This window comes from Catellatospora bangladeshensis, assembly GCF_016862575.1.
Lineage (GTDB): Bacteria > Actinomycetota > Actinomycetes > Mycobacteriales > Micromonosporaceae > Catellatospora > Catellatospora bangladeshensis.
This window is the reverse complement of the sequence record NZ_BONF01000053.1, coordinates 1-57,671: the sequence shown is the minus strand read 5'-3', so window position 1 is coordinate 57,671 and position 57,671 is coordinate 1. Positions and strand designations below refer to the sequence as shown.

At 73.7% G+C, this 57,671-nt stretch carries 39 protein-coding genes (1 of these 39 running past the window's edge); 22 read left to right on the top strand and 17 right to left on the bottom strand.

Annotated features, from left to right (window positions below; translation table 11 throughout):
- Positions 1 to 1,814, top strand: the 3' portion of a protein-coding gene (locus Cba03nite_RS35760) for an ATP-binding protein (RefSeq protein ID WP_203756314.1). 1,333 nt of this gene lie to the left of the window's left edge; the window shows 1,814 of its 3,147 coding nt (coding positions 1,334-3,147); its start codon lies off the left edge, out of view; its stop codon occupies positions 1,812 to 1,814.
- Positions 1,815 to 1,816: 2 nt separating this feature from the next.
- Here Cba03nite_RS35760 and Cba03nite_RS35755 read toward each other — a convergent pair whose 3' ends face one another.
- Positions 1,817 to 2,668, bottom strand: a complete 852-nt coding sequence (locus Cba03nite_RS35755; protein WP_203756312.1) for an ABC transporter permease — start codon at positions 2,666 to 2,668, stop codon at positions 1,817 to 1,819.
- Positions 2,665 to 3,663: an ATP-binding cassette domain-containing protein gene (locus tag Cba03nite_RS35750; protein WP_203756310.1), complete on the bottom strand. Its 999-nt coding sequence runs from the start codon at positions 3,661 to 3,663 to the stop codon at positions 2,665 to 2,667. Before Cba03nite_RS35750 ends, Cba03nite_RS35755 begins: the two co-directional genes overlap by 4 nt.
- 200 nt (positions 3,664 to 3,863) lie before the next feature.
- On the opposite strand from Cba03nite_RS35750, the gene Cba03nite_RS35745 reads away from it, so the two are divergent.
- Complete coding sequence (locus tag Cba03nite_RS35745) at positions 3,864 to 5,510, top strand: FAD-binding protein (protein ID WP_239126267.1); 1,647 nt, start codon at positions 3,864 to 3,866, stop codon at positions 5,508 to 5,510.
- Positions 5,507 to 6,304, top strand: coding sequence for an SDR family NAD(P)-dependent oxidoreductase (locus Cba03nite_RS35740; protein WP_203756302.1), 798 nt, complete (start codon positions 5,507 to 5,509; stop codon positions 6,302 to 6,304). The genes Cba03nite_RS35745 and Cba03nite_RS35740 overlap by 4 nt, the downstream gene beginning before the upstream one ends.
- A 12-nt stretch (positions 6,305 to 6,316) precedes the next feature.
- Here the strand turns inward: Cba03nite_RS35740 and Cba03nite_RS35735 are convergent, their stop codons facing one another.
- A complete protein-coding gene (locus tag Cba03nite_RS35735; protein WP_203756299.1) occupies positions 6,317 to 6,871 on the bottom strand; it encodes a TetR/AcrR family transcriptional regulator in 555 nt (184 codons plus the stop codon).
- A gap of 24 nt (positions 6,872 to 6,895) precedes the next feature.
- On the opposite strand from Cba03nite_RS35735, the gene Cba03nite_RS35730 reads away from it, so the two are divergent.
- Entirely contained in the window at positions 6,896 to 7,048 is a 153-nt protein-coding gene (locus Cba03nite_RS35730) for a hypothetical protein (RefSeq protein WP_203756296.1), read from the top strand.
- Positions 7,049 to 7,286: 238 nt separating this feature from the next.
- Complete coding sequence (locus Cba03nite_RS35725; protein ID WP_203756293.1) at positions 7,287 to 10,073, top strand: immune inhibitor A domain-containing protein; 2,787 nt, start codon at positions 7,287 to 7,289, stop codon at positions 10,071 to 10,073.
- A gap of 59 nt (positions 10,074 to 10,132) precedes the next feature.
- On the opposite strand, the gene Cba03nite_RS35720 is transcribed toward Cba03nite_RS35725, so the two are convergent.
- Positions 10,133 to 10,489 carry a hypothetical protein gene (locus Cba03nite_RS35720; protein ID WP_203756289.1) on the bottom strand — a complete coding sequence of 119 codons (357 nt, stop codon included), beginning with the start codon at positions 10,487 to 10,489 and terminating at the stop codon, positions 10,133 to 10,135.
- 83 nt (positions 10,490 to 10,572) lie between these two features.
- Here Cba03nite_RS35720 and Cba03nite_RS35715 point away from each other — a divergent pair, with 83 nt between their 5' ends.
- The 6 genes from Cba03nite_RS35715 (at position 10,573) to Cba03nite_RS35690 (ending at position 18,304) form a co-directional block, all read left to right on the top strand.
- Positions 10,573 to 13,983, top strand: a complete 3,411-nt coding sequence (locus Cba03nite_RS35715; protein WP_203756286.1) for a CHAT domain-containing protein — start codon at positions 10,573 to 10,575, stop codon at positions 13,981 to 13,983.
- A gap of 90 nt (positions 13,984 to 14,073) precedes the next feature.
- Positions 14,074 to 14,982: a hypothetical protein gene (locus Cba03nite_RS35710; RefSeq protein ID WP_203756284.1), complete on the top strand. Its 909-nt coding sequence runs from the start codon at positions 14,074 to 14,076 to the stop codon at positions 14,980 to 14,982.
- Between the two features lie 12 nt (positions 14,983 to 14,994).
- Positions 14,995 to 16,071: a PP2C family protein-serine/threonine phosphatase gene (locus Cba03nite_RS35705; protein WP_203756281.1), complete on the top strand. Its 1,077-nt coding sequence runs from the start codon at positions 14,995 to 14,997 to the stop codon at positions 16,069 to 16,071.
- Positions 16,068 to 17,048 carry a serine/threonine protein kinase gene (locus Cba03nite_RS35700; RefSeq protein ID WP_203756278.1) on the top strand — a complete coding sequence of 327 codons (981 nt, stop codon included), beginning with the start codon at positions 16,068 to 16,070 and terminating at the stop codon, positions 17,046 to 17,048. The genes Cba03nite_RS35705 and Cba03nite_RS35700 overlap by 4 nt, the downstream gene beginning before the upstream one ends.
- 40 nt (positions 17,049 to 17,088) lie before the next feature.
- The gene (locus Cba03nite_RS35695; protein ID WP_203756275.1) at positions 17,089 to 17,787 is read left to right on the top strand and encodes a vWA domain-containing protein; all 699 of its coding nucleotides are present in this window, start codon (positions 17,089 to 17,091) and stop codon (positions 17,785 to 17,787) included.
- The gene (locus Cba03nite_RS35690) at positions 17,780 to 18,304 is read left to right on the top strand and encodes a hypothetical protein (protein WP_203756272.1); all 525 of its coding nucleotides are present in this window, start codon (positions 17,780 to 17,782) and stop codon (positions 18,302 to 18,304) included. The genes Cba03nite_RS35695 and Cba03nite_RS35690 overlap by 8 nt, the downstream gene beginning before the upstream one ends.
- A 52-nt stretch (positions 18,305 to 18,356) precedes the next feature.
- On the opposite strand, the gene Cba03nite_RS35685 is transcribed toward Cba03nite_RS35690, so the two are convergent.
- The 3 genes from Cba03nite_RS35685 to Cba03nite_RS35675 all read right to left on the bottom strand — a co-directional run bounded on the left by Cba03nite_RS35685 (position 18,357) and on the right by Cba03nite_RS35675 (position 21,042).
- Complete coding sequence (locus Cba03nite_RS35685) at positions 18,357 to 19,133, bottom strand: class I SAM-dependent methyltransferase (RefSeq protein ID WP_203756270.1); 777 nt, start codon at positions 19,131 to 19,133, stop codon at positions 18,357 to 18,359.
- 3 nt (positions 19,134 to 19,136) lie between these two features.
- Entirely contained in the window at positions 19,137 to 20,363 is a 1,227-nt protein-coding gene (locus tag Cba03nite_RS35680; RefSeq protein WP_239126266.1) for a serine hydrolase domain-containing protein, read from the bottom strand.
- A gap of 205 nt (positions 20,364 to 20,568) precedes the next feature.
- Entirely contained in the window at positions 20,569 to 21,042 is a 474-nt protein-coding gene (locus Cba03nite_RS35675) for a hypothetical protein (RefSeq protein ID WP_203756267.1), read from the bottom strand.
- Positions 21,043 to 21,274: 232 nt separating this feature from the next.
- Here Cba03nite_RS35675 and Cba03nite_RS35670 point away from each other — a divergent pair, with 232 nt between their 5' ends.
- The gene (locus tag Cba03nite_RS35670; protein WP_203756266.1) at positions 21,275 to 22,837 is read left to right on the top strand and encodes a hypothetical protein; all 1,563 of its coding nucleotides are present in this window, start codon (positions 21,275 to 21,277) and stop codon (positions 22,835 to 22,837) included.
- On the opposite strand, the gene Cba03nite_RS35665 is transcribed toward Cba03nite_RS35670, so the two are convergent.
- Entirely contained in the window at positions 22,832 to 23,542 is a 711-nt protein-coding gene (locus tag Cba03nite_RS35665) for a helix-turn-helix domain-containing protein (RefSeq protein ID WP_203756264.1), read from the bottom strand. The two genes, Cba03nite_RS35670 and Cba03nite_RS35665, sit on opposite strands and share 6 nt — an antisense overlap.
- Positions 23,539 to 24,756: a sensor histidine kinase gene (locus Cba03nite_RS35660; RefSeq protein ID WP_239126265.1), complete on the bottom strand. Its 1,218-nt coding sequence runs from the start codon at positions 24,754 to 24,756 to the stop codon at positions 23,539 to 23,541. Before Cba03nite_RS35660 ends, Cba03nite_RS35665 begins: the two co-directional genes overlap by 4 nt.
- Positions 24,757 to 25,091: 335 nt before the next feature.
- On the opposite strand from Cba03nite_RS35660, the gene Cba03nite_RS35655 reads away from it, so the two are divergent.
- Positions 25,092 to 26,219, top strand: coding sequence for a peptidoglycan DD-metalloendopeptidase family protein (locus Cba03nite_RS35655; protein WP_203756262.1), 1,128 nt, complete (start codon positions 25,092 to 25,094; stop codon positions 26,217 to 26,219).
- A 112-nt stretch (positions 26,220 to 26,331) separates the two neighbouring features.
- Here Cba03nite_RS35655 and Cba03nite_RS35650 read toward each other — a convergent pair whose 3' ends face one another.
- On the bottom strand, positions 26,332 to 29,112 hold the full coding sequence (locus tag Cba03nite_RS35650) for an AfsR/SARP family transcriptional regulator (RefSeq protein WP_203756260.1): 2,781 nt from the start codon (positions 29,110 to 29,112) through the stop codon (positions 26,332 to 26,334).
- Between the two features lie 157 nt (positions 29,113 to 29,269).
- Between Cba03nite_RS35650 and Cba03nite_RS40155 the strand changes: the two genes are divergently transcribed.
- A complete protein-coding gene (locus Cba03nite_RS40155; protein ID WP_239126264.1) occupies positions 29,270 to 30,091 on the top strand; it encodes a CPBP family intramembrane glutamic endopeptidase in 822 nt (273 codons plus the stop codon).
- Positions 30,088 to 30,819: a thioesterase II family protein gene (locus Cba03nite_RS35640; RefSeq protein ID WP_203756257.1), complete on the top strand. Its 732-nt coding sequence runs from the start codon at positions 30,088 to 30,090 to the stop codon at positions 30,817 to 30,819. Before Cba03nite_RS40155 ends, Cba03nite_RS35640 begins: the two co-directional genes overlap by 4 nt.
- Positions 30,820 to 30,864: 45 nt before the next feature.
- Here Cba03nite_RS35640 and Cba03nite_RS35635 read toward each other — a convergent pair whose 3' ends face one another.
- The 7 genes from Cba03nite_RS35635 to Cba03nite_RS35605 form a co-directional block, all read right to left on the bottom strand.
- Positions 30,865 to 31,446, bottom strand: coding sequence for a dihydrofolate reductase family protein (locus Cba03nite_RS35635; protein WP_203756254.1), 582 nt, complete (start codon positions 31,444 to 31,446; stop codon positions 30,865 to 30,867).
- Between the two features lie 66 nt (positions 31,447 to 31,512).
- Complete coding sequence (locus tag Cba03nite_RS35630) at positions 31,513 to 32,352, bottom strand: helix-turn-helix domain-containing protein (RefSeq protein WP_239126263.1); 840 nt, start codon at positions 32,350 to 32,352, stop codon at positions 31,513 to 31,515.
- 84 nt (positions 32,353 to 32,436) lie between these two features.
- A complete protein-coding gene (locus Cba03nite_RS35625) occupies positions 32,437 to 33,639 on the bottom strand; it encodes a cytochrome P450 (protein ID WP_203756249.1) in 1,203 nt (400 codons plus the stop codon).
- On the bottom strand, positions 33,636 to 34,646 hold the full coding sequence (gene sbnB, locus Cba03nite_RS35620; RefSeq protein ID WP_203756246.1) for a 2,3-diaminopropionate biosynthesis protein SbnB: 1,011 nt from the start codon (positions 34,644 to 34,646) through the stop codon (positions 33,636 to 33,638). Before sbnB ends, Cba03nite_RS35625 begins: the two co-directional genes overlap by 4 nt.
- 13 nt (positions 34,647 to 34,659) lie before the next feature.
- A complete protein-coding gene (sbnA, locus tag Cba03nite_RS35615) occupies positions 34,660 to 35,658 on the bottom strand; it encodes a 2,3-diaminopropionate biosynthesis protein SbnA (RefSeq protein WP_203756362.1) in 999 nt (332 codons plus the stop codon).
- Positions 35,655 to 36,797, bottom strand: a complete 1,143-nt coding sequence (locus Cba03nite_RS35610) for a PLP-dependent aminotransferase family protein (protein WP_203756244.1) — start codon at positions 36,795 to 36,797, stop codon at positions 35,655 to 35,657. Before Cba03nite_RS35610 ends, sbnA begins: the two co-directional genes overlap by 4 nt.
- A 148-nt stretch (positions 36,798 to 36,945) precedes the next feature.
- Positions 36,946 to 38,949, bottom strand: coding sequence for an AfsR/SARP family transcriptional regulator (locus Cba03nite_RS35605; RefSeq protein WP_203756241.1), 2,004 nt, complete (start codon positions 38,947 to 38,949; stop codon positions 36,946 to 36,948).
- Positions 38,950 to 39,638: 689 nt separating this feature from the next.
- On the opposite strand from Cba03nite_RS35605, the gene Cba03nite_RS35600 reads away from it, so the two are divergent.
- The 7 genes from Cba03nite_RS35600 to Cba03nite_RS35570 all read left to right on the top strand — a co-directional run.
- Positions 39,639 to 43,508 carry a type I polyketide synthase gene (locus Cba03nite_RS35600; protein ID WP_203756239.1) on the top strand — a complete coding sequence of 1,290 codons (3,870 nt, stop codon included), beginning with the start codon at positions 39,639 to 39,641 and terminating at the stop codon, positions 43,506 to 43,508.
- Positions 43,509 to 43,567: 59 nt separating this feature from the next.
- Positions 43,568 to 45,718: an SDR family NAD(P)-dependent oxidoreductase gene (locus tag Cba03nite_RS35595; RefSeq protein WP_203756237.1), complete on the top strand. Its 2,151-nt coding sequence runs from the start codon at positions 43,568 to 43,570 to the stop codon at positions 45,716 to 45,718.
- 8 nt (positions 45,719 to 45,726) lie between these two features.
- Entirely contained in the window at positions 45,727 to 48,372 is a 2,646-nt protein-coding gene (locus Cba03nite_RS35590) for a hotdog family protein (protein ID WP_203756235.1), read from the top strand.
- A complete protein-coding gene (locus Cba03nite_RS35585; RefSeq protein ID WP_203756233.1) occupies positions 48,369 to 49,928 on the top strand; it encodes a PfaD family polyunsaturated fatty acid/polyketide biosynthesis protein in 1,560 nt (519 codons plus the stop codon). The genes Cba03nite_RS35590 and Cba03nite_RS35585 overlap by 4 nt, the downstream gene beginning before the upstream one ends.
- Before the next feature lie 32 nt (positions 49,929 to 49,960).
- On the top strand, positions 49,961 to 50,179 hold the full coding sequence (locus tag Cba03nite_RS35580; protein ID WP_203756231.1) for an MbtH family protein: 219 nt from the start codon (positions 49,961 to 49,963) through the stop codon (positions 50,177 to 50,179).
- Positions 50,179 to 54,627 (top strand): non-ribosomal peptide synthetase, encoded by a 4,449-nt coding sequence (locus Cba03nite_RS35575; protein WP_203756229.1) that lies wholly within the window; start codon positions 50,179 to 50,181, stop codon positions 54,625 to 54,627. Before Cba03nite_RS35580 ends, Cba03nite_RS35575 begins: the two co-directional genes overlap by 1 nt.
- 2 nt (positions 54,628 to 54,629) lie before the next feature.
- The coding region (locus Cba03nite_RS35570; protein ID WP_203756227.1) for a non-ribosomal peptide synthetase at positions 54,630 to 57,671 on the top strand (3,042 nt) is incomplete at its 3' end.

The following is a 57,671-nucleotide window of genomic DNA, read 5'->3' as shown; positions in this document are numbered from 1 at the left end:
AGCTGGCGGCGGCGAAGGTGCGCGTGATGGCGGTCGCCGACATCGCCCGCCGACTGGAGAACCGGTTCGCGCTGCTGCGCGGCGGGGACCGCAGCGCACCCGACCGGCACCAGACGCTGCTGGCCGTCATCGACTGGTCCTGGAACCTGCTCGCCGAACGCGAGCGCCGGGCGCTGCGCTGGCTGTCGGTGTTCCACGACGGGTTCACCCTCGCCGCCGCCGAGGCGATGCTCGGCGACGACGCCCTCGCCGCCGTCGAGGACCTCGCCGACCAGTCGCTGCTGACCGTCGTGGAGACCGGTTCGGGCGGGGTGCGCTACCGGATGCTGGAGACCGTACGCGAGTTCGGCCGCATGCAGCTCATCGATGCCGGGGAGGACGGCGCGGCCGAGCAGGCCCAGCGCGCCTGGGCGGTCGCCTTCTCCGCCCGGCACGCCCGCGCCCTGTTCACCCCGGCGCAGTTCGACGTCGTCGACGCCATCCGCCCGGAGGAGGCCAATCTCTCCGACGTGCTGCGCCGGACCTTCGCCACGGCGGACCCGGCGTCGATGGTGCAGATCCTCGCCGCGCTGGCCGGGTACTGGATCATCCTCGGGGAGCACACCCGGCTGATGGTCCTGATCGAGGCGGCCGCGAACGCGATCGACGGCTGGACGGCCCCGCCGGAGCTGGCCGGCGCCACCCGGATGGCGATCGGGATGACGCTCAACGGCTCCCTGGTCGCCAACAGCCCGTATTCGGGCGTGCTGCGGGCGGCGCTGCGGGCGGTCGGGCCGGGCGAGCACGATGCGTGGACCGCCGCGATGGTCACCACGCTGACCGAGATCGACCCGAACTCGGCCGAGGGCTACCTTCACGGGCTGCGTGAGCTGGCCGCCTCCGCGGACCGGCAGGTCGCGGTGCTGGCACTGCCGTGGCTCAGCCAGGCCCTGGAGAACCTGGGCGACCCGGACGCGGCCATCGACGCCGCCGAGCGCGGGCTGCTGCTGGCCGACGACTCGGTGGGACCCTGGTCGCAGGCGATCATGCACACGATGGCCGCGCAGCTGGCGATGCAGCTCGGCCGGGGGGCCGAAGCGGCGGTCCACGCGCGTGCCGCGCTGCCGGTGCTGGACCGGCTCGGCGCCCGCGACGACGCCGTCCAGCTGCGCTCGCTGCTCGCCATGGTGATGATCTCCACCGGTGACTTCGACGGCGCCGCCCGCCAGCTCGCCGAGCTCGGCGACCCGCAGGAGTCCGAGGGGGTGGTGAGCGGCCGGCTCGTGTTCGACCTCGGCAGCGCCGAGCTGGCCCTGGCCCGCGGTGACGTCGAGGCCGGGCTGGCCGCGTACCGCAGGGCGTTCCGGCGGGTGAGCGAGCTGCGGATGCCGGGCCTGCCCGCGACGGGCTACGAGCCGTGGGTGCTGGTGGCCGAGGCGATGAGCCTGACCGCGCACGCGTATCTCGCGCCGCCCGGCGACCCGACCGGCGGGGTCCTGTTCACGCAGGCCCGGGAACGGGCCGGCCAGGTGCTCGACCCCGAGCACCCCTACCTCGACTATCCCGTCTGCGGGCTGGTGCTGTTCGCGCTGGGCGCCTGGGGACTGCTGCGCGACGCCCTGCCGGTCCAGGACGCGGTGCGGCTGATCGCGCTGGCGGACCGGTTCGCGTATCACCGGAGCACGCCCACGCTGGCCTGGGCGCGGATCGCCGCCCACGCCGAGCAGCGGGCGCCCGGGATGCTGGCCACGCTGGCCGCCGAGTACGGCGACCGGCGCGGCCCCGACCTGCTCGGCGAGGCACGCAGCCTGGTCGAGCGGATCGGGGCCGGCTGATCTCAGAGGTGCCGCTTGTAACCGCGTACCGACAGCGGCGCGAAGATCGCGATCACGGCCGCGCAGGCCACGATGGCCCAGCCGACGTGCCCGGTGACCTGGCCGTCGTTGGCCAGGTCGCGGGTGGCGGTGACCACGTACGACACCGGGTTGACCTTCACGAACGCGGCGAGCCAGCCGGGCAGGGTCTCGACCGGGACCAGCGCGTTGGACATGAACGTCAGCGGGAACATGATCATCATGGAGATGCCCTGCACGCTCTGCGCGCTGCGGGCCAGCGTGCCGACCCAGGTGAACACCCAGGCCAGCGACCAGCCGGCGATCATCGTGAGCAGGATCGCCAGCACCACCCCGGCCACGCCGCCGCCGGGGCGGTAGCCCATCGCGATGCCGGTGAGGAAGGTCAGCGTCGAGGCGATGGCGTACCGCAGCAGGTCGGCGACCATCGGCCCGGCCAGCGGCGCGATCCGGGCCATCGGCAGCGACTTGAACCGGTCGAACACCCCCTTCTCCATGTCCTCGCGCAGTTGCACGCCGGTGGCCATGCAGGCGGTCAGCGCGGTCTGCGCCAGAATGCCCGGGATCACCAGCGGCAGGTACGCCTGGACGCTGCCGGACAGGCCGCCGCCGAGCAGGTACGCGAACATCGCCGTGAACAGCAGCGGCTGGATGGTGACGTCGAAGAACTGCTCCGGGTTGCGGCGCATCTTCTTCGTCGCCCGCCACGCCATCGACATCGTCTGGCTCAGCGTCTGCCCGACGCTGTTGTGCGAGGTCGTGCGGGCGGCGACGTCGGCCGCGGTCAGCCGCTTCGGCTCCGCCAGCGGCATCGGCCTGGTCAACTGCATGGTCATCGGGCCACCTCGAGTTCACGATCGTCCGCGGTCGCGGAGGGGTCGGCGCCCTCGCCGGTGCCGTGCCCGGTGAGCGCCAGGAACACCTCGTCGAGGGTGGGCGCGTCGACGCTCACCGAGGTGACGCCGACACCCGCCTCGCGCAGGCTGATGAGCACGTCGGCGGCCCGGTCCGCGGCGTCCAGCGCCACGTTCAGCCGCCCCGACTCGGGGCTGAGGACGGGATCCTCGCCCAGCAGGCGGCGTACGACCTGCGCCGCGACGGGCTGGTCGGCGGGCTCGGTCAGCCGCAGCCGCAGCGTCGAGTTGCCCACCGACGCCTTCAGCTCGTCCGGGGTGCCCTCGGCGACCTTGCGGCCCCGGTCGATGACCGCGATCCGGCCGGCCAGCTGGTCGGCCTCGTCCAGGTACTGCGTGGTCAGCAGGACCGTGCAGCCGCCCGCGACCAGCTCGCGGATGGTGTCCCACATCTGGCCGCGGGTGCGCGGGTCCAGGCCCGTGGTCGGCTCGTCCAGGAAGATCAGCGGCGGGCGGGTGATCAGGCTGGCGGCCAGGTCGAGCCGCCGCCGCATACCACCGCTGAACTGCGAGATCGGCTTGTTCGCGGCCTCCTGGAGGCCGAACTGCTCCAGCAGCCGCGCCGCGGTGGCGCGGGACGTCCTGCTCGACACGCCCTGCAGGCGGCCGAACAGCCACAGGTTCTCGTTGGCGGTCAGGTTCTCGTCGACGGACGCGTACTGCCCGGTCACCCCGAGCAGCTGCCGGGTGCGGTGCGGGTCCCGGCGCACGTCCACGCCGAAGATCTCGGCCCGGCCGCCGTCGATGGGCAGCAGGGTGGCCAGCATCTTGAGCATCGTGGTCTTGCCCGCCCCGTTGGGGCCGAGCACGCCGTAGATCTCGCCCTGCTCTACGTGCAGGTCGACCCCGTCGACGGCACGGAAGTCACCGAACGACTTCACCAGGCCCTCCGCGTGGACCGCGGGAATGTGCTTCATCTTCGCTCCCTCGCGACCGGCGTCGGCCGGTCAGGAAACACCGTCCACCGGCCCGGTTCCACGGCGCCTACACCGCGGTTTCACCGCCGGATCACCCAGCTCGCGGGGTCCTCGCCGGGGATTGCTTGCTTTTCGCGCAGGGGCCGGTCATTCTTGTCCTCCAACCGGACACTAGTGTCCGGTTGTGGGAGGAGCGGATCATGGTGGACTTCGACAGGGAAGTCGACGTCTTGGTCGTCGGCACCGGCGCGGCCGGGTTCGCCACGGCCCTCGGCGCGGTCGACGACGGCCTATCGGTCCTGATGGTGGAGAGCACCGCCAAGTGGGGCGGCAACAGCGCGAAGTCCGGCGGCGGCATGTGGCTGCCGAACAACCCGCTCATGCGCGCCGATCGCGTCGCCGACTCCCGCGAGGAGGCGCTCGCCTACCTGGAGGCGACCGTCGGGACCGAGGGACGGGCCAGCAGCCGCGAGCGCAAGGAGGCCTTCGTCGACGGCGTGGCCGACTTCGTCGACACCGCCCGCAAGCACGGCATGACCTTCGTCCGCGCACCCGAGTACGCCGACTACTATCCCGAGCGGCCCGGCGGCAAGATCGGCCGGGGGATCGAGCACACCCCGTACGACGTCCGCAAGATCGGCGCCTGGTGGAAGACCTCCCAGGCCCCGGCCGCGATGCCCGTCCTCACCGACGACGTCTGGCTGCTCGGCCGCGCCTGGTCCACGCCCAGCGGCTTCCGGCGCGGCGCGAAGCTCGTCCTGCGCGCGCTCGGCGGCATCCTGACCGGCCGCAAGCTGGCCGGCATCGGCGCGGGCCTGACCGCCTCGTTCCTACGCGCCGTCGTCATCGACAACAAGGCCGAGCTGTGGCTGAACTCCCCGCTGGAAGACCTCATCGTGCGCGACGGGCACGTCGTCGGCGCCCGGATCGGGCATGAGGGCCGCACGCTGGCAATCCGGGCCCGCCGGGGCGTGATGCTCGCCGGCGGCGGATTCGACGCCAACAAGCAGTGGCGGCGCCGGTACCACGGCATCGACGGCAACCCCTCCGGCGCGCCCGGCAACCTCGGCCGGCCGATCGAGATCGCGATGGCGGCCGGCGCGGCCGTCGAACTCATGGACGACGCCTGGTGGGGCGCCTCGGTCGCGCCGACCTCGGTCACCGAGCCGTCGTTCATCGTGGGGGAGCGGTCGTTCCCGTACACGGTCATCGTCGACGCCAAGGGAGACCGCTTCGCCAACGAGTCCGAGTCCTACGTCGACCTCGGCCACCACATGCTCGAACACGACCGGCACGGCACCTACTGGATGATCGCCGAACGCCGCCACGCCCGCCGCTACCTGCGCACCTACGCCATGGACCCGAAGGGCTCCCGCGCGATGAAACGCGAAGGCGTCATGTTCCAGGCCGCCACCCTGGCCGAACTCGCCACCAGGATCGGCGTCGAGCCCGCGCGCCTGACCGCCACGGTCGAACGGTTCAACGGATTCGCCCGGGCCGGGGTCGACGGCGACTTCGGCCGCGGCAACTCCGCCTACGACCGCTACTACAGCGACCCGCTCGTACACCCGAACCCGAACCTGGGCCCGCTGGAGAAGGGACCCTTCACCGCGGTCAAGGTAGTCGTCGGCGACCTCGGCACCAAGGGCGGGGTGGTCACCGACGCCGACGGGCGGGCCCTGCGCGAGGACGGCTCGGTGATCGAAGGGCTCTACGCGGCCGGCAACAACTCCGCCGCCGTCATGGGCCGCACCTACCCCGGCCCCGGCTCCACCATCGGCCCCGCCGTGGTCTTCGGCCTGCGGGCCGCCCGCCACATGGCCCACCACACCAAGGACGCCGCATGAACCCCGCAGGCAAGGTCTTCGTCGTCACCGGCGGCGGCAACGGCATCGGCGGCCAGGTGGTCCTCGGGCTGCTCGCCGCCGGCGCCCGGGTCGCGGCTGTCGACCTCAGCGCGGCCGCCCTCGCCGACGTCGCGGCGCGGGCCGACGCCGGTGACCGGCTCACCACCCACACCGTCGACATCACCGACCGGTCCGCGGTCCTGGCCCTGCCGGACGCGGTGACGGCCGCGCACGGGCAGGTCGACGGCCTGGTCAACGTCGCCGGCATCATCCACCGCTTCCAGCCCGTCAGCCGGCTCGCGTTCGACGACATCGAGCGCGTCATGGCGGTCAACTTCTGGGGCACCGTCAACACGACCAAGGCGTTCCTGCCGCTGCTGGAGGCCCGGCCCGAGTCGGCGCTGGTGAACGTGGCCAGCATGGGGTCGCTGGTGCCGGTGCCCGGCCAGAGCGCCTACGGCGCCAGCAAGGCCGCCGTGAAGCTGTTCACCGAGGGTCTGATCGCCGAGCACCAGGGCGTCCAGCCGCGGGTCAGCGTGGTGTTCCCCGGCGGCATCGCCACCAACATCCTGGGCAACTCCGGCATCACCATGCCGGGTGCGGACGCCAAGGCGGCCGCCGCCAAGCTGACCTCGCCCGAGGAGGCCGCCCGGCAGATCATCGACGCCGTGGTGAGCGGGCGGCCACGGGTCGTCATCGGCCAGGACGCGCGGATGCTCGACCGGCTCGGGCGCCTGGCGCCCACCCGGGCCATCCCGTTCATCGCCGGCAAGATGCGCGACCTGATCAAATAGCGACCGCGCCGGTCAGGGCCGTAGCGCACGGTCGAGCAGCGCCCAGGCGGCCTCGGCGGTCGGGCGGCGCTCGGCCTCGGGCACCTTGGCCACCAGCGAGGCGATCATGCCCACCGCCAGCATCAACTCGTCGGCGGTCACCGCCGGGCGGAGCACTCCCGCCCGGCGGGCCTGGTCGACCACGCCCACCAGTGCCACGCGTACCCGTTCGCGGATCGCCTCCAGCCGGGGGTCGCGGTCGGCGCCGGTGACGATCTCGACGAAGGCCACCGAGTCGATCATCTGCCTGGTCAGGGCGCGGAGCAGGTCGTCGAGGCCGCAGGCCGGATCGGCCGACAGCGTCTCGATCTCGGCCACGTTCGTGTCGAACGCCGCCAGCGCCAGGCTGACCCGGTCGGGGAAGTGCCGGTACAGGACGCCCTGGCCGACCCCGGCCCGCTTGGCGACGGCGTTGAGCGGCGCGTCGATACCCTGTTCCGCGAAGACCTCGGTCGCCGCCGCGACCAGCGCGAGCCGGTTCTCCCGGGCGGCGCCCGGACCGCGGTTGGCGGGGCGGGGCGCGCTCACCTGTGGTCGCGGCGGTCGGCGGTCATGGCACCACAGTACGTGCCGCCGCCGGGCACGGTCGCCGGTCCGGACGTCCGCAAGCTCACCCGCCGGCTCCCCGGCGCGGGCGGGCCGGCTCCGTCCGCCGTGACATCGGCGTACTCGGCTGATCGGAGGATGTCCGAGCCGCTGCCGTGACATCGACGCAATCGGTTGATCGGCCGAATAGCTGGGTCCGTCAGGCTGTGCAGTAACGACTCTCCATTTGGGATTGTGAAGTGGTTTCTTCACGTGTGTCGGCAACCTCCATCGGCCGCGTGAGGACCACGACGGAACGGGGCACGCGGCTCACCTGCGGGTGACGCGTGCCCCGCGGCTTCCGAAACGCCCCGCGGTGCTCCGCGCCGCGGGGCCGACCCCCGAGGAACGGAGTGTCATGAAGCACGCCGACCACGCGCGACGGCGACGCCGGCTACTCGCCGGTGTGCCCGCGCTGGCACTGGCCGCGGCCGGGCTCTACGCCCCGGCTGCGGCGAGCGCCGTCGCCGCCCCCAGCGCGGTGATCAGCCCGAGCGAGTTCTACATCAACTACGCCGAGCCCGCGGTCCAGCACGACACCGAGGGCAAGGAGGTCAAGGGCAAGGGCGGCGTCTACGGATCTGTCGTCGACAAGGCCAAGGCGTTCGACCGCAAGCACGGCAAGGGCAACCCGCTCACCGCGCGCGAGCTGGCGAAGCTGGAGGCGAAGTCGATCCGGCAGGGCGGCAGCCCGCGCCGGTACAAGAAGGCGCCCACCACCCAGACCGCGAAGCTGCTGACCATCCTGGTGGAGTACAGCACCTCCGCCAACGATGACTTCACCGGCTCGATGGTGCCTGTCAGCATCGACGACCGCACCTGCGTGCCCGGCACCGTCCAGAACGGGCCCAGGCACAACGGCATCCCGAACCCGGCGACGCTGGCCCGCAAGGACAACAACTCCATGTGGGTGCCGGACTTCTCGCCGGACTACTACAACAAGATGCTGTACACCTCCAAGGGCATCACCGAGCGGGTCCGCAAGGACCTGACCGGCCCGGACGGCCGCCGCGGCATCGACATCTCCGGCCTGACCATGCGCAACATGTACCTGGAGATGTCCAAGGGCGCCTACACCGTCGCCGGTGAGGCCACGCCGTGGATCACCGTCCCGCACTCCGAGGCGTGGTACGGCGCGTCGCGCTGCTTCATGAACGCCGACGGCGAGTGGGAGGCCGGCGCGATCCAGTCGATGAACGGCCACCCGGACAACCCGCTCGGCCCGCAGCAGATGGCGATGGACGCGGTGAACGTGCTGGCCGCGTCGAACCCGAGCTTCCCCTGGGCCGACTACGACATCGAGGACCAGGGCGACCGCGACGGCGACGGCAACTTCTTCGAGCCGGACGGCGTCATCGACCACCTGGTGCTGGTGCACGCCGGTGAGGACAAGTCCGGCGGCGGCGGCGCGCAGGGCACGGGCGCGATCTGGGCGCACTCCTCGGCCGTGGCGGGCGGCTACAGCATCCCCGGCACCAGCCTGAAGGTGTCGAACTACATCGTGCAGCCGGAGGACTCCGGCGTGGGCGTGTTCGCCCACGAGTACGGCCACGACCTCGGTCTGCCGGACCTGTACGACACCTCGGGCGGCGGCGACTCCGACGTCGACTTCTGGGACCTCATGGCGTCGGGCTCGCACTCCGGCCCGATCTTCCAGGCGATGCCGACCCACATGGGCCTGTGGGACAAGTGGGTGCTCGGCTGGGCCGAGCCGGAGACCTTCGCGCCGGGCGCGGCCGACAAGACCGTGAAGATGGGTCAGACGTCGCGCACGCCCAAGCACACCGCCGACGGCATCAAGATCGACCTTCCGGCCAAGACGATCGTCCTGGCCGAGCCGCACAGCGGCGCCAACATGTGGTACACCGGCGCCGACCAGGACTGGGCCGACATCAAGGTGGCCCGCACGGTGAGCGTGCCGGCCGCCGGTGACGCGAAGTTCTGGACGTGGAACAACTACGTCATCGAGCAGGACTGGGACTTCGGGTTCATCGAGGTGTCCACCGACGGCGGCACCACCTGGACCGACCTCAAGGTGTACGACGAGGCCGGCAACCTGGTCTCCACCGACGACGGCTACGCCGACCCGAACGGCAACATGGCCACGTTCGGCCGCCGCTACGGCCTCACCGGCGACAGCCACGGCTGGCGTCACGACTACGTCGACCTGAGCGCCTACCAGGGCCAGACGGTCCAGGTGCGGCTGCGCCTGGCCACCGACGCCGCCTTCCAGGAGCAGGGCTGGTTCGCCGACGACTTCTCGGTCACCGGCGGCGGCGCCACCACCTGGAGCGACGACGTCGAGTCCGGCGCCAACGGCTGGACCGCGACCGGCGGCACCTGGGTCGACACCACCGGCCCCGGCTGGCGCATCGACACCGGCTCCTCGGTCAAGGCGCACTACTACCTCGCCGAGTGGCGCAACTTCGACGGGTTCGACAACGGCCTGAAGTACGCCTACGACACGAGCTACCAGCGTGACGGGGCGTGGAAGGTCGAGAAGATCAAGTACAACGCGCCGGGCATGCTGGTGTGGTACCGCGACACCACCTTCGGCAACGTCAACCACGCCGCCAACAACGCCACGGCGCTGCCCAGCGGCGGGGCCAAGGGCGGTCTGCTCATCGTGGACTCGCACTTCGACCCGCTGCGGCGGGCCGGCGAGGCCGCGGTGAAGGACCCGTCCACGCTGGACAACCTGCCCAGCCGGCCGCAGTCCTCCAACGCCGCGTTCACCTTCGGCAAGACGTACCCGTTCAAGGAGTGCTTCGAGGCGCCGAACGAGCCGTTCAGCGAGTACTGCACCGCCTACCCGGCGCAGCGCGGCGTGACGGCGTTCACCGACGCGAAGGGCTGGGTCCCCGGCCTGGAGCACCGCGTGATCGGCGGAGCGGACCAGTTCTTCTTCCGTGACGTCGACGCGTCCGCGGTGATCCCGTCGGCCGGCAACGTGCCGTACACCACCCGGATCGTCGAGGCCGACGGCACTCCGGCGACCGCGTTCTACGGCGCGGACTTCGGGTTCACCGTCACGGGCACCGGCAACCCCGGTGACCAGGGCGCCGCGTACGGCGTCACGATCGTCCTGGTGAAGGCCGCGCACGACAACTCGTACGTCACCGTACGGGTCTCGCCCGCGAACTGATCCACCGCACCACGAAGGGGCTGCCCGGCCGGGCAGCCCCTTTTCGCATGCCTGACCGATCAGGTGCCGGACTGCCGCCGGCTGAGCCGCCCCACCTCGTACGGGGCCAGGTCGTAACGGGTGAGGCCGCGCGCGAGCTTGAAGTCGATGCCCGCGTCGACGAAGGGGGCCACCGCCGGGTTCGTCAGCGACTCGTCGCTGAGGGCCTCCCAGGCCAGCTGCCCGGCGCCCAGGGCCGCGAACCCGCCCGCATCGCCGCGCAGCAGCTCCCCCAGCTCACCGAAGAAACCGTCCGGATCCGCCCTGGCCTCGTCGAGGAACGGCGCCAGGCACCGCCGCCACACCTCACCGCTGTCGATGCGGCTCTCCTGCCTGCCGAGCGTGAACCGGCCGAGCATCTCCAGACGCTGCAACATGTCGGCAGGCAGCCGCCGCCTCCGCTTGAACCATGCCATGCCCGGCCCTGACGGACCGCAGCCCCGTCCGTCAGAGCACGGTGATGGACGAGCAGACAGCGAATGCGGAAACCGGCTACCTCGCGGCACCGGCCGACACCGACGCACGGCGGCGGGCCGCCTTCCGCCTGGGATCGGTGCTCCTGCTGCGGTACGCGACCGAGTCCGCCGCACCTGAAGACCGCGACCGGGCGATCCTCCTGTTCGAGGAGAGCCTGGCCGGACCGGGACTGACCCCGCAGGAGACCCACATCGCCTGGGGCGGCGCCGGCCTGCTGCTGATGCAGCGGGTCTTCCCGGCCCCGCTCACCCAGGACTCCGACGGCACCGCCTTCATGGCCTACATCCTGGCGATGATGACCATGGACCAGACGGACCCCCGCAAACGCGCCGACGCCGCCCGGGCCGAGGCCCACCTGCGGAAACTGGCCGACCACGCGCCAGCCGACTCCCCGGTCCGGCAGCAGATGCTCCCCGCCCTGGCCGTACTCAAGATGTTCGTGTTCGACGGCCAGCCCGACATGGCGGCCGCCCTGGCGATCCTCAGCGAGGCCGCCGCCACGGGACCTGCCGATCAGCGGGCGATGGTGGCCACGATCAGCGCGGCGATCCGCGCGGAGGATCCCACGGGGATGACCCCGCAGCAGGCGACCGAGACGGCTCAGGAACTGCAGACGCTGATCGAGCTGATGCCGCCCCACCCGGTCCTGCGGGCCCGGCTCCGCGCCGAGATCGCCGTGGCCGTCGTGAGACTGGGGCAGGCCACCGGCGCGCCGGAGCTGCTCGCCACGGCCCCGGAGCTGGCCGGCCAGTCGCTCGAGGAACTGGGGGAGGACGAGACCCGGCAGGAGATCCTGCGCCAGTTCGTCGGCCTGCTGCTCTCGGCGGAAGCGGCCCAGGCCGCCGACGGGCAGCTCGACCGGCTGATGGGGCTGGCCGACCAGATCGTCGCCGAGGAATCCGTCAGCCCGGCCCAGGCGGGCAAGGACAGATACCTGCGCGGCATGATCCTGATGCTGCGGGGCCAGCGCGACGCCAGCAGCGCCGACCTCACCGCCGCCGCCGAGGAACTGCACCGCGCGGTGCGGGAGATCCCCGCCGACGACCCGATCGTGCCGTTCGTCGTGGCCACGCTCGGCGCGCTCTACAACGACCGGGCGCTGAGCCGGGGCGTGCTCGACGACGCCGAGGCCGGCCGGGAGCTGCTCCGGGCGGCGCAGCTCATCTACGACAGCAGCCTGCCCGGGGGAGCCGCGGACGGCCACCTCATCGCCGGGCTGCAGAGCATCACCCGGCTCAAGGACTCCGTCCAGAGCAGGGACCAGGCGGGGCTGCACCAGGCGGTGACGTCGCTCAGGTCCGTCACGAACAGCCTGTCGCCCGAGTTCCCCCTGCGCGCACGGCTCGACGCCGCCCTCGGCGTCGCACTGATGACGCTCGGCACCTCCAGCGGCGATCCCACGCTGGTCAACGAGGGGCTCGCCGTGATGCGGCGGGCAGGGCGGCGCAGTCCCACCGTCACCGTGGACCTGACCCTCACCCGGGTCGCGCAGGCCGCGGCGGACCTCGTCGAAGGCTTGCTGAACCACGATCGGGACGCACCGGGCCGGGCGATCGAGCTGCTCAGCCTGCTGGAGGCGGACGGCTCCCTCACCGAGGAGGAACGGCTCACCGTGCTCAGCCTGCTCGCGCAGGCGTACCAGGCCCGGCACACCGCGCAGGGCGTGGCGGCCGACAGGGACGCCGCCCTCGACTACCGGGAGAAGGCGTCCGCCGCGCTGCCACGGGCAGGTCACCCGCAGGCCGCGCACATCATCGGCGGCCTGGCCGAAGCCCACCGCCAGCGCGGAACGGACGACGGCCGGGCCCGCTCCCTGCGGCTGGGACTGGACAGCCTGCGGGCGCGTGGCCTGGACGTGCTGCTGCAGAGCAACCCGTCGCACGGGCTCGCGGCCGCGCGCGACGCCGCCGCCGACGCGGCGCGCCTGGCCCGCTGGTGCTGGGCCGACGGCGACCTCACCGCCATGTACGAAGCGGTGGAGCTGGGCCGCGGCCTGGTCCTGCACGCCTCCACCACGGCCACGCAGATCCCGGGCCTGCTCCGTGACCGCGGGCTGGCCGACCTGGCGCTGGAGTGGGAACGCGCCGGTGCCGTCGGGAGCATCCTGCCGCCGGACGCGACGCGGGACGCCCCGGCCGTCGCCGACCTAGCGGGCGCGCTGCTGGATCGGGGCCTGCCCCTGAACATCCGCTCGCGCATCCTGGAGGCGCTGAGCGACACCACCGCTGCCCGGCAGCTCGGCGAGGTGCCCGGCCCGGCGGCAGTCGGCGCAGCGCTGACCTCCATCGGCGCCGCCGCCCTGGCCTACCTGCTCGCAGGCGATGAGGACCAGCCCGGGGTCATCCTCGTCGTCACCGCCCACGGCCAGATGCGCGCCCGGCCTGCACCCGGGCTGCGGGCCGCCCCGGGCCATCGGGGCAACCCGCCCTCGTCCGCGTCGCGAGACGTGCTGCCGGTGGGGCATGACCCCAGCGAGCCCTGGCAGGAGGACTTCTGCGACTGGGCCTGGACGGTGGCTCTCGGCCCGCTGCTGGAGGAACTCGATCTCCTGCCCGACGGCGGGCCCGCCCGTGTGGTCCTGGTGCCGACGGGAACCCTTGGCGCGTTCCCCTGGCACGCCGCCCGCAGGACCGTCGCCGGCGGCCACCGCTACGCGATCGAACACGTCCAGCTGACCTACGCGGCCTCAGCCCGCCAGCTGATCGAGGTCGCCGGCCGTCCCACGGCGGCACCGGACAACGGGGTGATCCTCGTCGGCGACCCGACCCGTGATCTTCCCGGCGCCCGAGCCGAGGCGGAACTGCTACAGGCCGCGTTCTACCCGCAGGCGCTGCTGCTCAACGACCCGAGCCCGGAGGACGTGCTGCGGCACCTGCCCGGTCCCGCCGGTGAGGGCCCGGCGCTGCTGCACTTCGCCTGCCACGCACGCGCCGGGGAGAGCCTGGCCGAGTCGTATCTGCGGCTGGCCAAGCCCGCGGATAAGACCGGCCGGTGCGAGCTGCCGCTGGACCGCATCCTGCGCCATGCCGCCGGACGCGCCCCCGGCACCGCAGGCGGGCTGGTCGTCCTCGCCGCCTGTGCCAGCGACGTCTCCACCACCGGTCACGACGAGTCGATCACCCTGGCCACGGCCTTGCTGGCCGCCGGATTCACCGGGGCGGCCGGTTCCCGCTGGCCGGTGGACGACGTGCCCACGGCATACCTGATGGCCGTCTTCCACCACCACCTGCGCGAGCGGGGCCTGGCCCCCGCCGAGGCGTTGCACGAGGCTCAGCGCTGGATGCTCGACCCGGATCGCGAGGAGCTGGCGGTGCTGAAGGCGCTGCCGCCGGTCGAGTCAGCGGAGCTGGCGTCGGTCCGGGTGTGGGCGGCCTTCTCCTACCACGGCCGGTGAGGTGCGCCTGTCCGTCAGATAGCAGCGGCACCAGGACCAGCCCCCACCGGCCGGTGCCGACGTGCTCCCTCCACGAGAAAGAGCTTCCCCATGGCTGGTACCAATAGGTTCAGCACGCCGATCGCGGTCACCCTGCTGGCCGCTGTCCTCCTCGGGCTGATCGCCGTGTTCGTGTTCCCGCCGCTGCCGCTGGTGGTGGTCGCGCTCCTGCTGGCCACCGCCTTCGGCGCCGGCGCGTACGGGCTCTCGCGCCGGGTCGCCTACCTGAAGCAGAACCAGTACTTCGGCCAGGGCAACCGGCAGGGCGGGGGGAGGCCGCTGGTCGCCCAGCTGTTCACCGCGACCGTGGGCCTCACCGTCGTGTCCGTGCTGATGGGGTTCGGCGCCGCCTTCCAGGCGGTCAGCGCGGGCGCGGCCGTGGTCGCGGCACCGTCCGCATCCCCTGCGGCCTCCTCGCCCGAGCTGCCGCCCAGCCCGACCCCCGAGCCGAGCCCGACCGAGGAGCCCAGCCCGACGCCCGAGACCGAGCCGTCCCCCACCGACGAAGCCACCAACCCGACACCCGACCCGTCCGGCACGGTCCCCCCGGGATTGACCGTCTTCCTCGACGAGAGGCGCGCCCTCGCGGGCTACACGCAGACCGGCGCGTACTCCATGTCGGCCACCCTCTACCAGCGGAGTGTCCGGGTTAGCTGCGAGCGGCCCAACGAGGACTACACCGAGTGGAACGTGGCCGGCTTCCACACCCTCAAGGCCACGTTGGGCATCTCGGACGATCAGTCGAACGCGTTCGGCGCGATCGGTGAGTTCATCTTCTACAACCAGAACGGCAACGCGATCGGCAAGCCCCACGTGGTGTCCGTCGGCAGTCCCAAGAAGGTCGAGGTCGACCTGACCGGTGTGGTCCGGCTGCGCATCACCTGCAGCGGGCGGGACTCCAAGACCAGCAAGACACGCTCTCTCTACACCATCTACGGCGACGCCACGATCGTCTCCTGAGAAGAGGAAGCGATGCTGATCGAGGCGACGTGTGATCCCGAGGGAGACGAGCCGCGCCTGGCCGCCTGGCACGTGGCGGTCCGGGAGCTGATCGCGGTGGCCGCCTGGGTGCCCAAACGGCCCGGGCTCGGCGAGGACGCCGAACCGACGTTCATGCACCACGCCCCGTCCGGGCGCGGGGTGCTGGGGGTCTACGACGGGCTCGGCGGCGCGGGGGCACGGCACGCGGGCCGGGCGGCCGACGGGCGCCGGCTCAGCCACGCGTTCGTCGCGTCCCGGCTCGCCCACCTCACGGTCCAGTCCTGGTTCGCCGACCTGGCCGCGGGGCAGGCCGAGCCGACCCTGCCGCAGCGGCTCGCCGAGACGCTCGGCGGGGCGCGCACCGCGGCACGGAACAAGATCGTCGGCACCATGCGGCGGGACTTCCCGACCACGCTGGCCGTGATCGACTACCAGCAGGCCGGGGACGGGCTCACCGTCGCCGCCTCCTGGGCCGGGGACTCCCGTTGCTACCTGCTCACCGCAGACCTCGGCCTGCAGCAGCTGAGCAAGGACGACAGCGACGTCGAGGACGTGCTGGAGCTGCTCATCGCCGACCAGCCGATGACCAACGTGGTCAGCGCCAGCGGCGACAGCACCATCCACCGCCGCGTGTTCGCGGGGCTGCCCACGCCGTGCGTGCTGGTCTGCGCCACCGACGGGTTCTTCGGCTACGTGACCGCTCCGGCCATGTTCGAGCACGTGCTGCTCAGCGAGCTGGACCGCGCCGCCGACGCGGGGGAGTGGGCCCAGCGCCTGACCGCCCGGGTCCGCGGCTACACCAGCGACGACGCCTCCGTCGTCGCGGTCGCGGTCGGCTTCGGCTCCTTCGCGCAGCTCCAGGAGGAGTACCGGGAACGGCTGCGGCGCCTGACCCACGAGCACGCCGACATGTTCGACACGGTGGCGGGCCGGACCGAGTTCGTCGCGGCACGCCGCCGGTCCTGGGAGATCTACCGGCGCAACTACCTGCGCTACTTCAACTGGCCGACCGAGGACCTGACCGTGCCCCGGTCACCGGCGCCTGAGCAGACGGGAGCCCGGTGGTGAAGAAGGGCGACGAGATCAAGGGATACCGGATCGTCTCGGACCCGACGACCAGCGGCGGCGGCCGGTGCGTCTGGGCGTTCGCCGAGAAGTCCGGGGGCAGGTACTTCATCAAGCAGTTCCTCGACCCGAAGTGGCCGACCGCGTCGTCCATGGGCAGCCCCGCGAGCAAGCAGGCCCGCCGCAACGAATGCCTGGGCTTCGAGGAGCGGCACCGGCAGGTCAACCAGCGGATCAACCCGACCCGGGCCAAGGGCGGCAACCTGGTCTCGGCCGTCGACTTCTTCCGCGAGGACACGACCTACTACAAGGTCACCGAGCGGGTGGAGGCGCTGAGCCTGCGGCACCTGGGCGGCCTCCCGGTACGGCAGGTCGCCGTGGCGATCCGCACCCTGTGCCAGAGCGTGCGGCAGCTGCACCGGGCCGGGATCGTGCACGGCGACCTCAAGCCCGAGAACGTGCTCCTGCAGCGCGCCCCGGACACCGACCACTACCTCGCCAAGGTGATCGACTTCGACGACTCGTACCCGACGGGCACCCCGCCGCCGCCCGACCAGATCGTCGGCGACCAGCGGTACGGCGCGCCCGAGTGGCTCAGCTACGTCAAGCAGGACGAGTCGACCAAGGCGGCCGATCTGACCACCGCGGCCGACGTCTTCACGCTGGCGCTGGTCATCCACGTCTATCTCACGGGCGTGCTGCCGGGCTACGACGCCACCCGGTTCGGCGCCGCCGCGGACGCGATCAGGCTGGGCGAGCCGCTGCAGTTCGACACCCGCCTCAGCCCCGCGCTGATCGAGCTGATGCGGCGGATGACCGCGCTGCGGCCCGGCGACCGCCCCTCCCTCGACGGCGTCCAGGCCGCACTCGCCGACGACTCCCTGCTGCGGCCGGTGGACGGACCGCGGCCTGGCGAACGCACGCCCCCGCCACCGCGCCGGGAACAGGTCGGCCGTCTGCGGATCAACATGGGCGGCTAGCCCGCCGACCAGCCATCAACCGGAATCCAGGAGGAGAACAGTGTCCAACAACGACTACGACGCCACGCTTTCCTACGCCGTGGACATCGTCTTCTGCATCGACGTCACCGGGAGCATGACGCCGGTGCTCGGCACCGTCAAGGACGGCGCCCTGTCCTTCCACAAGCGCCTCGAGGAGGCTATGCACGCCAAGGGCAAGGCCATCAGCCAGCTCCGGCTGCGGGTCATCACCTACCGGGACTTCGCCGACAACGCCGCCGACGCGATCGAGGCGTCGAGCTTCTGGACCATCCCGGACCAGATCGACGAGTTCGAGGCGTTCATCCGGCGGCAGCGGGCCTCCGGCGGCGGCGACGAGCCCGAGTCCGGCCTGGAGGCCCTGGCCGTGGCGATCAAGTCCGAGTGGGAGCGGGGCCTGGACCGCCGCCGCCACGTCATCGCGATGTTCACCGACGCCTCGGCCCACCCCCTCGGCACGGGCGCGTCGGCCCGCACCTACCCGGCGGGCCTGCCCTCGTCCATGGACGACCTGTTCGAGATGTGGGGGTACGCGACGAGCCAGCAGGCCGTGATGGAGAACGCCGCCAAGCGGCTGCTGCTGTTCGCGCCGGACACCAACCCGTGGAACGTGATCGCCGCGGACTGGAACAACACCATCTACCTGCCCTCGCGCGCGGGGGAGGGGCTCGAGGAGGTCGAGCTCGCCGAGATCATCGACACCATCGCCAACAGTGTCTGAGACCCCGAGGCTGCCGGGGCCGCCCGACGGCTCGTTCCGGCTGCAGGCGACCGCCGAGCGGATCCGGCTGGAGAACGCCGGCGCGCTGATCGATGTGCCGCTGGCCTGTCTGGCCGGGTACGAGGTCGCCGAGACCTCGGACCCCGAGGTGTTCGACCTGCGGATCAGCTTCGAGGTCCAGGTCACCGAGGTGATGCTGCGGCATCGCGGCATCACCTCGGTGGTCGAGGCGCTCCGGCGCTCCTGGGAGGCGGCCACCGGCCGTCTTCCCGGGCGCGACCCGGCGCAGGATCCACCACTCGTGGGCGGGTTCGAGGAGTATCACCCGGACCGCGAGCCGGACCCGGACACCGCCGTCCCGCCCGAGCAGGTGCGCGTGGAACCGGAACCGGTCCTTCGCGGCCCGGCGCTGGTCCCGGACACACCGGAGTGGATCATCTTCGGCCCGCTGGCCGACACCCGGCGGCTCGCCGAGGCCGAGCTGACGATGACCGACCCGGCACAGACGCCGCGATGACGAACGGCCGGCGATCCCGCCCGCAGCTGCGGCCCCGGCGGGATCGCCCCGCCTATGCCCTGCTCGCGCGCAGCTCGGCCCGCAACTGCAGGAACCGGAAGAGTCCAGGACGGCCGGCGACCGTCTCGTACTCGCCGACGACCGTGTCGACGAACGTGGGCACGTCCGCGGCCGCCAGCCGTGAGGTCCAGGCCGAGAACCCGACCGTGCACCACTGCGCGAACTGCTCGCGGGAGCCGAAGTCCCACTCCCGGTCGACGACCGACTGCCCGGTGACCTCCAGGCCGGCGCCGCGTGCGATCCCGGCCAGGTCGTCCTGGCCGAGGTGTACGTACGGCGGCGTGAACCCGGCGAACGCGGGCGCCCAGCGCGGATCGCGCGTCGCCTCCATCGCGACCTGCTCGACGCTCGGCCGCGGGCCGCGGCAGACGAACTGCACGAGCACCCGCCCGCCGGGCGCCAGCGTCGCCGCGATGTTGCGGTAGGCGGCCTGCTGGTCGGCCACCCAGTGCAGTGCGTTGAACGAGACCACGAGGTCGTAGTCCGGCCCGAACGCCATCGTGGTGACGTCGCCGACCTGGAACGACACGTTCGCCTGCCGGTCGTCGGCGGCGCGCGCCGTCTCGATCATCCGTGGTGACGGGTCCACGCCGAGGACGGACCCCTCCGGCAAGCGGGACGCGATCCAGCGGGTCACGTACCCGTCGCCGCAGCCCACGTCCAGGACCCGCTCGTCGCCCGCGACCGTGACGGACTCCAGGGACGCCGTCGCCATCGCCCGCTGCAACTCGCTGACGTGCGCGTATCCGGCCCCGTCCCAGTCGGCCATGCGTCACCGGGTCGGCGACGGCGACGGCGACGGGACCAGCGACTCCCCGTACAGCGCCTGCATGATCGCCATCGCGATCGCGTTGGCCGGCTGCTGGCCGCCCGGGCTCGCGAACAGGGACGTCAGCACGATCACCGAGTTCTTCGTGGCCGGATCGTGCGCCATGAAGGAGTTGAAACCGGGGATCTGGCCGTCGTGGCCGTACAGCGGCCCGAACTTCACGATCGCCAGGCCGTAGCCGACGTCGGCGTTGTCCGGGGTCGGGATCTGCTTGATGCTGTCCATCCGCGTCTTCTGCATGGCCGGGTCGAGCAGGCCCCCGCCCACCAGCGCCGTGACGTACCGGGTCAGGTCCGCGGCCGTGGAGATCGCACCGCCCGCCGCCCACGCCCACGACGGGTTGCTGTCGGTGACGTCCCGCGGCTTCAGCTCGCCCTTGGCGGCGGCCGCCTGCTCGGCCGGGGGCAGCGCCGGGTTCGCCAGCGTGCTCACGTTCGTGCCGAACATGTAGCCCTGCGGGTGGGGCGCGGGGATCCCGGCGTCGGCCGCCTCGGGCAGCTGCGTCTGGCTCAGCCCGAGCGGGCCGAAGATGCGCTGCTGGTACGCCTGCTGCAGCGTGCCGCCGGTGAGCTGCTCGATGATGAGCCCGGCCAGGATGAGGTTGGTGTTGGAGTAGTGGAACGCGGTGCCGGGCGGGAAGTACGGCGGCTTGGCGAAGGCGATGGCGAGCAGCTCGGCGGGCTTCCAGACGTAGCCGGGGTCGCTGTCGAGCTTGGCGTTGAACTGCTCGTCCTCGGAGTAGTTGTAGAGCCCGCTGCGCATGTCGAGCAGCTGGGTGATCGTGATCTGGTCGCCGCCCGGCACCTCGGGCTGGTACTTCGACACTGGGTCGTCGAGGCCGATCTTGCCTTCCTGCGCCAGCTGCAGGAGCACCGTGCCGGTCATGGTCTTGGTGTTGGAGCCGATGCGGAAGTGGTCGCCGACGGTCACGGGCGCGCCGCCGCCGACCGCCTGGGTGCCGAAGGCCCTGGTCCAGTCGCCCTTGTCCGGCGAGGTGATCATCACGACCGCGCCGGGGACGCTCATGTCCTTCATGATCTGCTGGATCCGCGCGTCGAGCGCCGTGGCGTAGGCCGGTGCCGCCGGTGCGGGCGTCAGCCACGTCTGAGGCTCGGAGATCGTCAGGCCGCAGGCCCCGGCGGAGGCCGTGAGCACGAGCGAGAGAACCACGCCGCCTACCCGTGACCGCCGCATTCCAGGACCCCCGTGCCGATCCGGCCGATCCAGTGCGAACGGCCCCGCTGCCCCTGTACGGAGTACACCAGATGGCAGATCGCCCGTCCGGGTTTCCATGAATACCGTCAGCGGGGCCGTCGGGCACGGGCGGCGGCGGACCGTGCCCCCCGGGCTCGCCGGAGGGCACGGAATCCGCGGGTCAGTAGCAGGCTGGCGAGATGGGCTGGTAGCCGATGTAGAGCTGGCCGGTGGAGCCGCTGATGTCGATCGAGGAGCCGCCGTACGCGCCGCTCTGCCACTTCAGGACGTTGTCCCACCAGAGCTGGGCCCGGCCGGTGGAGGTGTAGATCAGCTTCGGGCTCGGCGCGTTGGCCTGATACTGGTTGACCGCCCAGCAGACCTGGGTCGAGCCGCCCGACGGGTGCTTGTACAGGACCAGGTTGCCGTCGCTCTGCACGACCAGCCAGAGCTTCGTCACGCTGTACACCTGGCCCGTGGCCGCGTTCTTGAACACCACGTCGTTCCAGATGTACTGGTTCACGGTGAGCTGGGTGGGGCTGGAGCCGCTGCCCTGCTTGTAGACGGCCAGACCCTTGTTGGTGAGGTCGGAACCCGGGTACGCGGCCGCGGGCGAGGCGCTCACGGCGACCAGGGCCACCACGGCGGCGATCACCGTGAGCGTCCTGGCCCTCCAATTCCTGACCGGTCTGAACATACGAGTGTTCACTGTCCCTTCTGCTGTGGGATGACCTGGCGCGGTGCCGCCCACAGTCTGTGGCCGCCCGGACCCGGGCCCGGCCGCCGTTGCAGCCGGGAGTTCTCATGCAACGCGGGTAACCGTGAACACCTTGTGACATCGATGAATGCCCGTTGACGGCCATTGATGGATGCCGCATCCTCGCCTCGTGAGCACGGCGACCGCGACCCGCCACATCGGCTGGCTGCTGCGGGTGAACCGGAAACACGGCCCGGACGAGGCACTGCACTCGGGCCGCACCTTCGCGCGCGCCTTCTCGCCCCGGGCCTGCCGGCCGCTCGCGCCGTCGCAGGTCACCCGCTGGGAGACCGGCGAGCTGCTGCCCACCCGGGACGCGATCCGCCGCTACGAGCAGCTGCTCGGCCTCGCCCCCGGCTCGCTGGTGGCGGTCGCGGACGCGATGATGCACTCCGCGGCGGACGGGGCGTCCCTGCGTACGAGTCACGACACCGACCCGGATCGCGACCGCGCCCGGCTGTTCGGCCTGCTCGACCGCGTGACCATGGCGGACGCGCTGACCGGGGCGGACTGGAGCGTGCTGACGGAGATCGTGGCGGCCCGTCCCGAGCTCGAGCTCTACCCGCCGAAGCTGTGGGCAGACCTGGCCGACCGGCTCCTCGACGAGATGGTCGAGGCGGTCGGCCACGAGTGGCTTCAGCGCCAGACGGCGATGAGCCGCCTCATCAGGCATCCCGCCGCGGGTCCGGACGCCGTGGCCCGCTGCATCGCGCACGCGCGCGACCCCACGTCGCTGCTCATCGTCGAGCCGCTGTCGCTGCTCGGCCACACCCAGGACCCGGCCGCCGGCCGGTACGTGCTGCAGCAGCTGCGCCACCCCGACGGTGAACGCGCGCTGGAAGGGGCGCTGCAGGCGGCCATCCAGATGGTCCGGCACCTCAGCGTGCGCCACGAGGAGTCCGCGCGGCTCCTGACGTCCGTCACCGCGCTGATGAACGACCCCTCGACCAGCGGCGCGGTGCTCGCCCTCGCCGTCGAGGCGGGCCGCCGCCTCGCCCGGCAGCCGGCCCACGCCGGCGCCGTCTCCCGCCGGCTGCCCGCCGCCTCGCTCGCCCACCACGTATGGATCAGCCGCCGCCTGACCGAGCTGACCACGGCCCAGACCACCAGCGCCCGGATCGCCACCGGAGTGCACGGCCGGCTCACGCCGCACACCGGCGACGTCGACGCGATGCTGGCGGCCCTGGTCGAGGAGGCGCTGTTCCTGACCGACCCGGACCGCAACTTCGCGGCCGCGATGCTCATCGGCGCCACGCCGTTCCGGATCCCGTTCACGCAGACGCTCCTGGAGGAGGTCAAGGTCGACCTCACGCGGCGGCACGGCACCTATCCGCTCACCAGCGCCCTGCGTACGCTAACCCTGCTCGGCGTCGACACCCACCGGCCGCTGATCCACGACCTGCTCACCAAACGCGGCGCCACGGAGACCGCGCGCGAGGCCGCGGCCTGGGCGACCCCGTTCTGCGCCGGGCGCTTCCCGGAGCGGGTCTGGGAGCAGATCCTCGCGGTCCAGCTCGCGGCCTGGCAGCAGAACCCGAACACCGCCAACGGGTCCGTCCTGCACGGGATCACCTTCGGCATCGGCACCGAACGCCACAGCCGCCTGCTCGCCGGCGTCTGCGAGCACCAGCGCACGCCGCACGTGGTGCGTGCGACGGCCGCATCCTGGCTGCGCCGCATACCCTCGTCATAGGGTGTGCTGGGTGCCGGCTCCGGTCCGCCACCAGTGCGCCGTGTCCGTCGTCTCGCTGGACCAGAACTCCAGCAGATCCCCCGGGGCAAGCCCCAGCGTGTGCTCTATCTCGCCGGGTGTCAGGTTGCGCAGCGACTCCGACAGCGACCGGGTCAGGTCCAGCCAGTAGCCGCGCAGCGTCGACTCGCTGACGTACAGGCGCTTGGCCAGCTGGGCGTAGCTCAGGCCGCGGGCGCGGCCGTGCAGCAGCTGGCGCTGGCGCTCGCTGAGCAGGGTGATGCAGTCGCGCCGGACGAGCACCTCCAGGATCCCCACGACCGGCTGCGGCACGACCGTGCCGCCCGTGGCGACCTCCAGGAACAGCTGCTCGGCGCGGGCGGTCGGCAGCGCCTTCGCGGCGACCCCGGCCGCCCCGGCCGCGATGCACGCGGCCAGCACGAAGCGCCGCTCCTCCTGGGTGTACACGCACACTCGGTAGCCGCAGCCGGTCAGCGCGCGGATCGCCGCGATGCCCTGGCGTACCCCCGGCGGCTGGTCCAGGTTGGTCAGGTGCAGGTCGAGGACGACGAGGTCGGCCCGGGGCCGGGCGCGCACCACCTCCTCGACCGTCGCGGCGGCGAAGACGACGTCGAGCCCTGGCATGAGCAGGCCGATCGAGTCGCGGATGAGCGACGCGTCGTCCACGACGGCGACGGCGGGCCTCACTCGGCCTCCACCAGGTCGTCGCGCGGCGAGCGGACCGGCGCCGCGGCGGGACCGCCGGTGACCGTCACGGTCGTGCCGTCGCCGAAGGCGGATTCGATCTCGACGCGCATACCGTGCCGGGCCAGTTCGCCGACGACGACCTCGCGCAGCCCGACGCCGGTGGCGGCCGGGTCGAAGCCCACGCCGTCGTCGCGGACGGTCAGCGTCCAGCCGTCCGGGCCGTGGTCGAGGTGGACCACGACGGAGTACGCCCGGGCGTGGGCGCGTACGTTGATCAGCAGGCTCTCCAGCGCGCGTTCGAGCGCGTCGGCGTGCGCGGCGGCCACCCGCACCTCGGCGCCCAGGTCGAGCAGCGCGTCCAGCGGTAGGTCCGGGAAGCGGCCGCACACCCGCTCGACGACCGGCGCCAGCGCGACGGTCTCGGCGTCGCCCGGCTCCGGCCCGTCCGGGGAGCGGCCGCGTAGATAGGAGCGCATCCGCTGCAGCTCGGCCTCGGCCAGGTCGATCAGCGCCGAGCGCGAGGTGTCCGTGCCGGACTCGGTGAGCAGCCGCATCACGGCGACGCCGTTGTGCATCACGATCTGGGCGCGGCGTTCCTCCTCGCGGCGGGCCAGTTCCGCGGCGTGGGCACGGGACGCGTCGGCGTCGGCGGCGATGCGGCGGGTGTAGCCGAAGAACATCCGGCAGACCAGCCCGTACACCACGTAGGTGAGGATGTTGCCGACCGCGGTCGGCGCCACCGGCCCGCTGACGTCCCCGCCGAGGTAGACCACGTAGCAGGCGATGAGGCCGGCCAGCCCGCCCGCCCACAGCACCAGGCCGCGGACACCGCTGGCGGTGATGATGATCGACAGGGCGTACGCGGGCTGGTAGGCCATCCACGTGCCGAGCAGCACCTCCGGCGCCAGCACCAGCGGCGCCAGGACCAGCAGCAGCCCGGCCAGGGCGAGATCGGCCACGGACGCCGCCGTACCCAGCGGGCGGCGGCGCACCAGCGCGACCACGCTGCCCGCGACCGAGGCGCCGGCCGCCGCGAGCCAGCACACCAGGTACGCGGCCGGCCGCGGCGACGTCTGCACGCCGATGCCGACCGCGGGCACCATCTGCGCGAGCGTGCCCAGCCGGACCCCGGCCACGAAGTAGGAGAACGCCCGCTCCAGCCCGGCCTGGGTGGTGGGCAGCTCGGCCGGCCAGCGTCTGCGGCGACTGCTCATCGGTCCTCCCGGCGGGATCGAGGAACCATGGCGTGACATCGCCCCCCGGCGGGCACCGGTCCGGCGATCGTGCCGATCAATGTACGTCAGTGGGCGCGGACGCCGACAGTTCCGGCGGCGCGACGCCGAGAATCCGCGCATCCGTTGGGTTGTCGGCCGAAAGGCCATCGGCTGTGCTGAGCCGGCAGTCCTGCGAATCCCAGGAGGGCAGATGGCCGACCCGGCGCCGGAGCCGACCGCCCGTGGCGGCTCTTGCCCGCGAACGGCCACATCGGACCGACTGGCGCAACCGACCGGGGCGTCGGCCGACTTGGTGTGAGACCTGAGGAGCAACCGTGAACAAGGACGACCTGCACGCCTGCTGCCGTGGCGACGGCTTCGACTGCGGCAGCGCCTTTCCGGCCGAGCTGAGCCGCCGCGACCTGCTGTGGCGGGGCGCCGCGGTGGGCGGGGGAGCGCTGGCCGGCGGCCTGCTGCTGCCCGCCGCCGCGCACGCCGCTCCGGCGATCTACAACCCGTTCAGCGCCTACCCCATCACCGGCACCTGGCAGGAGCACCTCAACCGCGGCTCGCTCGGCGGCATCGACTTCGGCGTGGCCGTCGGCACGCCGCTGCCCGCCTGCGGCGCCGGGACCATCCAGAACATCCCGTACAACGGCACCGGCGGGCACACGGTCACGATCTACCACGCCGAGGGTTACCGCAGCCAGTACATGCATCTGTCGCAGTTCCGGCTCGCCAACGGCACGGCCGTCGCCGCGGGCACCGTCGTCGGCTGGTCGGGCGGCGCGGCCGGCGCCGACGGCTCGGGCAGCTCCACCGGCCCGCACGTGCACTGGCACATGATCGACCCGAACGGGGTCCGCATCAACCCGCTCACCTACGCCCCCGGCCCGAGCACGTCCTCGGAGGGCCGCATCCTGCAGGAGATCGGCCAGGCCGGCGGCTACTTCGGCCCGGTCGACGGGGTGCCCGGCGTCAACACCTGGAAGGGCGTGCAGACCGTCGTACGCGGCTACGGCTACACCGGCCCGATCGACGGCGTGCCCGGCGCCAATACGTACGCGGCCCTGCAGCGGCTGGCCCAGAAGGGCGGCTACACCGGCCCCGTCGACGGGGCCCTCGGCCCGAACTCGTGGAAGGGCATCCAGACGGTGCTGCGCGGGTTCGGCTACGCCGGCCCGATCGACGGCATCCCCGGCACCAACACGTACGCGGCCCTGCAGCGGCTCGCCCGCCTGGGCGGCTACACCGGCCCGGCCGACGGCGTGCTCGGCGTCAACTCGTGGAAGGGCGTGCAGCGGCTGCTGACCGGGTTCGGCTACACCGGCCCCGTGGACGGCGTCGCGGGCGTCAACACGTACGCCGCGCTCCAGCGGATGGCCCGCCTGGGCGGCTACACCGGCCCCATCGACGGCATCCCCGGTCCGAACACGTGGGCGGCGCTGAACAGCCTCATCTAGGCGGCCGCCCCGCTCCCCGCAGGCGCCCGGACCATCCGCGCCGCGGGGAGCGGGCCGCCGCCCGAGTCGTCCGGACGGCCGGCGGCCGACGCGGGACGTGCCGCGAGCACGCCTAGCGGTGGAGGCCGTCCAGCCGCTGCCGGGCCCGGTCGGCCGCGCTGTCGCCCAGGGCGTCGTAGATCTGCGCCGCGCGCCGCCAGGCATCGGCGGCGGCGTCGTGCTCGCCCAGCGCGGCCCGCACGTCGCCGAGCCGGGTCAGCGTCTCCGCCTCGTGGTAGCGGTCCGCGGACTCGCGGAACAGCAGAATGGACTGCTCGTAGAGGCCCGCGGCCCGACCGTGGTCGCCCAGCCCCGCATGGGCCAGGCCCAGGCTGTCCAGGGTGGCCGCCATGCCGTTGCGGTCGTCGATCTCCTGCTGGATGGCCAGGGCCTCGTGGCAGATCTCGATCGCGCGGCGATGCTCGCCGAGGGTCGCGTGGATGTAGCCGATCGCGTTCAGGGTCCGGCCCTCACCGGCGGGCGTGCCCGCCAGCCGGTGCAGCCGCAGCGCCCGCTCACCGTAGGCGAGCGCCTCCTGCGGGCGGCCCCGCTCGTAGGCGAGCTCGGTGCGGCTGTGCAACGTCTGGGCCTGGCCGGTCAGGTCGCCGAGCTGCTCGTACAGCCGCAGCGCGGCGGCGAGCCGGTCCATGGCGTCGTCGTGCCCGCCGAGCCGGATCTCGGCGCGGGCCAGCATCCGGTTGGCCATGGCCTGGCCGCTGCGGTCGCCGGCCCGCTCCGCGGCGGCCACCGCGATCCGCTGGGCGGCCGCCTGGTCCTGCCACAGCCCACGCGGCGCCAGGAAGGTCGTCACCGCCCAGGCGATCTGCCAGGCGTACCGCTCGAAGCCGGTGTCGGCCGCCTGCCGGATGACCCGGATCAGCACCTCGCGTTCGGCGGTGTACCAGTCCAGGGCCTCGTCGTGATCGGCCACCGGCGCGGCGAAGCTCACCGGCAGCGGCGGCACCGGCTCGACCGGCGCCCACTGCGGCTGCAGCAGCCGCGCCGCCGGGAACGCGGTGTGCAGGTAGTGGTCGTACAGGCGGTGCAGGGCCTCCCGCCGCACGTCGGCCGGTTCGGCGGAGCCGACCAGCTCGCGGGCGTAGCTGCGGAGCAGGTCGTGCTGGGTGTACCGCCCCGGCTGGTGCTCGGTCACCAGGTGCCGCCGGGTCAGCTCGTGCAGCGCCGACCTGGCCGCGGCATGGTCCCAGCCGGTCAGGGCGGCGGCGACGGCGCCGGTGACGTCGGGCCCCGGGTGCAGGCCGAGCCGGCGGAACAGGCACGCCGCCGGCTCGCTGAGGTCGTGGTAGGACCACGAGAACACCCGCCGCACGTCGCCGTCGGCGAGCGCGTCCAGCCGCGCCTCGCCCGCGGCCAGCTCCGCGGCGAACGCGGCGAGCGGGAACGTCGGCTTGGCCGCGATGCGGGCCGCGACGATGGACAGGGCCAGCGGCAGGTGCCCGGCCGCCTCCACGACCGCCGCGACCGCCGCCGGCTCCCGCTCGATCCGCTCCGCGCCGAGCCAGGCGCCGAGCATGCGCCGCGACTCCTCGCCGGTCAGCACGTTCAGCGTGAGCGGGCGGGCCTGCTCGGCCGCGATCAGGGCGTGGAGCTGGTCCCGGCTGGTGACCACCACCAGGCAGTGCCCCGTCCCGGGCAGCAGCGGCCGCACCTGCTGGGTGTCGCGGGCGTTGTCCAGCACGATCACCATCCGCCGGGTCGCCAGCAGGCTGCGGTAGAGCCCCGTGCGGGCGTCGGCGGTGGCCGGGATGCGCCCGGCCGGCACGCCCAGCGCCTCCAGGAGGCTGTGCAGGGCCTCGGCCGGATCCACGGCCTCGCCGTCGTCATAGCCGCGCAGGTTCAGGTAGAGCTGGCCGTCCGGGAAACGATCGGCCACCCGATGCGCCCACCGCAGCGCCAGCGCCGTCTTGCCGATACCGGCCATGCCGCTGATCGTCGAGATCGTCACCGCACCCGGCCCGCCCGCACCGGCGGCCAGGGCCGCGTCGAGCTGAGCCAGCTCGCTCTCCCGCCCCACGAAGCCGGGCACGGCGCGCGGCAGCTGCGTGGGACGGCGCCCGAGCGGCCGCTCGCCGTCGGCACCGGCCCGGTGGTGCAGGATGTCGTCGTGCAGCCGGAGCAGCTCGGGGCCCGGATCCAGCCCCGTGTGCTCGGCCAGCGCCCGCCGGACCTGCTGGAAGGCGTCCAGCGCGCCGGACACGTCGCCGATGCGGTACAGCGCGGTCATCAGCTGGCCCCACGCCCGCTGCCGCAGCGGATGCTGGTCCACGACGGCACGCAGCCGCTCGATCACGTCGGCCGCCGTGGTGCCCGCGGCCAGCCGCGCCGCGGCATGGTCCTCCTCGGCGAGCAGCCGCCGCTCCTCCAGCGCCCGGACGCGGCTCTCCAGCGGCGAGTTCAGCGGCAGGTCGGACAGCGGCGCACCACGCCACATGCCGACCGCGACGGCCAGGTCCGCGGCGGCCTGCAGCGGCTGCCCGCCGGAAAGGGCCGTCCGGCCCCGCGCCACCACGGCTTCGAACCGGTCCAGGTCCCGCTCGCCCGGCTCGACCCGCAGCAGGTAGCCGCCGGACGCGGCGGTCAGCCGGTCCCGGCCCCGCGCGGCCGGCTGCAGCGCCTGGCGCAGCCCGCTCACGTAGGTGCGCAGGTTCACCGCCGCGGACGCGGGCGGCCGGTCCGGCCACAGGACGGTCAGCAGCTCGGCGGCGCTCACCGCCTCGTTCGGCCGCAGCAGCAGGCTGGCCAGCAACAACCGGTGCTTGACGGACGGCAGCGGGATCTCGGCGCCGCGCTGCGACACCCGCAGCGGGCCGAGCAGCTGGAACTCGGTGTCCACTGAGGAATCTTCTGCTGCGGGCGGCACTCGCGACAGCTTACCGATGGCCTGCACGGGCCGGATCCGAAGCTCCGTCGCGATAGGGCGGTGCCCGGCGTGCCGAGTGCCACAGCGGCGGTCCACCCGCAGCCGCCGCGCCTTTGACACAATGACCGGGATGCTTACCACCACCGATGCGCCCGCCGCCGATCGCGTCAGCACTCGTCGATGGGGCGGCGCCGCGCTGGTCGCCGTAGCGGCGTTCCTGGTCGGCCTGCCCGTCTCCCGTGACGCGCCGCTGCTGTGGGCGGCCCTGGCCGGCGTGCTCGCCGTCATCAGCGCCGCCGCGTACGCCCTGCGCGATCCGGCCGTGCTGCGCGCCGTCCTGCTCGTCGACCTGGTCGTGGCCTGCACCGCCGCCGGCACCTGGCTGCTGCCCGCCGGCCTGCTCACCTGGCCGACGACCGTGCTGGTCGCGATGGCTATCGGCGTCGGCATCGCCCGGCTTCGCCCTGAGCTGCGGCCGGTGGCCCCGTGGCTGCGCCGCGGCCGGCGGACCCCGGAACTGCCCTGGCTCGTGCTGGCGGTCGTGGTGCTCAGCGCCGCGGCCCTGACCGCCTGGGCGTGGCTGGCCGACCCGCCCGTGCCGCCGTTCGTGGCCAACCTGGGCGACCGGCCGGTCGCCGTCATCGCCGCGGGCGTCATCGGATTCTCCGTCGTCAACGCCGTCGCCGAGGAGTTCCTCTACCGCGGCGTGCTGCAGACCGAGCTGACCGCGCTCGCCGGGGCCACCACGGCGATCATCGTGCAGGCCGCCGCGTTCGGCGTCGCGCACTGGAGCGGCTTCCCGTCCGGCTGGATGGGTGTCGGCATGTCCGCGGCCTACGGGCTGCTGCTCGGCGTCATCAGGCACCGCACCGGCGGCATCCTCGCCGTCTTCGCCGTCCACATCCTCGCCGACACGACGATCGGCCTGCTCGGAATGTATCTGCTGCGATGAACAGTTTCCGCCGTCACCGGACCACCGCCCGGCCCCGCCTGCGGATCGTGTGCTTCCCGCACGTCGGCGGCGCGGCGAGCTTCTTCCGCACCTGGCCGACCGGGCTGCCTGGCGACGTCGACGTGCTGGCCGCGCAGTATCCGGGGCACGAGGACCGCATCGCCGAGCCGTTCGCCGACGACCTGCGCGGGCTCGCCGCCGAACTGGCCGGCGACCTGATCCCGCTGCTGGACGCGCCGACGCTGCTGTTCGGGCACAGCATGGGCGCGACCGTGGCCTACGAGGCCGCCCGGCGCATCGAGGCACTCGTGCCCCGCGCCCGGATCGCGCTGGCCGTCTCCGCGTCGGCCGCCCCGGACGCGCCCCGGCAGGGCCCGGCCGACGACGGCGACGACGCGCTCGTGGCGCACCTGCGCGAGCTGGGCGGCGTGCCCGCCGAGGTGCTGGCCGAACCCGAGCTGCGGGAGCTGGTGCTGCCCGTGATCCGCCACGACTACGTGATGCTGCGCGACCACCGCGACGACCCGCAGCCGCGGCTGCGCAGCCCGATCATGGCGTTCTGCGGGCAGGACGATGCGCTGGCCGGGCCGTCCCAGGTGAGGCGCTGGGACACGCGGACGGCCGGGCGGTTCACCCTCAAGGTCTTCGCCGGTGGGCACTTCTACCTCGTGCCGCAGCAGAACGAGCTGCTCAAGGAGCTCACCGCCTGGCCACCGGCCGCGCCATAGCGGCTCCGCACCGCAGAAGGTGCGGTCGCGATCTTCCCGGCTCGGTCAACGGCGCACCCGAAAGCGCAGGTGAAGCACCCGGTTGCCCTGGATCACCGCGTCGGGATCGTCCAGCAGGTGCTGCGCGTGGACCGACCCGAAGAAGCGCTTGCCGGACCCGAACACGACGGGTACGACGTCCATGCGGACCTCGTCGACCAGGCCCGCGGCGAGCGCCTGGCCGCCGACGTCGCCTGCGGCGACCTCGACCATGCGGTCACCGGCCAGCTCCTGCGCCTTGGCCACGGCCGCCTCGACGCCGTCGACGAAGTGGAACGGCGCCCGCGGGTCCCAGCCCTCGGGCGCGGGCCGGTGCGACACGACGACCACATGGGCGACGCCGCCCGGAGGCTTGCCGTCCCAGCCGTCCGTCATGTCGAAGACGTGGCGGCCGGCGACCGTCACCCCGATCTGGTCCCAGTACGGCCGGGTGTAGTCGAAGGACGTCTGCGACACCTTCAGCACGCCGCTGTCGTCCAGCGGGACGTCACCGCTGGACAGCCAGTCGAACAGCGGTCCGGGCTGGTCGTCGTCGTCGGCGATGAAGCCGTCCACCGACACCGAGCTGTACATGACCACCTTGCCCACGGGGCTCTCCTCTGCTTCCGGGTTTCCCCAAGTTAGCGTGCCGTGAGCTGCCGCTCTTGTAAGAAATCAATCGGCCGGCAGCGGCCAGCCGTCCAGCGCGCTGCCGGGATGCTCGCGCAGGAACCGCCGCCGGACCTCGGCGTACCGGGTCGGCGTGAACCCGGTGAACGCCCGCAACTCGTGGCCGAAGTGGGCCTGGTCGAAGTAGCCCGCGTCACCGGCGACGCCGGCCCAGTCGACCGGTTCGGCGAAGTCGATCGCGAGCAGGGTCGCGGCGAAGCGGTAGGTGCGGGCCAGCCGCTTCGGCGTGACGCCGATGAGCTGCTTGAACCGCTGCGCCAGATGAGTGCTGCTGACACCGGCTGCCACGCTCAGGCCGCCGATCGCCACCGCCCCGCCGGCCGCCGCGATGGCGCTGCTCGTATGGCGGACCAGCCCCAGGCCGGTGGTCTCGCCCAGCCGTCCGAGCAGCTCCTGCTCGAGCAGCGTCAGCATCTGCTGCGGTCCGTGCGCGGTGGCCAGCCGGTCCCGCAGCTCGGCGACGGCGGCCCGGCCCCAGACCTGCTCCAGCGTCACCGGCCGGTCGCACAGCTCGGCCGCGGGCATCGGCAGGAACGGCGCCAGCCCCCACGGCTTGACGTGCACGCCGACGGACCGGGTCCGGGCCGGGTAGCCGAACTCGAACGCGCGGGTGGGCGTGGTGATCACGCAGCCGTCGGCGTACTCGGCCGTCGCGATGTCGGCTCCGGCGCGGATGCGGAACGGCGCCCCGAGGTTGACGATGAGCAACGCCCCCGGCATCGGCGGCAGCGTCAGCCGGGCGTACGGCGGTGCGCCCTCCAGGTAGTAGAGGTCGTCGATCAGCCCGTCCAGCGGCGGTCGCGGCACTCTGGACACGTACTCCATACCCACAGCATCGCCGACGCCCCCGACGGCGTCGCGCACCGGAACGGTCCGGCCGCGCCGCCGCCGGTAACCAGCCCGCGCGGCTCAGGCGCCGCCCGCCAGGACCACGGGCAGGCGGCTGTAGCCGGCCAGCACGTTGGAGTAGAGCCGCTGCGGTTCGCCGTCCGGCCGGATCTCGCCGACGTGCCTGCGCAGCGCGTCGAGCAGCGCCGCGATCTCGACCCGGCCCAGGTGCGCGCCCAGGCAGAAGTGCGGCCCGAACCCGAAGGTCAGGTGCCGGTTCGGCGTACGCCCCAGGTCGAAGACGTCCGGGTCGTCGAACTGGCGCTCGTCGCGGTTGGCCGACGAGATCCAGACCGTCACGATGTCCCCGGCACGGAAACGGTGCCCGGCCCAGTCCAGCTCGGCCAGCACGGTCCGGCCGAAGTGCATGGCTGGGCTCGTCCAGCGCAGCACCTCCTCGGCCGCGGCGGCCACGGTGACCTCCCCGTGCCTGAGCCGCCGCCACTGCTCCGGATGCTCGATGAACGCCGCCAGCGAGCCGATCATCGACAGGCGGCTCGTCTCGTCGCCGCCGATGATGAGGCTGTAGCAGTTCAGCACGATGTCGTCCTCGTCCAGCAGCCGGCCGTCGATGCGGCTCTGGGCGAGCGCGGTGATCACGTCGTCCTGAGGCCGTGCCCGCCGCTCGTCGACGAGGTCGGCGAAGTAGAGCAGGATCTCGTTGCGCGCGGCCACCTCGTCCAGCGCCTGCGCGTCGGGCCGCTCCGAGCTCAGCGCCGACTTGGTCAGCCGCAGCAGCGTCTCGTGGTCGGCGGCGGGCACGCCCAGCAGGTCGCAGATGGTCGTGATCGGGATGCGCTCGGCCACGTCGGCGGCGAAGTCGCAGCGGCCCCGCTCGGCCGCGGCGGCGACCAGCCGGTCGGTGTTGGCCCGGACCTTGTCGCCCACCTGGTCCAGCGCCCGCGGCGACAGCGCCTTGAGCATCACGTAGCGCAGGTCCCGGTGCCGGGCGCCGTCGGTGACCGCCAGCATCCGGCCCGCCGCCGAGTCGCCGCCCGCGAGCAGGGTGGCCAGCACGTTGCCGCGCTCGGAGGTGAAGGCGCGGTTGTCCTTGAACACCGCCTGCACATCGGCGTAGCGGGTCAGCACCCAGAAACCGGGCCGGTCGCCCTCGGCGGGCTGCCAGTGCACCGGGTCGTCGGCCCGCAGCCTGCGCCAGATGGCGTGCGGGTCGTGCCGGCTGTAGGTGTGCGGATCGGCCAGGTCGACCGCGCCGACCGTCATCGCGCCGGATGGAAGTCGGGGAACGACTGACCCGCGCCGGCCGCGACCGCGCGGTCGTAGACCCACCTGCCCACCGCGAGGTCCAGGATGCCCAGCCCGAACGGCGAGAAGACCGCGGCACGCCCGGGGTCGCGCCGCACCCGGCCGGTGAGCAGGTCGCCCAGCGTCCCCGTGAGGAAACCCCGGTGGCCCTCCTGCTGCTCGGTCAGGTGCAGCGAGGTCCGCTCCCGCACGGCGTGCTCGACGTCGTCGGTGAAGTTGTCGGCGGCGAGCACCACCTGCGGCGCGAGGTCGCGCAGGGACAGGTGCAGCACGACCGGGTGGTGGGCCAGCAGCGCCGGGTCGTGCAGGTGCGGCACGCCGGCGACGGTGGCCAGGACGATCAGGTCGCAGTCGGCGAACAGCTTCTCCGCGGAGTCCGACACCGCGACGTCGCCGGCGCCGCTCGCGGCCAGCTCCGCGGCGAACCGCTCGGCGCTGTCCGGGACCAGGTCGAACACCCGGTAGCCGCCGACCGACCAGTCCAGGTCGTGGAAGAACGCGCGCACGTGGGAGGCGATCAGCCCGGCGCCGACGAAGCCGATGCGGCGGGCCGTGCGCGAGCCGACCAGCTCCTGCGCGGCCAGCACCGCCGAGGCGGCCGTACGGGCCGCGGAGATCAGCGAAGACTCCAGGCAGGCGAAGGCGTACCCGTTCGTCGCGTCGTTGAGCAGCAGCACGGCCGACGCCCGGTTCAGCCCGTGGCCCGTGTTGGCCGGGAAGCTGGAGATCCATTTGAGGCCGGCCAGGTCGGCGTCGGCACCGAGGTAGGCGGGCAGCGCGATGACCCGGTCGGCGGGACGGTGCGGGAAGCGCAGGAACGCGCTGTGCGGCAGCGAGTCCTGACCCGCGTCGTGGATCAGGTACGCGGCCCGGACCGCCTCCATGCAGTCCGGCCGGGCGCCCTCGATCTGCCGGGCCACCTCCGGGCCGGTCAGGACGGTGAGCGGGGGTGCGGTCGGCGACATGCGTACTCCTTCGTCAGGCGGATGCCAGCTGGGCGACACCGGCGGGCTCGGCGTCGCCGCCGAGGAACCGCCGCACCCAGTCGGGGTTGTAGACCGTGTCGGCGTAGCCGGTGCCCCGGTCGACGGCCAGGAACGCGACCGTCGGCCGGTGCGGGTGCGGATGGTCCCGGAAGTAGGAGCGGATCGCGGCGTAGACGCTGCCGGTGGATCCGCCCGCGAAGACCCCGTAGCGGCGCAGCAGCTCGTGGCAGCCGCGCGCCGCGTCCAGCTCGGGAACGATGACGACGTCGTCGATGAGCGCGTGGCGCAGCAGCGGCGCACCGATCGCCGAGCCGATGCCCGGGATCCGGCGCCGCGCGGCGGGCCCGCCGAAGGTCACCGAGCCCTCCGCGTCGACGGCCACGACCCGGGTCCGCGGCGAGCGCTCCTTGACCCGCAGGGACAGCCCGGCGATGGTGGCGGCGGTGCCCACCCCGACGAACAGGTAGTCGATGCGGTGCAGCGCCTGCCGCAGCTCGCCGCCGGTGAGCCGGTAGTGGCCCTCGACGGCGTCGACGTTGCCGTACTGGTTGGTCCAGTAGACGTCCGGCAGCTCTGCCCGCAGCCTGCGGACCCGGGCCAGCCTGGCCTCCAGGTAGCCCCCGGCGCCGTCGGGCGCGTCCACCTTCTCCACCCGGTCGCACAGCGTGCGCAGCAGCGTCTCGGTCGACGCGTTCACGTTCGGGTCGAGCACCGGGATGAACGCGACCCCCAGCGACCGGCAGATGGACGCGAGCGCGACCGCGAAGTTGCCCGACGACGACTCGACGACCGTGGTCCCCACGTCGATCTCGCCGCGCTCCAGCGCCTGCCGGAGGATCCACAGCGCGGCCCGGTCCTTGGCGCTGCCGTGCGAGTTCGTGTACTCGAGCTTGAGGTGCAGATCGAGGTCGTCGTCCGGCAGCGGCACGGTCGGCGTCGGCTGGTAGGACCGGCGGATCAGGTCGAAGCGCCGTGCCAGTGTGCGGTTCACCAGAGCTCGCCCGGCCGCGGGGTGACCAGGGAGCGCTGCGGCACGGGGAACTCCGAGGCCAGCCTGCGGACCGCGGCCCGGGCGGACTGGCGGTGGAAGCCGGTCGGCCGCGCGTCGTCGATCGTGCGCCGGATCTCCGTCAGCAGGGCCGCGAGCTGCCGCATCTCCCCGCCGCGGCATCCGCGCAGGGTGACCGCCTGCGTGCCGAGCAGCAGCGCCGTGCCGTACGCGTCGACGAGCAGCCCGACCGAGGCGAGCGCCTGCCGGATCGCGGCGGCCCGGGGCGCGTCGCCGTCGAGGCACAGCTCCACCACGGTGGTGTCGGTGCCGCCGGTGGCGACGGTCCAGCCCAGCATGTGCAGCTCCGCGGCCAGTTCCCTGGCGTTGGCGACCGCCTCGGCGGTGGCGGTCCGGTAGTCGTCCCGGGCGGCCAGGTCCAGCAGCCGGGCCGCGGCCGCGGCGGCGGGCTGCTCAGCGGGCAGGTCGACGACGTCCGCGGCCAGCACGAGCGTGGCCCCGCCCAGCCCGGTGACCCACACATCGGCGTACGGCAGCGGGCTGGGGTGCAGGCCCGCGGCCACCAGCCGGGTCACCGCGGTGCTGTCGACGATCAGCCGTGCCCGCGACTCGTCGGCGAGCCGGCGCAGCCGCGCGAAGTCGGCGGCGCGCGGGGCGGGGCGCAGCGTCGCCACGAGTGTCCGCGGCCCGCCTTCGGCCGTGGCCGTCACCTCGTGCGGCGGCGCCGGGTCGGCGAGCGGCGTCAGCGGCGCGCCGCCGGCCAGCTCCGCGACGGCGGCGGCGGGCGTGCGCGACAGCAGGCGCGCATGCGGGGCGCCGAACAGCGCCCGGGCCCGCTCCAGCGCCAGCTGCTCCATCCGGTCGCCCGCGGCGCCGCCGGCCGACAGGGCGAGGGCGGACGCGGCCGGGACCGTCGGATCGGTGAGCGTCGCCGTGGCCGTCAGGTGCAGTCGCGCCTCCTGCTGCGCGTGCGCCTCGTGCAGCACGGCCGCCAGTGCCGGATCCTCCTCGGCCAGCACGTCCACGGCGTCGGCCAGATACCGGCTGAGCGGCGAGCGCGGGCCGGGCTGAGCGGCGGCCACCGGGCCGTGAGCGGCCCGTGGCGGGCTCAGAACCTCCATGTATCCCCCCAGCTGTCGACCTCCATCGAGACGGTAGACAGCGGGCGTGGAGTCATCGTGGAATCGGCGGGGCCGGGCATGGAATTCCGATGGTCCGGCTCCGGGGGCGCCGCGCGCCCTCCCGCCGGTGGGAAGGGCGCGCGGCCGGTCACCGGACCCGGCTCCGGGCCTCGGCCGGCAGAGACCGGTGCGAGGCGTTCAGCGGTGAGGCGCGCACGTTCAGGTGCTCGCGGCCGAAGCCGGTGGCCAGCGTCCTGGCGTAGCCGCGCAGCAGCGGCGGCATGTGGAACATGTCGGCCCGCTGCTGCACCAGCAGGTTCGCGTCCAGCAGGTACTCCAGCGACTGCTCGGCCTCGGCTGCCGTGACGTGCCCGGCACGTGCCGCGGCCACGGTGTCGAACTCGCTCGACAGCACCGCCAGCCGGACGAACATGCGCTGCTCGGGGGCGGGCAGCCGGTCGAAGGACGCGGCGAACGCGGTGGTCAGCCGCTGGTCGTGGGTGGACAGCTCAGCCAGCCGCCGGTCCTCGAACTGCATACGGTTGACCACGCGGCTGATCGGCCAGTGCGGCCGTTTGCGCAGGCGTACCGCGCAGATCCGGATGGCCAGCGGCAGCCCGTCGCACAGTTCCACCAGGCGCCGGGCGGCGTCCGGCTCGGCGGCGACCCGGTCGGCGCCGAGCACCCGTTCCAGCAGCGCGAGGCCCTCGCCGACGTCGAACCCCGACAGCCACACCCGCAGCGAGCTGTCCAGACCCGTCAGGTCGTGGCGGCTGGTCATCAGCACCCGGCACATCGGGCTGCCTGGCAGGATGGGGCGGACCTGCGGTGCGGACAGCACGTTGTCCAGCACCAGCAGCAGCCGGCGGCCGGCCACGTGGGAACGCCACAGGGCGGCCCGGTCCTCCAGGCCGGGCGGGATCTGCTCGGCGCCGACGCCGACGGCGCCGAGCAGGTTCTCCAGCGCCTCGGCGGGGGTCTTGGGCTCCCGTCCGGTGGTGTGCCCGCGCAGGTCGAGGTAGATCTGCCCGTCGCTGTAGCAGCCGGCGACCAGGTGCGCGGCGTGCAGCGCCAGGCTGGTCTTGCCGACGCCGGCCATGCCGCTGACGACGGCGATCGGCCGCGCCGACCCGGAGGCGCCCGGGTCGAAGGCCTCGCCGGCCAGCGTCATGATCTCGCGGTGGCGCCCCACGAAGTCGACCAGGTCGCGGGGCAGGTCGCGGCGCGGCCGGGGGAACAGCGGGGGTGCCGTGCGCGCCGGCGCGGGGACGGGCGCGACGTGGGCGGCGAGCGCCGGCGGCTCGGCGACGGGCACGGCGGCCCTGGCCCGCGCGGGTTCGGCGATCTCGGCCGACGGCGGCGGGCTGGGCGCGTCCAGCCCCGGGTCCGCGCGCAGCACGTCGGTGTGCAGGGTGCGCAGCTCCGGGCCGGGATCGATGCCGAGCTCCTCGCGCAGCGCCTCCTGGGTGGCGTGGAACAGTTTCAGCGCCTCGGCCTGGCGCCCGCTGCGGTACAGCGCGAGCATGAGCAGGCCGACCAGGCTCTCCCGCAGCGGGTTGTCCACGACGAGGCCGGACAGCTCCGCGGTGGCCTCCAGGTGCCGCCCGAGCGAGAGGTCGACGCCGATCCGCTCCTCCAGCACCCCGAGCCTGGTCTCCAGCAGCCGGGTGCGGTAGGCGGCGAGGTAGGGACCGGGCAGCGCGCTGAGCGGTTCGCCGTGCCAGCGCGACAGCGCGGTGGCGAACAGGTCGCGGGCGCGCACCAGGTCGTCGGCCTGGCGTGCCTCGCGGGCCCGGTCGACCAGCGCCGTCATCTCGGTGAGATCGACCGCCTCGGGATCCACCCGCAGCTGGTAACCGTCGCGCAGGCGCAGGATGCGGGTGCCCGCCGCCGGGTCCTCGGGGTTGATGGGGCCCGCGTTGAGGGCTCGCCGGAGCCGGTAGATGTACGGTGGAATGATCTTGGCGCCGCTGGGCGGGGCGTCCTCGCCCCACGCCGCGCGCAGCAGCTCGTCGGCGGTGAGCCGACGGTTCTCGGCCAGCACGAGGATCGCCAGTATCGCCTGCTGCCGGATGTGACCGATGTCGACTTCGTGCCCGTTACGCCGGACCTGGAATGGGCCGAGGACGGCGTAGGTGATCGCCCCGTGCATGGCTAGAACAGACCTCCGCGATGTGGACCGGACCTGCGTCCGTCGTGGCGTTCGTCCTGCCGGCGCGTCATCGCCGGTCCGCTTCTCGGCAGGGCCCGGCCCGGCGCGGGGCGGAGCCCGCGGAGGCGTCGCGGCCGAGCGGGCGGCGTGCCCGCGCCGGGAGTCCGGGGCCGCGGGCGGCCGAGGGATTCATGCGGCATTCCATGGTGCCTCACTCTCGGGTAATGGCGCTCCAGCGCGGAACAGTATGCCAAGCCGCAAAACAACGGCACGTCGGTTCTGTACTGGCCGTGTACAAAATCTGTACATCCGATTCCCGCCCGGCGGAATGCTAGCGGATCGCGCCGGTTCCGTGGGGGCACATGAATTCATAGATGTCAATTGAGCCATGCATTTCAATGGCGATTGGACGGTGTACCGCGGCGGGCCGCCCACCGCGGCTCCGCCGCCCCCACCGCCGTTCCATGTCGATGCCACGGTGATTCCAGGCCGGTTGGCTAGCGTCGCTTCCGGCGCCGGGCCACCGACGGCCCGGTGCCCGCTCAGTGCTCCGGCAGGCATTCTCCACCAGGCAGATGACGACTCGAACGAGTCCAATGTGCACCGCCGCCGCGAGCGGACAGTCGTTTGTTCGGACCGGGGAGATCGCGACCATCGGTCGACCCGCACAGCAGGAATGGGGGTCTGTCGTGACGGAGACCATGAATGCGCCGGCGACGGCGTCCGCCGCACCGGCGGGCAGCGGGACGCTCGGCGAATCGCCGATCGCGATCGTCGGTCTGGGCGCACTGTTCCCTAAGGCGGGTGACGTGCGGGAGTACTGGGGCAATATCGTCGACGGCGTCGACTGCATCACCGACGTGCCCGAGACGCATTGGCGTCTCGACGACTATTACGACCCCGATCCGACGGTGCCGGACAAGACCTATTCGAGGCGCGGCGGATTCATTCCGGCCACCGCATTCCACCCCCTCGAATACGGCATTCCGCCGGCCACTCTCGAAGTCACCGGCGTGCTGCAGCTGCTCAGCCTCGTGGTGGCCGAGCAGACCCTGCGCGACGCGAACTGCTTCGACAGCGGGTGGTACCGGCCGGACCGCACCGGCGTGGTGCTCGGGGTCACCGGCCCCACCTCCATCGTGCAGCCGCTGGTCAGCCGCCTGCAGACGCCCGTGCTCAAGGAGGTCGTGCGCAGCTGCGGCCTCACCGACCGCGACGCCGACGAGATCGCCGCCAAGTTCACCAAGGCGTTCGCGCCCTGGCAGGAGAACTCGTTCCCCGGCATGCTCGGCAACGTCGTCGCCGGCCGCGTGGCCAACCGCTTCGACCTCGGCGGGATCAACTGCACCGTGGACGCCGCCTGCGCCAGCTCGCTGGCCGCGCTGCGGATGGCCGTCGACGAGCTGGTCAGCGGCCGCGCCGACCTGATGCTCACCGGCGGCGTCGACGCCGAGAACACGATCCTGATGTACCTGTGCTTCAGCAAGACGCCCGCGTTCAGCCGCACCGACCGGATCCGGCCGTTCGACGAGGACAGCGACGGCACCATGATCGGCGAAGGCCTCGGCATGCTGGCGCTCAAGCGCCTCGCCGACGCCGAACGCGACGGCGACCGGATCTACGCCGTGATCCGCGGCCTCGGCTCCTCCAGCGACGGACGGTTCAAGAGCATCTACGCGCCCCGGCGGGAAGGCCAGGTCACCGCGCTGCGCCGGGCCTACGCCGACGCGGGTCTCACCCCGGCCGACATCGGGCTCATCGAGTGCCACGGCACCGGCACGCCCGTCGGCGACCTCACCGAGCTGTCCGCGCTGCGCGACGTCTACACCGAGGCCGGCGCCGCCGCCGGCACCGTCGCGGTGGGCAGCGTCAAATCGCAGATCGGGCACACCAAGGGCGCCGCCGGCGTGGCGGGCGTCATCAAGTCCGCCCTGGCCCTGCACCAGAAGGTGCTGCCGCCGACCATCAACGTCACCCGCCCCCGCGCCGCGGCCGGTTTCGACGACTCGCCGTTCTACGTCAACAGCCGGACCCGGCCCTGGATCACCCAGCCCGGCGTCGACCGGCGCCGCGCGGCGGTGTCGTCGTTCGGGTTCGGCGGCACCAACTTCCACTGCGTCCTGGAGGAGCACCCGGCAGCCGACGCCGCGGCCCTGCACCGCACCGCGCAGGTGCGGCTCTGGCACGCGGCCACCGTCGCGCAGCTGCTCGACCTGCTGCGCGACGACCCGCACGGCAGCGACCCGCAGGACGCCGTGCCCGCCGGACACGCCCGCATCGCCCTGGTCAGCCGCGACGACGCCGAACGCGCCGCGCAACGGGAGACCGCCCGGCAGCGGCTCGCCGCCGAGCCCGGCCTCGACCGGCTCGACCTGGGCAGCGGCATCCACTTCCGCCGCGAGGGCGGCGTCCCCGGCCGCGTCGCGGCGCTGTTCGCCGGGCAGGGCAGCCAGTACGTGGGCATGGGCGCCACCGCCGCGCTCGCGCTGCCGCCCGTCCGCGCGGCCTACGACGCCGCCGCGGCCGCCTCCGACGACGGCGCGCTCGGCCGCGTGGTGTTCCCGCCACCGGCGTTCGACCCGCAGGTCTCGCAGGAGCAGGAGGCCGCGCTGCGCGCCACCGACCGCGCCCAGCCCGCCATCGGCGCGCTGTCCGCCGGGCAGTACCGCTACCTGCACCAGCTCGGCTTCCGCCCCGACGGGGCGCTCGGCCACAGCTTCGGCGAGCTCACCGCCCTGTGGGCGGCCGGCAGCCTCACCGACGCCGAGTTCCACCGGCTGGCCCAGGCCCGCGGCCGCGCCATGGCGCAGCGGCCCGCCGAGCTCACCGACCCGGGCGCGATGGCGGCGCTGGCCGCCGACCGCGAACGCGTCGAGAAGCTGCTCGTCGAGCACCCCGACGTGCTGATCTGCAACCTCAACGCACCCGACCAGACGGTCGTCGGCGGCGGCACGGCCGCCGTCGACGAGGTGCTGGCCGCCTGCGCCGAGCAGGGCATCACCGCCCGCAAGGTGCCCGTCGCCGCGGCGTTCCACACGCCGTACGTGGCCCACGCGGCCGAGCACTGGGCGCAGGCGCTCGCCCAGACCGAGCCCGGCGAGCCCGCGTTCCCGGTGTACGCCGACACCGAGGGCGCGGTGTACGGCGCCGACCCGCAGGCCAACCGCGACGTGCTGGTCGGTCAGCTCACCTCGCGCGTCGCCTTCGAGCCCCGCCTGCGCCAGATGTACGACGAAGGCTTCCGGGTCTTCGTCGAGTTCGGACCGCGCTCGGTGCTGTCCGGCCTGGTCCGGGCCACCCTCGGCGACCACCCCGACGTGGTCGTCCTCAACGCCGACAACGGGCCGCGCGGCGACGCCGACCGGGCCGTGAAGCAGCTCGCGGCGCAGCTGGCCGTGCTGGGCATGCCGCTGACCGGCATCAACCGGTACACCGCGCCCGAGATCCACCAACCCACCCGGAAGGGGCTGAGCGTCGAGTTGGACGGCATGAACCACATCCCGCAGCAGCGTCGCGACGACTACCAGGACGCGCTGGACAACGGATACCGCGTCCCCGCACCGCAGGCGGCCACGACGGACGCACCCGCGCCGGTCGCGGCGGCGGTCACCGCCGTGCTCGCCCCGGTCGCGCCCGCCGCCTCGCCCGCCCACCTGGCGACGCTGGCCGGCGAGCACCTGACCATGCACGGCCACTTCCTGGCCACCCAGCTGCAGGTCGCCGAGCGGATCGCCGCGCTGCTGCAGCACGAGGTGGCCAACGGGCCGCGCGAGTCGGTCATGGCGGGCATCGCCGCGCTCACCGAGCACGGCATCGCGATCAGCCAGAGCCACGGGCAGGCCAGCGACGTGCTGCGGGCCCTGGCCGGGGCGGGCGACACCCTCGCCGTCGGCCAGTCGGCCTATGTGGAGACGGACTGGCCCGGCGCGCAGCCGCCCACGGCGGCGGTCGGCTACGTGCCGCCCGCGCCGCGGTTCGCCGACCGTACGGCGCCGGCCTTCGCCGCACCGGCCCCGATCCACGCCGCCGCACCGGCCGCCACGGCGCCGCTCAACACCACGTCTCCGCTTAACGCGACGGCTCCGGCCCCGGCGACGGCTCCGGCCGACCCGACGGCTCCCGCCCACCTCACGGGTCCGGGCCACCCGGCGGCCCCCGCCACCGCGACCGCGGCACCGGCGGCCACCGCGGCGTCGGCAGACGCCGCGAACGGCGCGGCATCGGTCCAGCCCGCGGCCGAGACCGGCGGCGACGTGCGCGGCGTCCTGCTCGAGATCGTCGCCGACAAGACCGGATACCCCGCCGACATGCTCGACGCCACCATGGATATCGAGGCGGACCTCGGCATCGACTCCATCAAGCGGGTCGAGATCATGTCCACGCTGGCCAACCGGTTCCCCGACGCCCGGGCCATCACGCCGGAGAGCCTGGCCGCCACGCGCACGCTCGACGACATCATCGCGGTGGTCACCGCCGCCCAGGGCGGCGCACCGGGGGAGGCGGGCACCTCCCCAAAAGCCCTCGCGGCCCTGTCGTCGAGCAGCGGGCCGGCCGCCTGATCGACCTCCCCCCACCGGACCGGCTCGCCGCCGCCTACGGCACCGACCCGCAGGCGCTGGTGCTGGGCGGCGACGGCACCATCGCCCGGCAGCTGCGCGACAGCGGCTGGCACGTGCATACGGAGCCCGCCGACGTCGACCAGCTGCGGCTGGTGCTCGTCGAGCTGCCCGCCATGGCCGCCGACCCGCAGGAAGCCACCGGCGTGCTCGCCGACACGCTCGCCCTCGCCGGGCGCTACCAGCCGGTGCTGGAGCGGGCCGGCGGGCGGGCGGCGTTCGTCACGCTCACCCGGCTGGACGGGGCGTTCGGCCTTGAGGATGCCGACGGCCCGGCGGCCGTGCTCGGCGCCGTCACCGGCCTGGTCAAGACCCTCGCGATCGAGGCGCCGGAGCTGTTCTGCCGCGCGCTGGACATCGCCCCCGACATCACCGCCGACGACTGCGCCGAGCTGGTGCTCGCCGAACTCGCCGACCCGCGCCGCGACCTGCCCCAGGTCGCCCACCGCGACGGCCGTCGGCGCACGCTGACCAGCACACCCCTGGCGGCCCCGCCCGCCGCGGGGTCGGCGGTCGGCCCGGACGACCTGATGGTGGTCACCGGCGGCGGCCGCGGCATCACCGCCCACTGCGCCACCGCGCTGGCCGAACGCACCGGCTGCGGCCTGATCCTGCTCGGCCGCAGCCCGCTGCCGGACGAACCGGACTGGGCGCACGGCATCCCCGACGACCGGCTGCGGGCCGCGATCGTCGCCCAGCGCCGCGCGGCCGGGCAGCAGCCGACCCCGCGCGAGGTGGAGGCAGAGTTCCGCGGCCTGGCCGCCGCCCGCGAGGTCCGGGCGACGCTCGCCGCGATCCGGGCCACCGGGGCCGCCGCCGAGTACGCCGTCGCCGACGTCGCCGACACCGAGTCGGTGCGGGCCGCCCTGGCACCCCACCGCGACCGCATCACCGGGTTCGTACACGGCGCGGGCGTGCTCGCCGACCAGCGCATCGCCGACAAGGCACCCGACGACGCCGCCCGCGTGCTCGCCCCGAAGGTGCACGGCTGGTTCGCGGTGCTCGCCGCGCTCGACCTGGACCGGCTGCGCCACGTCGCCGCGTTCTCGTCCATCGCCGGCTGGCGGGGCAACGCCGGCCAGGCCGACTACGCCATGGCCAACGAGGCGCTGAACCGGCTCGCCGCGGCCCTGCACCGCACCCGCGACGGCATCCACACCGTCGCGCTGAACTGGGGCGCGTGGGCCGGTGGCATGGTCACCCCGGAACTGGCGCGCCTGTTCACCGAACGCGGCGTGCCCCTGATCCCCGTCGACGAGGGCGTGCGCGTCTTCACCGACCGGATGATCGCCCCCGCCGCCGACCAGCTCGTCATCGTCGGACCGGACGCGCCGCTGACCGGCCCCGCGCCCGCCGGACCCACCGGCGGGCCGGTCGACCGCAGCCTGGCGCCGCTGTCCGCCGACCCCGCGGTCCTCGCCCACGCCATCGACGGCAAGCCGGTCCTGCCGATGACCGGCGCGCTCGGCGCCATGCTCAACGTCGCCGATCCCACGGCACGCGCCGCCCGGCAGATCGTCGTCTACCGCGGCGTGGTCCTCGGCGAATCCGGCCCGGCCGAGCTGCGCTTCGAGACCACCGCGGCCGACGGCGGCACCCAGGTCACGGTCCGCGACGAGAGCGGGCGCCCGCGCTACCGGGCGGAACTGCTGACCGCACCACCCGAGGCGGCACCGGCCCGGCACGGGCTGCCCCCGCTCGACGGCGGCGAAGCGATCGACGTCTACACCGACGGGACCCTGTTCCACGGCCCGGCGCTGCAGGGCATCCGCCGGCTGCTCGCCGACGGCGACACCGGCCTGATCACGGCCTGCCGCCTGCGCGATCCCGGCCTCGGCGGCGGCGCTTACGGCACCGCCGGCTACCAGCCCGCCCTGCTGGACCTGCTGCTGCAGAGCCTGTCCGTATGGGTCCGCCGCCACCACGGCGTGAGCAGCCTGCCCAGCCGCGCCGCCGGATTCCGGCTCTACCACCGGCTGCCCGACGACACCCCGTTCTACGCGATCGTCGAGAACGTCGTGTCCGAAGGCAGCGTCCACCGCGCCACCCTCGTCGCCTGCGCCGAGGACGGCACCGTGCTCGCCGTCTTCGACGACCTCGAAGCCGTCGGCGCGGCGGCGCTCAACGACAAGTTCCGGGTGAGCGCCCGATGAGGACGGACATGCCCCCCAACGGTGAGACCATCGTCCTCGACGAGGACGTCGCATACGCACACCGGCCCGCGGTCCCGGCCGCCGGGCGGCTCGGCGCCGCTGTCGCGCGCGCCCACTTGGCCGCGATCAGCGCCCACCACGCGGTGCAGGAACGGGTCCTGCGCGAACTGGAAGCCGCCGCATCCGGTCCAGCCGCCGCATCCGGTCCCACCAGCGCGTCCGGTCCGGTCGCCGCGTCCGGTCCTGCCGCCGGGCGGCCGATCCTCGACGAGGCCGACCTGCTGGAGTTCGCCACGGGCAAGGCCGCCAACGTCTTCGGCCCCCGGTTCGCACCGGTCGACGAGCTGCCCGGCCGGACCAGGCTGCCCGCGCCGCCGTTCCTGTTCGCCTCCCGCGTCACCCGGCTGGAGGGCACGACCGGCGAGTTCGGGCCGGCAGCGATCACCGTCGAGTACGACATCCCGCACGACGCCTGGTTCGCCGTCGACGGCGACGTCTCGATCGGCCTGGCCACCGAGGCCGGGCAGAGCTGCATGCTGCTGGCCGCGTACCTCGGCGTGGACCTGGACCGCCCGGCCGAGCGCTTCTTCCGGCTGCTCGGCGGCGAGGCCGTGTTCCACGGGCCGCGGCCGCGCACCGGGCAGACCCTGCGCTACGACACCGAGATCGAGAGCTTCACCGCGCTGGGCGACAACCTGGTCTTCGCCTTCCGGACCACCTGCCACGCGGGCGACCAGCCGGTCTTCTCCCTGCACGGCGCCCGCGCCGGCTTCTTCACCCGGGAGGCGCTGGACGCCGCCGGGGGAATCGTCAGCTCACCCGCCGACCGCAGACGCACCGGGGCCATGACCCCCGGCTGGTTCAAGCCGCTGGCCCGCACCGACCGCACCCGGCTGGACCGCGCCGCGCTCGAACAGCTCGCCGCGGGGGAGTGCGCGCAGGTGTTCGGCCCAGCCTGGCGGCAGGGCACCGGCGCCGAGCGCCTGAACCCGGCAATCCGGCTGCCCCACGGCCGGCTGCTGGTGCTCGACGAGGTCACCGGGATCGACCGCACCGGCGGCCCGCGCCAACTCGGCCGGATCGAGGCCGTGCAGCGGATCAGCCCTGACGACTGGTACTTCGCCTGCCACTTCCCCGGCGACCCGCTGCTGCCCGGCTCGCTCATCGTCGAGGGGGCCGCCCAGGTCCTGCAGACGTACGCCATGTTCCTGGGCCTGCACCTGGTCTTCCCCGACGCGGAGTTCCAGCCGGTCGCGGGCCGTCCCGGCACCCTGACCATGCGCGGCCAGGTGACCCCGGCGTCGTCCCGGCTGCGCTACGTCGCCGAGGTCACCGACATCGACCTGCTCCCGCGCCCCACCGTCGTCGCCGACATCACCTGCTACGACGGCGACCGGGCGGTGGTGCGGATCCACGACTTCGCGCTGCAGGTGCGCGAGCGCCCCGGCACCGCCTACCGGCCCGAGGCAGGAGGCCGCCCGGTCCGCTTCCTCGGCAGACACAACGCCGCCGGTGACCCGTCGCTGGTCAACGAGTTCCACCTGGCGCACATCTGCCTGGGCGACCTGCCCACCGGGATGGGCCCCGAGTTCGCCGTCTACGACGGGCGGCGCAGCCCGCGCGGCGCCAACGGCGACTTCAAGTACGTCGACCGGATCATGTCGCTGGAGGGCTCCCGCGACGCCGTCACCGACGGCGCCCGCATGGTGTCCGAGTACGACTCCGCACCGGACTCCTGGTACTACCACGAGTCCGGGACCGCCGACATGCCCAACTGCGTGCTCATGGAGACCTCGCTGCAGGCCGCCGCGCTCACCACCGCGTACCTGGGCTCGATCCTCGGCGACCCGCAGGAGACCTACTCGATCCGCAACCTCAACGGCACCGCCACCGTCCTGCGCGACGTCGACCTGCGCGGGCGCACCGTGCGCCACAAGTCCACGCTGCTGTCCACCCAGCGGCTGGCCGGGGTCATCCTGCAGGACCTCGCCTACACCCTGACCGTCGACGGCGAGCCGTTCTACCAGGGGCAGTCGCTGTTCGGCTACTTCAACGACGCGGCGCTGGCCAACCAGACCGGCCTCGACGGCGGCCGCCTCGTCCCGCCGTGGCTGGACGCCCACCCGGCTGCCGAAGCGCAGCGCATCGACATCGCGGGCGACCCCGGCTGGCGGCGGCCGCGTGACGGCGACGGCCTGCACCTGGGCCACGGCCGCCTCGCCCTGATCGACGACGCGGTCCTGGTCCCCGGCGGCGGCACGCACGGCCGCGGCTACGTGCTGGCCCGCCGCCGCATCGACCCCGCCGACTGGTACTTCGCCCGGCACTTCTACCTGGACCCGGTGATGCCCGGCTCGCTCGGCGTCGAGGCGATCCTGCAGGCCCTGCAGGTGTACGTGATGCGCAGCGGCCTGACCGACGGCCTCGGCCCGGCCCGTTTCGTCCGCCCGGCCGGCGTCCCGATGACGTGGCGATACCGCGGCCAGATCCTGCGGGAGGACCCGGAGATGCTCTTCGACCTGCACGTCAGCGACGTCCGGCGCGACGACGCCGGCCTGGTCGTCGTCGCCGACGCGAACGTGTGGAAACGCGGCCTGCGCATCTACGAGGTCAGCGGCGTCGCGCTCGCGGTGCGCCCGGACGGTGCCGCATGACCGCCCCGGCGCTGTCCGGCCCGCGCACCGACCCGGCCGGCATCAACGAGGTCCTCAACGCCGTCGAGCTGCCCTGCCACGTGGTGCAGACCCCGGCCGGCGTCGCGCTCACCCACGTCCTGCCCGCGCGCGGCGCGCGGCCGGTGCTGTCGCTGGCCCCGCTGCCCGCCACCCGGCTGGGCGACCCGGGCTTCCGCACCGCCCACGGCGTCACGTACGCGCTGATGGCAGGCGCGATGGCCGGCGGCATCGGCTCGCCCGAACTCGTCACGGCCATGGCCCGCCACGGCTACCTCGCCGCGTACGGCTCCGGCGGCGTCGCGCCCAGCCGCATCGAGCAGGCCCTGCACCACCTCGCCGCCCACGCGGCGGGCCTGCCCTACGCGGTGAACCTGCTGCATGCCCCGCACGAGCCCGCCGTGGAACGCGCCGTGGTCGACCTGTGCCTGCGCCACGGCGTGCGCTGCGTCGAGGCGTCGGCGTTCATGAACCTGACCGCGCCGCTCGTCCACTACCGCCTGGCCGGCCTGCACCGCCGACCCGACGGCACCGTGGCCGCCGCCAACCGTGTCATCGCCAAGGTGTCCCGGCCCGAGGTCGCCGAGCGCTTCCTCACCCCGGCCGACCCGGCGATCGTCACCGCCCTGGCCGACGCCGGGCTGATCAGCGCCGAGCAGGCCGCCCTCGCGGCGTACGCGCCCATGGCCGACGACGTCACCGTGGAGGCCGACTCCGGCGGGCACACCGACGGCCGCCCGCTCGCCGTGCTGCTCCCGGCGCTGGCCGGGCTCCGCGACGCGCTGCGCCAGCGCCACCCCCACCTCGGCCCGGTGCGGCTCGGTGCGGCCGGCGGGATCGGCACCCCGGCCGCCGTGCATGCCGCGTTCGCCCTGGGCGCCGACTACGTCGTGACCGGCTCGGTCAACCAGGCCTGCCGCGAGGCGGGCACCTCCGCCCAGGCCCGCCGCATGCTCGCCGCCGCCGGCATCGCCGACGTGGGCCTGGCCCCGTCGGCGGACATGTTCGAGTTCGGCTCGCGGGTGCAGGTGCTCAAACGCGGCACCATGTTCGCCCAGCGGGCCGGGCGCCTGCACCGCTGCTACGAGCGCTACGACAGCCTCGAGGCGCTGCCGGCCGAGGAGCGCGAGTGGCTGGAGACCGTCGTGCTGCGCCGCACGATCGCCGACGTCTGGGAGGACGTCGTCGAGTTCTTCACCCACCGCGACCCCGCCCAGCTCGAAGCCGCCCAGGCCGACCCGCGGCGGCGCATGGCGCTGCTGTTCCGCTGGTATCTCGGGCTGTCGTCGCGGTGGGCGTCCACCGGCGACACCGAGCGGACCGTCGACTACCAGATCTGGTGCGGCCCCGCCATGGGCGCGTTCAACCAGTGGGCGGCCGGCACCTACCTCGCCGCACCCGAGAACCGCTCCGTCGTCGACGTGTCCCACCACCTGCTGCGGGGCGCGGCCGTCGCTGCCCGCGTCCACCAGCTGCGGCTCGCCGGGGTCCGGCTGCCGCAGCCCGCGACCGCCTACCGCGTCATCCCCGTCGGCTGAGCCGCGGCCCGTACCCGGATCGGAGAACCCAGATGAGCAACCCCTTCGACGACGACAACGGCACCTTCCTGGTGCTGGTGAACGACGAGAACCAGCACTCGCTGTGGCCCGCGTTCGCCGACGTGCCGGCCGGGTGGCGCACCGTCTTCGGCCCCGCGCCGCGGCAGGACTGCCTCGACCACATCGAGCAGCACTGGACCGACATGCGCCCGGCCAGCCTGGCCCGGCGCATGGCCGAGCAGCAGGCCTGATGGACACCCGGGCCGAAGGCGGCGGCCTGCCGCTGCTCGCCGGGCAGCACGGGCTCTGGTTCGCCCAGCAGCTCGCCGACGCCGGCCGGCAGTACAGCGTCGCCCAGTACACCGACATCGCCGGGCCGCTGGACCGGGCCCTGATGGCCCGCGCGATGGCGCAGGTCGTCACCGAGGTGGAGAGCCTGCGGCTCTACTTCACCGAGCACGACACGACCGTGCGCCAGCACCTGGCCGACCTGTCCGACTGGACGCTGCACGACGTCGACCTGAGCGACCGGCCCGACCCCGAACAGGCCGCCCGGCAGTGGATGGACGAGGACCTGGCCGCACCGGTCGACCTCGGCCGCCCGCCGCTGGGCACCGGCGCGCTGCTGCGCCTGGGCCCCGAGCGCCACCTGTGGTACCAGCGCGTCCACCACCTGGCCGCCGACGGGTACAGCGGCCTGATCATCGCCCGCCGGGTCGGTGTCATCTACTCGGCGCTGGTCAACGGCCGCCCCTGCCCGGCGCCGACCATGGGCACGGTCGCCGAGCTGCTCGCCGACGAGGCCGCCTACCGGGGCTCGCCCCGGTACGAGGCCGACCGGGCCTACTGGGCCGGGCTGCTGGACGGCGCACCCGAGCCGGTCACGCTGTCCACCTCGTCGGCGGCGCCCACCGGCCAGGTCTTCCGCACCACCGGCAGGCTCAGCGACGCCGCCACCGACGCGCTGCGCGCCGCCGCCAGGACGGCCGGGGTGCCCTGGACCACGCTCGTCGTCGCCGGCCTGGCCACCTACGTGCACCACCTGACCGGCGCGGCCGAGCTGACGTTCGCGCTGCCCGTGCTGGCCCGCGACAACGAGCTGCTGCTGCGTACCCCAGGCATGCTGTCCAACGTGCTGCCGCTGCGGGTCAGCGTGCGGCCGGAGCAGCCGTTCGCCGAGCTCGCCCGGTCCGTCGGCGCGCAGATGCGCGAGGCACTGCTGCACCAGCGCTACCGCTACGAGGACATCCGCCGCGAACGCGGCGCGCTCGAGCACGACCGGGGCCTGTTCAACATCGAGATCAACGTCATGTCGTTCCCGTTCGACGTGAAGTTCGGCCCGGCGGCGTCCACGTTCCACAACCTCACCAACGGTCCCGTCGACGGGCTCGCCGTGCACATCTACGGCCTGCCCGACACCGGTGGGCTGCGCATCGACTTCGACGGCGACCTCGGCCTGTACACCACGGCCGAGCTCGCCGAGCACCGGCGGCGCTTCGCCGTCTTCCTCACCGCGCTGGTCGGCGACCCGGACCGCCCGGTCGGGCGGCTGGACACCATCGGCGCCGTGGAGAAGGCCAGAGTGCTGAGCACCGGCGCCGTCCCACCCCGGCCGCTGCCCGAAGGCACCCTGGTCGAGCAGTTCGAACGGCATGCCGCGCAGACCCCCGACGCGGTCGCCGTCGTCGACGCGGGCGCCACGACCACCTACGCGCAGCTGAACGACCGCGCCGAGCGGCTGGCCCGCGCGCTGGCCGCCCGCGGCGCCGGGCCCGAGACGTTCGTGGCCACCATGCTGCCCCGCTCCACCGACATGATCGCCACGGTGCTGGCCGTGCTGAAGACCGGCGCCGCCTACGTGCCGGTCGACCCCGCCAACCCCGCCGACCGGGTCGCGGCGCTGCTGGCCGACATCGACCCGGTCGCGGTCGTGCCCGGTCCGGGCCTGGACGGCGACGCCGACCCCGCCGGGCGGCCCGACCCCGACGGGCTCGCGTACGCCATCTTCACCTCCGGCTCCACCGGCCGGCCCAAGGGCGCCCTCGTGCACCACCGCGGCGCGCTCAACCACCTGCTGGCCAAGGTGGACGACCTCGGGCTCACCGCCACCGACCGGATCGTGGCCAACGCGCCCCTCACCTTCGACATCTCGGTATGGCAGATGCTGGCCGCGCTGATCGTGGGCGGCCAGGTGCACGTCGCCGACGAGGACGCCGCCCGCGACCCGATGGAGCTGTTCGGCCTGGCCGCCGCGCACGCCGTCACCATCCTGGAGGTGGTGCCCTCGCTGCTGCGCGCCGCGCTGGACGCCTGGGACGCGGGCCTGCCCGCCGTCGCGCTGCCCGAGCTGCGCTGGCTGGTCGTCACCGGCGAGGCGCTGCCCGCCGACCTGTGCCGCCGCTGGTTCGCCAGGTATCCGCAGATCCCGCTGATGAACGCGTACGGCCCGACCGAATGCTCCGACGACGTCACCCACGCGGTGCTGCGCGACGGCGACGTGGCCGACGGCGGAGTCGTCCCCATCGGACGGCCGGTCCGCAACACCCGCCTGTACGTGCTGAACCCCGCGCTGCGCCCGCTGCCCGCCGGGGTGCCCGGCGAGCTGTACGTCGGCGGCACCGGTGTGGGCCGCGGCTACCTCGGCGACACCGGCCGCACCGCCGCCACGTTCGTCGCCGACCCGTTCGCGACCGCACCCGGCGCCCGCATGTACCGCACCGGCGACCACGCCCGCTGGACCCCCGACGGGCAGCTGGAGTTCCTGGGCCGCCGCGACCACCAGGTGAAGATCCGTGGGCAGCGCATCGAGCTCGGCGAGATCGAGGCGGCGCTGCGGGCGGTGCCCGGCGTCTCCGACGCGGTCGTCGTGGTCCGCGAGGACCGGCCCGGCGACCGCCGGCTGGTGGCGTACCTGTCCCGCCGCGACGACGCCGCGGTCGAGCCGGCCGCCGCCCGTGCCGCAGCCGCGGCGGCGCTGCCCGAGCACATGGTGCCCGCCGCGTTCGTGGTGCTGGACACGCTGCCCCTCAACACCAGCGGCAAGGTCGACCGCAAGGCCCTGCCCCGGCCCGACCTCGGGTCCGGCGGCGGCCGGGCGCCCCGCGACGAGCGCGAACGCCTGCTCTGCGAGCTGGCCGCCGCGGTGCTGGGCGTGCCGTCGATCGGCCCCGAGGACAGCTTCTTCGAACTCGGCGGCGACAGCATCGTCGCGATCCAGCTGGTCAGCCGGGCGCGGGCGGCGGGCCTGCAGTTCACCGCCCGTGACGTGTTCCAGGGCCGCACCATCGCCGCGCTGGCCGCAGCCGCCGTCGAAGCCGAACGGACCGTGGCCGAGCCCGCCGCCGAGGGCATCGGCGAGGTGCCGCTCACGCCGATCGTCACCGGCTGGCTCGACGCGGGCGGCCCGCTCGACGCCGTACACCAGGCGATCGTGCTGGAGGTGCCGTCCGGGCTGCGGCCCGACGCCCTGACCGGTGCCCTGCAGCAGCTGCTGGACACCCATCACGTGCTGCGCTCCCGGTTCGACGTCGCGGCCCGCCGCTGGCAGATCATGCCGGCCGGCTCGGTCGCCGCCGCGTCGCTGATCCGCCGGGTCGACACCGTCGACCAGCTCGCCGTCGAGGACGCCCGGGACCGGCTCGACGTCGCCGCCGGGGTGCTGCTGCAGGCCGTGTGGCACGACGGCGACCCCGGCCGCCTGCTCCTGGTCGTACACCACCTCGCGGTCGACGGCGTCTCCTGGCGGGTGCTCGCCGCCGACCTGGCCGCGGCCGCCGCCGGGGCCGACCTGGCGCCGGTGCCGGTCTCGTTCCGCACGTACGCCCGGCGCCTGGTCGCCGCCGACCGCACCGCCGAGCTGGACGCCTGGCGCGGGATCGTCGCCGATACCGCCGCCGCGCCCCTCGACCCGGACAAGGACGTGGCCGGCACCGCCGGCCGCACCACCGTCCGGCTCACCGGCGCCACGGTGGACACGCTGCTCACCCGCCTGCCCGCGCTGTTCCACTGCGGCCCGGACGACGTCCTGCTCGCCGCGCTGGCACCGGCCGCCGCCAGATGGACCGGCCGCGGCACGGTCCACCTGGCACTGGAGGGGCACGGCCGCGACGACACCGACCTGGACCTGTCGCGCACCGTCGGCTGGTTCACCGCGCAGTACCCGGTCCGGCTCGTGCCCGGCAGCGCGGACTGGGCGGAGATCGCCGCCGGTGGCCCCGCCGCGGGCCGGGTGCTCAAGACCGTGAAGGAGCAGCTGCGCCAGGTTCCGGGCAACGGCAGCGGCTACGGCCTGCTCCGTGACCGGCTCGACGCGCCGCGCCCCGGGCTGGCCTTCAACTACCTGGGCCGGCTCGACGCGGGCACCGGTCACCACGGCTGGCGGCTGCTGCCCGGCCACGAACTCACCCACGCCGCCCACCCGGGGCAGCCGCTCGGCCACGCGATCGAGATCGACGCGCACGTCCGCGACACCCCCGACGGCCCCCAGCTGGTCGCCGAGTGGGTGTGGGCGTCGCGCATCCACGGCCAGGACGTCACCGAACTCGCCGAGCTGTGGGCACAGGCGCTGCACGGCCTGGCCGCCCACGCCGACGATCCGGGCGCGGGCGGCCTCACCCCGTCGGACCTGGACCTGGTCGCCATCGACCAGTCCGAACTCGACGACCTGGAAGCACTACTCGTCGACGAACGGGGACTCTGAGCATGCCCGGCTCCCGCATCGAGGACATCCTGCCGCTGTCGCCGTTCGCGGAGGGACTGCTGTTCCACGCGCTGCTCGACGCCGACGGCCAGGACGTGTACACCGTCCAGACCAGCCTGGACCTGGACGGCGAGCTGGACCCGGCCCGGCTGCGGACCGCCGCGGAGGCGCTGCTGCGCCGCCACCCCCACCTGCGCGCCGGGTTCCGCCAGCGCGCCAACGGCGATCCGGTGCAGGTCGTCGAACGCGACGTGACACTGCCGTGGCGCGAGCTCGACCTGAGCGGCCTGCCCGACACCGACCGCGAGGAGGAGCTGCGCCGGGCCGTCGAGCACGACTGGGCGCAGCGGTTCGACGTCACCCGCCCGCCGCTGGTCCGGTTCCTCGTCGCCCGGATCGGCCCGCGCCGCTGGCGGCTGGTCGCCGCCAACCACCACCTGCTGCTCGACGGCTGGTCGATGCCGCTGCTCATGCAGGAGCTGTTCGCGCTGTACCAGGGGACGGTCCCGCCGCCCGCGCCGCCGTACCGCGACTTCCTGGGCTGGCTCGGCCGCCGGGACCGCGACCAGGCGCGCGAGCAGTGGGCGCGCGTCCTGGACGGCGTCACCGAACCGACCCGCGTCGCCGGGGCCACCTGCGGCGTGGTGCGGGCCGAGCGGGTCACCGTGCCCGTCGACCCGGGCCTGGCGGCCGTCGCCCGCGCCCACGGGCTGACCGTCAACAGCGTCGTGCAGGGCGCCTGGGCGGCGCTGCTGGCCTCGCTCACCGGCCGCGACGACGTCGTGTTCGGCGCGACCGTGTCAGGCCGCCCCGCCGACCTGCCCGGCGTCGAGGCGATGGTCGGCCTGTTCATCAACACCGTGCCGGTGCGGGTGCGGCTGGACCCGGCCCGCCCGCTGCTCGACACCATGCGCGAGGTCCAGGACGAGCAGGCCGCGCTCGCCGAGCACCAGTACCTCGGGCTCACCGACGTCCACCGGGCGGTGGGCATGCCGGAGCTGTTCGACACCATCGTGCTGCTCGACAACCACCCGTTCGACCTCACCGGAGCCGAGATCCCCGGCACGGGGCTGCGGATCAGCGGGGTGTCCCAGCGCGACGGGGCGCACTATCCGCTGCGGCTGGTGCTGATCCCGCAACCGGCCCCGGCACTGCACCTGGACTACCGGCCCGACCTGTTCGACGCCGGCACGGCACGGTCGCTGGCCGACCGGCTCGCCCGCACCCTCGCCGCGATCGCGGCCGACCCGGCCGTCCGGCCCGCCGAGATCGACCCGGTGCCCGACGCCGAGCGGCAGCGGCTGGACGCGTGGAACGCCACCGGCCGGCCGGTGCCGGACACCACGCTGCCCGCGCTGCTGGCCGCGCAGGCGGCGCGCACCCCCGACGCGATCGCCGTGTCCGGCGAGGACGAGACCCTGACCTACGCCGAGCTGGCCGCACGGGTCAACCGGCTGGCCCGGCTGCTGATCGACCGGGGCGTCGGCCCGGAGACCTTCGTCGCGGTCGTCCTGCCCCGCTCGGTCGACCAGGTCGTGTCGCTGCTGGCCGTGGTCACCGCCGGCGGGGCTTACGTGCCGATCGACCCGGACTACCCTCGTGAGCGCATCGACCTGATCCTCGCCGACGTTGCTCCGGTGCTGGTCCTCGACCGGCGGGAACTCGCGGCGGACTTCCCGGCGGACCCGCCCGCAGTCGGCGTGCTGCCGGACCACCCCGCCTACATGATCTTCACGTCGGGCTCGACCGGCCGCCCCAAGGGCACCGTCGTCAGCCACCGCTCGATCGTCAACCGCCTGCTCTGGATGCAGGACGAGTATGCGCTGACCGGCGACGACCGGGTCCTGCAGAAGACGCCCGCCACCTTCGACGTGTCGGTGTGGGAGTTCTTCTGGCCGCTGATCACCGGCGCCCGGCTGGTGGTGCTGCGCCCCGGCGGCCACCTGGACCCCGCCCACCTGGCCGACACGATCCAGCGGCAGCAGATCACCACCGTCCACTTCGTGCCGTCGATGCTGCACGCCTTCCTCGCCGAGCCCGCCGCGGCGGCCTGCACCGGCCTGCGCCGCGTCATCTGCAGCGGCGAAGCCCTCGACAGCGACCTGCAGCACCGGTTCGCGGCGCTGCTCGACGTGCCGCTGCACAACCTGTACGGCCCGACCGAGGCCGCCGTCGACGTCACCTACTGGCCGTGCGACCCCGCCGACGCGGGCGACTCGGTGCCGATCGGCCACCCCGTCTGGAACACCCGGCTGCACGTGCTCGACCGGCACCTGCGCCCGGCCGCGGTCGGCGCGACCGGTGAGCTGTACCTGGCCGGGGTGCAGCTGGCGCGCGGCTATCACGGCCGCAGCGCCCTCACGGCGCAGCGGTTCGTCGCCGACCCTTACGCCCCCGAGCCCGGCGGGCGCATGTACCGCACCGGCGACCTCGTCCGACGCCGCCCCGACGGCGCCCTGGTCTTCGTCGGCCGCGTCGACGACCAGGTGAAGGTGCGCGGGTTCCGGATCGAGCTGGGCGAGGTCGAAGCAGCGCTCACCGCCCTCGCGGGAGTGACCCGCGCGGTGGCCGTGGCCCGCGACAACCGCCTCGTCGGCTACGTCACCGGCGACGCCGAGCCGGCCGCCGTAAGGGCCGCGCTGGGCGCCACGCTGCCCGAACACATGGTCCCGTCGGTGATCATGGTGCTGCCCGAGCTGCCCCTTAACGCCAGTGGCAAGGTGGACCGCAGGGCGCTGCCCGCACCCGAGGTGCAGGCCGGCACCGGCCGGGCACCGCGCACCCCGCAGGAGGAGACGCTCTGCCGGCTGTTCGCCGAGGTCCTCGGCGTGCCGCAGCTCGGCGTCGACGACGACTTCTTCGACCTGGGCGGCCACTCGCTGCTGGCCACCAGGCTGATCAGCCGTATCCGCACCGAGCTGAAGATCGACGCCTCGCTGCGCGCGCTGTTCGACGCCCGCACCGTCGCCAGGTTCGCCGCGACGCTGGCGGGTTCGGGGGAGGCCCGTCAGCCAGTACGGCCCTTCCCGCGTCAGGCGCACATG

What these genes read in the sequence shown, in the direction of transcription:
- Cba03nite_RS35610 (WP_203756244.1), bottom strand. Translation starts at nt 36,797, where the DNA reads ATGGAGGTTCTGAGCCCGCCACGGGCCGCTCACGGCCCGGTGGCCGCC.
- Cba03nite_RS35590 (WP_203756235.1), top strand. Translation starts at nt 45,727, where the DNA reads ATGCCCCCCAACGGTGAGACCATCGTCCTCGACGAGGACGTCGCATAC.
- Cba03nite_RS35640 (WP_203756257.1), top strand. Translation starts at nt 30,088, where the DNA reads ATGAACAGTTTCCGCCGTCACCGGACCACCGCCCGGCCCCGCCTGCGG.
- Cba03nite_RS35705 (WP_203756281.1), top strand. Translation starts at nt 14,995, where the DNA reads ATGCTGATCGAGGCGACGTGTGATCCCGAGGGAGACGAGCCGCGCCTG.
- Cba03nite_RS35575 (WP_203756229.1), top strand. Translation starts at nt 50,179, where the DNA reads ATGGACACCCGGGCCGAAGGCGGCGGCCTGCCGCTGCTCGCCGGGCAG.
- Cba03nite_RS35685 (WP_203756270.1), bottom strand. Translation starts at nt 19,133, where the DNA reads ATGGCCGACTGGGACGGGGCCGGATACGCGCACGTCAGCGAGTTGCAG.
- Cba03nite_RS35730 (WP_203756296.1), top strand. Translation starts at nt 6,896, where the DNA reads ATGGCACCACAGTACGTGCCGCCGCCGGGCACGGTCGCCGGTCCGGAC.
- Cba03nite_RS35745 (WP_239126267.1), top strand. Translation starts at nt 3,864, where the DNA reads ATGGTGGACTTCGACAGGGAAGTCGACGTCTTGGTCGTCGGCACCGGC.
- Cba03nite_RS35755 (WP_203756312.1), bottom strand. Translation starts at nt 2,668, where the DNA reads ATGACCATGCAGTTGACCAGGCCGATGCCGCTGGCGGAGCCGAAGCGG.
- Cba03nite_RS35750 (WP_203756310.1), bottom strand. Translation starts at nt 3,663, where the DNA reads ATGAAGCACATTCCCGCGGTCCACGCGGAGGGCCTGGTGAAGTCGTTC.
- Cba03nite_RS35710 (WP_203756284.1), top strand. Translation starts at nt 14,074, where the DNA reads ATGGCTGGTACCAATAGGTTCAGCACGCCGATCGCGGTCACCCTGCTG.
- sbnB (WP_203756246.1), bottom strand. Translation starts at nt 34,646, where the DNA reads ATGTCGCCGACCGCACCCCCGCTCACCGTCCTGACCGGCCCGGAGGTG.
- Cba03nite_RS35715 (WP_203756286.1), top strand. Translation starts at nt 10,573, where the DNA reads ATGGACGAGCAGACAGCGAATGCGGAAACCGGCTACCTCGCGGCACCG.
- Cba03nite_RS35605 (WP_203756241.1), bottom strand. Translation starts at nt 38,949, where the DNA reads ATGCACGGGGCGATCACCTACGCCGTCCTCGGCCCATTCCAGGTCCGG.
- Cba03nite_RS35585 (WP_203756233.1), top strand. Translation starts at nt 48,369, where the DNA reads ATGACCGCCCCGGCGCTGTCCGGCCCGCGCACCGACCCGGCCGGCATC.
- Cba03nite_RS35720 (WP_203756289.1), bottom strand. Translation starts at nt 10,489, where the DNA reads ATGTTGCAGCGTCTGGAGATGCTCGGCCGGTTCACGCTCGGCAGGCAG.
- Cba03nite_RS35630 (WP_239126263.1), bottom strand. Translation starts at nt 32,352, where the DNA reads ATGGAGTACGTGTCCAGAGTGCCGCGACCGCCGCTGGACGGGCTGATC.
- Cba03nite_RS35725 (WP_203756293.1), top strand. Translation starts at nt 7,287, where the DNA reads ATGAAGCACGCCGACCACGCGCGACGGCGACGCCGGCTACTCGCCGGT.
- Cba03nite_RS35740 (WP_203756302.1), top strand. Translation starts at nt 5,507, where the DNA reads ATGAACCCCGCAGGCAAGGTCTTCGTCGTCACCGGCGGCGGCAACGGC.
- Cba03nite_RS35625 (WP_203756249.1), bottom strand. Translation starts at nt 33,639, where the DNA reads ATGACGGTCGGCGCGGTCGACCTGGCCGATCCGCACACCTACAGCCGG.
- Cba03nite_RS40155 (WP_239126264.1), top strand. Translation starts at nt 29,270, where the DNA reads ATGCTTACCACCACCGATGCGCCCGCCGCCGATCGCGTCAGCACTCGT.
- Cba03nite_RS35580 (WP_203756231.1), top strand. Translation starts at nt 49,961, where the DNA reads ATGAGCAACCCCTTCGACGACGACAACGGCACCTTCCTGGTGCTGGTG.
- Cba03nite_RS35660 (WP_239126265.1), bottom strand. Translation starts at nt 24,756, where the DNA reads ATGAGCAGTCGCCGCAGACGCTGGCCGGCCGAGCTGCCCACCACCCAG.